Origin of the sequence: Aeromonas sp. 1HA1, from assembly GCF_029237385.1 — a bacterium.
Taxonomy (GTDB): domain Bacteria; phylum Pseudomonadota; class Gammaproteobacteria; order Enterobacterales; family Aeromonadaceae; genus Aeromonas; species Aeromonas popoffii.
The window spans coordinates 1-57,671 of record NZ_JAACGC010000014.1 but is presented as its reverse complement, the minus strand read 5'-3'; the positions used below and the strand labels follow the sequence as shown (position 1 = coordinate 57,671).

At 58.1% G+C, this 57,671-nt stretch carries 48 protein-coding genes and 1 pseudogene (1 of these 49 running past the window's edge); 28 read left to right on the top strand and 21 right to left on the bottom strand.

The window, feature by feature from the left end:
- The 11 genes from thrS to cobB form a co-directional block, all read left to right on the top strand.
- On the top strand, positions 1-1,776 hold the 3' portion of the coding sequence (gene thrS / locus GWQ22_RS07060) for a threonine--tRNA ligase (RefSeq protein WP_212513210.1). 153 nt of this gene lie to the left of the window's left edge; the window shows 1,776 of its 1,929 coding nt (coding positions 154-1,929); its start codon lies beyond the left edge, outside the window; it ends in the stop codon at positions 1,774-1,776.
- Between the two features lie 21 nt (positions 1,777-1,797).
- A complete protein-coding gene (gene infC / locus GWQ22_RS07055; RefSeq protein WP_155603220.1) occupies positions 1,798-2,328 on the top strand; it encodes a translation initiation factor IF-3 in 531 nt (176 codons plus the stop codon).
- A gap of 84 nt (positions 2,329-2,412) precedes the next feature.
- A complete protein-coding gene (gene rpmI, locus GWQ22_RS07050) occupies positions 2,413-2,610 on the top strand; it encodes a 50S ribosomal protein L35 (protein WP_005315535.1) in 198 nt (65 codons plus the stop codon).
- A 14-nt stretch (positions 2,611-2,624) separates the two neighbouring features.
- Positions 2,625-2,981, top strand: a complete 357-nt coding sequence (rplT, locus tag GWQ22_RS07045) for a 50S ribosomal protein L20 (RefSeq protein WP_005300683.1) — start codon at positions 2,625-2,627, stop codon at positions 2,979-2,981.
- Between the two features lie 333 nt (positions 2,982-3,314).
- Entirely contained in the window at positions 3,315-4,298 is a 984-nt protein-coding gene (gene pheS / locus GWQ22_RS07040) for a phenylalanine--tRNA ligase subunit alpha (protein ID WP_275929857.1), read from the top strand.
- Positions 4,299-4,310: 12 nt separating this feature from the next.
- Complete coding sequence (gene pheT / locus GWQ22_RS07035) at positions 4,311-6,698, top strand: phenylalanine--tRNA ligase subunit beta (protein ID WP_275929856.1); 2,388 nt, start codon at positions 4,311-4,313, stop codon at positions 6,696-6,698.
- Between the two features lie 3 nt (positions 6,699-6,701).
- Entirely contained in the window at positions 6,702-6,998 is a 297-nt protein-coding gene (gene ihfA, locus GWQ22_RS07030) for an integration host factor subunit alpha (RefSeq protein ID WP_005300715.1), read from the top strand.
- 36 nt (positions 6,999-7,034) lie between these two features.
- Positions 7,035-11,003 (top strand): transporter substrate-binding domain-containing protein, encoded by a 3,969-nt coding sequence (locus GWQ22_RS07025; protein ID WP_275929855.1) that lies wholly within the window; start codon positions 7,035-7,037, stop codon positions 11,001-11,003.
- Position 11,004: 1 nt separating this feature from the next.
- Positions 11,005-12,252, top strand: a complete 1,248-nt coding sequence (locus tag GWQ22_RS07020) for a response regulator (protein ID WP_275929854.1) — start codon at positions 11,005-11,007, stop codon at positions 12,250-12,252.
- A gap of 3 nt (positions 12,253-12,255) precedes the next feature.
- Complete coding sequence (locus GWQ22_RS07015) at positions 12,256-12,855, top strand: GNAT family N-acetyltransferase (RefSeq protein ID WP_275929853.1); 600 nt, start codon at positions 12,256-12,258, stop codon at positions 12,853-12,855.
- A gap of 90 nt (positions 12,856-12,945) precedes the next feature.
- Positions 12,946-13,719, top strand: coding sequence for a Sir2 family NAD+-dependent deacetylase (cobB, locus tag GWQ22_RS07010; protein WP_275929852.1), 774 nt, complete (start codon positions 12,946-12,948; stop codon positions 13,717-13,719).
- Positions 13,720-14,136: 417 nt separating this feature from the next.
- Here the strand turns inward: cobB and GWQ22_RS07005 are convergent, their stop codons facing one another.
- The 7 genes and pseudogenes from GWQ22_RS07005 to GWQ22_RS21865 form a co-directional block, all read right to left on the bottom strand.
- Entirely contained in the window at positions 14,137-15,147 is a 1,011-nt protein-coding gene (locus GWQ22_RS07005; RefSeq protein WP_212513205.1) for a substrate-binding domain-containing protein, read from the bottom strand.
- Complete coding sequence (rbsK, locus tag GWQ22_RS07000; protein ID WP_275929851.1) at positions 15,147-16,079, bottom strand: ribokinase; 933 nt, start codon at positions 16,077-16,079, stop codon at positions 15,147-15,149. The genes GWQ22_RS07005 and rbsK overlap by 1 nt, the downstream gene beginning before the upstream one ends.
- A gap of 108 nt (positions 16,080-16,187) precedes the next feature.
- Positions 16,188-17,063 carry a ribose ABC transporter substrate-binding protein RbsB gene (gene rbsB, locus GWQ22_RS06995; RefSeq protein ID WP_042037830.1) on the bottom strand — a complete coding sequence of 292 codons (876 nt, stop codon included), beginning with the start codon at positions 17,061-17,063 and terminating at the stop codon, positions 16,188-16,190.
- Between the two features lie 21 nt (positions 17,064-17,084).
- Positions 17,085-18,050 carry a ribose ABC transporter permease gene (gene rbsC, locus GWQ22_RS06990; protein WP_042037828.1) on the bottom strand — a complete coding sequence of 322 codons (966 nt, stop codon included), beginning with the start codon at positions 18,048-18,050 and terminating at the stop codon, positions 17,085-17,087.
- Entirely contained in the window at positions 18,047-19,582 is a 1,536-nt protein-coding gene (gene rbsA, locus GWQ22_RS06985; RefSeq protein WP_275929850.1) for a ribose ABC transporter ATP-binding protein RbsA, read from the bottom strand. The genes rbsC and rbsA overlap by 4 nt, the downstream gene beginning before the upstream one ends.
- A gap of 21 nt (positions 19,583-19,603) precedes the next feature.
- Positions 19,604-20,023, bottom strand: coding sequence for a D-ribose pyranase (gene rbsD / locus GWQ22_RS06980; RefSeq protein ID WP_042037825.1), 420 nt, complete (start codon positions 20,021-20,023; stop codon positions 19,604-19,606).
- A gap of 207 nt (positions 20,024-20,230) precedes the next feature.
- Positions 20,231-20,317 (bottom strand): annotated as a pseudogene (locus GWQ22_RS21865) (glutathione S-transferase); the annotation flags it as partial.
- A gap of 297 nt (positions 20,318-20,614) precedes the next feature.
- Between GWQ22_RS21865 and GWQ22_RS06975 the strand changes: the two are divergent.
- Both GWQ22_RS06975 and GWQ22_RS06970 read left to right on the top strand, forming a co-directional pair.
- Positions 20,615-21,352: a hypothetical protein gene (locus tag GWQ22_RS06975; protein ID WP_212513234.1), complete on the top strand. Its 738-nt coding sequence runs from the start codon at positions 20,615-20,617 to the stop codon at positions 21,350-21,352.
- 72 nt (positions 21,353-21,424) lie between these two features.
- The gene (locus GWQ22_RS06970; protein ID WP_275929849.1) at positions 21,425-22,105 is read left to right on the top strand and encodes a DUF2987 domain-containing protein; all 681 of its coding nucleotides are present in this window, start codon (positions 21,425-21,427) and stop codon (positions 22,103-22,105) included.
- A 79-nt stretch (positions 22,106-22,184) separates the two neighbouring features.
- On the opposite strand, the gene ttcA is transcribed toward GWQ22_RS06970, so the two are convergent.
- The 11 genes from ttcA to ccoN all read right to left on the bottom strand — a co-directional run bounded on the left by ttcA (position 22,185) and on the right by ccoN (position 32,392).
- Positions 22,185-23,093, bottom strand: coding sequence for a tRNA 2-thiocytidine(32) synthetase TtcA (ttcA, locus tag GWQ22_RS06965; protein WP_275929848.1), 909 nt, complete (start codon positions 23,091-23,093; stop codon positions 22,185-22,187).
- A gap of 82 nt (positions 23,094-23,175) precedes the next feature.
- Complete coding sequence (gene uspE, locus GWQ22_RS06960) at positions 23,176-24,123, bottom strand: universal stress protein UspE (protein ID WP_108535424.1); 948 nt, start codon at positions 24,121-24,123, stop codon at positions 23,176-23,178.
- Between the two features lie 130 nt (positions 24,124-24,253).
- Positions 24,254-25,009, bottom strand: a complete 756-nt coding sequence (locus GWQ22_RS06955; protein WP_212513201.1) for an FNR family transcription factor — start codon at positions 25,007-25,009, stop codon at positions 24,254-24,256.
- A 68-nt stretch (positions 25,010-25,077) separates the two neighbouring features.
- Positions 25,078-25,764 (bottom strand): sulfite exporter TauE/SafE family protein, encoded by a 687-nt coding sequence (locus GWQ22_RS06950; protein ID WP_042037816.1) that lies wholly within the window; start codon positions 25,762-25,764, stop codon positions 25,078-25,080.
- Positions 25,748-25,936 (bottom strand): cbb3-type cytochrome oxidase assembly protein CcoS, encoded by a 189-nt coding sequence (gene ccoS, locus GWQ22_RS06945; protein WP_042037815.1) that lies wholly within the window; start codon positions 25,934-25,936, stop codon positions 25,748-25,750. Before ccoS ends, GWQ22_RS06950 begins: the two co-directional genes overlap by 17 nt.
- A 123-nt stretch (positions 25,937-26,059) precedes the next feature.
- The gene (locus GWQ22_RS06940; RefSeq protein ID WP_275929868.1) at positions 26,060-28,456 is read right to left on the bottom strand and encodes a heavy metal translocating P-type ATPase; all 2,397 of its coding nucleotides are present in this window, start codon (positions 28,454-28,456) and stop codon (positions 26,060-26,062) included.
- 93 nt (positions 28,457-28,549) lie between these two features.
- The gene (locus GWQ22_RS06935; protein WP_042037814.1) at positions 28,550-29,038 is read right to left on the bottom strand and encodes a FixH family protein; all 489 of its coding nucleotides are present in this window, start codon (positions 29,036-29,038) and stop codon (positions 28,550-28,552) included.
- A gap of 129 nt (positions 29,039-29,167) precedes the next feature.
- Complete coding sequence (ccoP, locus tag GWQ22_RS06930) at positions 29,168-30,145, bottom strand: cytochrome-c oxidase, cbb3-type subunit III (protein ID WP_275929847.1); 978 nt, start codon at positions 30,143-30,145, stop codon at positions 29,168-29,170.
- On the bottom strand, positions 30,145-30,324 hold the full coding sequence (locus GWQ22_RS06925) for a CcoQ/FixQ family Cbb3-type cytochrome c oxidase assembly chaperone (RefSeq protein ID WP_005315611.1): 180 nt from the start codon (positions 30,322-30,324) through the stop codon (positions 30,145-30,147). The genes ccoP and GWQ22_RS06925 overlap by 1 nt, the downstream gene beginning before the upstream one ends.
- Positions 30,325-30,336: 12 nt before the next feature.
- Complete coding sequence (gene ccoO, locus GWQ22_RS06920; protein ID WP_042037809.1) at positions 30,337-30,951, bottom strand: cytochrome-c oxidase, cbb3-type subunit II; 615 nt, start codon at positions 30,949-30,951, stop codon at positions 30,337-30,339.
- Between the two features lie 16 nt (positions 30,952-30,967).
- Positions 30,968-32,392: a cytochrome-c oxidase, cbb3-type subunit I gene (gene ccoN, locus GWQ22_RS06915; protein WP_275929846.1), complete on the bottom strand. Its 1,425-nt coding sequence runs from the start codon at positions 32,390-32,392 to the stop codon at positions 30,968-30,970.
- 282 nt (positions 32,393-32,674) lie between these two features.
- On the opposite strand from ccoN, the gene GWQ22_RS06910 reads away from it, so the two are divergent.
- From GWQ22_RS06910 to rmf, 15 genes are all read left to right on the top strand, one after another.
- Positions 32,675-33,133 (top strand): hypothetical protein, encoded by a 459-nt coding sequence (locus GWQ22_RS06910; RefSeq protein WP_212513198.1) that lies wholly within the window; start codon positions 32,675-32,677, stop codon positions 33,131-33,133.
- 110 nt (positions 33,134-33,243) lie between these two features.
- On the top strand, positions 33,244-33,702 hold the full coding sequence (locus tag GWQ22_RS06905) for a GAF domain-containing protein (protein ID WP_042037805.1): 459 nt from the start codon (positions 33,244-33,246) through the stop codon (positions 33,700-33,702).
- Positions 33,703-33,803: 101 nt separating this feature from the next.
- Positions 33,804-34,436 carry an RNA chaperone ProQ gene (gene proQ, locus GWQ22_RS06900; protein WP_042037804.1) on the top strand — a complete coding sequence of 211 codons (633 nt, stop codon included), beginning with the start codon at positions 33,804-33,806 and terminating at the stop codon, positions 34,434-34,436.
- 8 nt (positions 34,437-34,444) lie between these two features.
- Positions 34,445-36,460 carry a carboxy terminal-processing peptidase gene (gene prc / locus GWQ22_RS06895; protein WP_275929845.1) on the top strand — a complete coding sequence of 672 codons (2,016 nt, stop codon included), beginning with the start codon at positions 34,445-34,447 and terminating at the stop codon, positions 36,458-36,460.
- A 137-nt stretch (positions 36,461-36,597) separates the two neighbouring features.
- Positions 36,598-39,222, top strand: coding sequence for an aminopeptidase N (gene pepN, locus GWQ22_RS06890; RefSeq protein ID WP_275929844.1), 2,625 nt, complete (start codon positions 36,598-36,600; stop codon positions 39,220-39,222).
- 119 nt (positions 39,223-39,341) lie between these two features.
- A complete protein-coding gene (locus GWQ22_RS06885) occupies positions 39,342-39,563 on the top strand; it encodes a DUF2835 family protein (RefSeq protein WP_042037798.1) in 222 nt (73 codons plus the stop codon).
- A 278-nt stretch (positions 39,564-39,841) separates the two neighbouring features.
- The gene (locus GWQ22_RS06880) at positions 39,842-44,683 is read left to right on the top strand and encodes an NAD-glutamate dehydrogenase (RefSeq protein ID WP_275929843.1); all 4,842 of its coding nucleotides are present in this window, start codon (positions 39,842-39,844) and stop codon (positions 44,681-44,683) included.
- A gap of 46 nt (positions 44,684-44,729) precedes the next feature.
- Complete coding sequence (gene pyrD / locus GWQ22_RS06875) at positions 44,730-45,740, top strand: quinone-dependent dihydroorotate dehydrogenase (RefSeq protein ID WP_275929842.1); 1,011 nt, start codon at positions 44,730-44,732, stop codon at positions 45,738-45,740.
- Between the two features lie 87 nt (positions 45,741-45,827).
- Complete coding sequence (locus GWQ22_RS06870; protein WP_275929841.1) at positions 45,828-46,364, top strand: cell division protein ZapC; 537 nt, start codon at positions 45,828-45,830, stop codon at positions 46,362-46,364.
- Between the two features lie 262 nt (positions 46,365-46,626).
- Positions 46,627-47,130 (top strand): hypothetical protein, encoded by a 504-nt coding sequence (locus GWQ22_RS06865; RefSeq protein ID WP_108536997.1) that lies wholly within the window; start codon positions 46,627-46,629, stop codon positions 47,128-47,130.
- Between the two features lie 729 nt (positions 47,131-47,859).
- Positions 47,860-50,037 (top strand): bifunctional 23S rRNA (guanine(2069)-N(7))-methyltransferase RlmK/23S rRNA (guanine(2445)-N(2))-methyltransferase RlmL, encoded by a 2,178-nt coding sequence (rlmKL, locus tag GWQ22_RS06860; protein WP_275929840.1) that lies wholly within the window; start codon positions 47,860-47,862, stop codon positions 50,035-50,037.
- Positions 50,037-50,267 (top strand): glutaredoxin family protein, encoded by a 231-nt coding sequence (locus GWQ22_RS06855; protein ID WP_275929839.1) that lies wholly within the window; start codon positions 50,037-50,039, stop codon positions 50,265-50,267. Before rlmKL ends, GWQ22_RS06855 begins: the two co-directional genes overlap by 1 nt.
- A 72-nt stretch (positions 50,268-50,339) precedes the next feature.
- Positions 50,340-52,250 (top strand): ABC transporter ATP-binding protein, encoded by a 1,911-nt coding sequence (locus GWQ22_RS06850; protein ID WP_275929838.1) that lies wholly within the window; start codon positions 50,340-50,342, stop codon positions 52,248-52,250.
- 8 nt (positions 52,251-52,258) lie between these two features.
- The gene (locus GWQ22_RS06845; protein WP_275929837.1) at positions 52,259-53,893 is read left to right on the top strand and encodes a DUF3466 family protein; all 1,635 of its coding nucleotides are present in this window, start codon (positions 52,259-52,261) and stop codon (positions 53,891-53,893) included.
- 159 nt (positions 53,894-54,052) lie between these two features.
- Positions 54,053-54,232 carry a ribosome modulation factor gene (rmf, locus tag GWQ22_RS06840; RefSeq protein ID WP_005315693.1) on the top strand — a complete coding sequence of 60 codons (180 nt, stop codon included), beginning with the start codon at positions 54,053-54,055 and terminating at the stop codon, positions 54,230-54,232.
- A gap of 84 nt (positions 54,233-54,316) precedes the next feature.
- Here rmf and fabA read toward each other — a convergent pair whose 3' ends face one another.
- From fabA to GWQ22_RS06825, 3 genes are all read right to left on the bottom strand, one after another.
- A complete protein-coding gene (gene fabA / locus GWQ22_RS06835; RefSeq protein WP_042037785.1) occupies positions 54,317-54,877 on the bottom strand; it encodes a 3-hydroxyacyl-[acyl-carrier-protein] dehydratase FabA in 561 nt (186 codons plus the stop codon).
- 81 nt (positions 54,878-54,958) lie between these two features.
- On the bottom strand, positions 54,959-56,935 hold the full coding sequence (locus GWQ22_RS06830; RefSeq protein WP_275929836.1) for a Lon protease family protein: 1,977 nt from the start codon (positions 56,933-56,935) through the stop codon (positions 54,959-54,961).
- Between the two features lie 49 nt (positions 56,936-56,984).
- Entirely contained in the window at positions 56,985-57,377 is a 393-nt protein-coding gene (locus GWQ22_RS06825) for a helix-turn-helix domain-containing protein (RefSeq protein WP_275929835.1), read from the bottom strand.
- Positions 57,378-57,671: the final 294 nt, after the last annotated feature.

Here is a 57,671-nt window from a genome sequence, read left to right as displayed (position 1 = left end):
GAAGCCGATGCTTCCCTGGCCATCATCACCGCCAAAGACGAAGAAGGTCTGGACATACTGCGCCACTCCTGTGCTCACCTGCTGGGTCATGCCATCAAGCAACTTTGGCCCCAGACCAAGATGGCCATTGGTCCCGTCATCGATAACGGTTTCTACTACGACGTTGATCTGGATCGCACCCTGACCGACGACGATCTGGCTGCCCTGGAAGAGCGCATGCTGGCGCTGGCCGCCAAGGATTACGACGTCATCAAGAAGAGAGTCTCCTGGCAGGAAGCACGCGACGTGTTCGACGCCCGTGGCGAGTCTTACAAGGTCGAGATCCTGGATCAGAATATTGCCCGTGATGATAAGCCCGGTCTCTATCATCACGAAGAGTACGTCGACATGTGTCGTGGCCCGCACGTGCCCAACATGCGTCACTGCCACCACTTCAAGTTGCAGAAGATGTCCGGCGCCTACTGGCGTGGCGATTCCAACAACAAGATGCTGCAGCGCATATACGGTACGGCTTGGGCTGACAAGAAGCAGCTCAAAGGCTACCTGCAGCGTCTGGAAGAGGCGTCCAAGCGCGACCACCGCAAGATAGGCAAGCAGCTCGACTTGTATCACATGCAGGAAGAAGCGCCTGGCATGGTGTTCTGGCACAACGATGGCTGGACCATCTTCCGTGAGCTGGAAACCTTCATCCGTGGCAAGCTCAAAGAGTACGACTATCAGGAAGTGAAGGGTCCCTTCATGATGGACAGGGTGCTGTGGGAGCGTTCAGGTCACTGGGAGAAGTATGCCCAGGCCATGTTCACCACCCAGTCCGAAAACCGCGAATACGCCATCAAGCCGATGAACTGCCCAGGTCATGTGCAGATCTTCAACCAGGGTCTGAAGTCTTACCGCGATCTGCCGCTGCGCATGGCCGAGTTCGGCTCCTGCCACCGCAACGAGCCGTCCGGTTCCCTGCACGGTCTGATGCGGGTGCGTGGTTTTACCCAGGATGACGCTCACATCTTCTGTACCGAAGAGCAGATCATGGAAGAGGTGTCCGCCTGTATCCGTATGGTCTATGACGTCTACGGCACCTTTGGCTTTGAAAATATCGTGGTCAAGCTCTCGACTCGTCCCGAGCAGCGTATTGGCTCCGATGAAGCCTGGGATCGCGCAGAGGCCGCCTTGGCCGAAGCTCTGGTGCTGAACGGCCTGAAGTACGATTTGCAGCCGGGTGAGGGCGCCTTCTACGGTCCCAAGATCGAATTTACCCTGCATGATTGCCTTGATCGTGCTTGGCAGTGTGGTACCGTGCAGCTCGACTTTGCCCTGCCTGGACGTCTGGGTGCCACTTATGTGGGTGAAGACAACGAACGCCACGTACCGGTGATGATCCACCGGGCCATTCTGGGTTCACTCGAGCGTTTCATCGGTATTCTGACCGAAGAGTACGCCGGTCTGTTCCCGACTTGGTTGGCTCCGACTCAGGCTGTGGTCATGAATATCACAGATAATCAGGCCGATTATGCGGTAAAAGTAGCCAAAGCATTGAATGATGCGGGTCTTCGCGCAAAAGCGGACTTGAGAAATGAGAAGATTGGCTTTAAAATCCGCGAGCATACTTTGAAGCGAGTACCTTTCATGCTGGTCTGCGGCGATAAAGAAGTTGAAGCCGGTAAGATTGCAGTACGGACTCGTAAAGGGGCTGACCTGGGCACTTATCCTGTTGAAGAGCTAGTGGCTCTGTTGACCCAGGAAGTTCAGACCCGCGGACAAAAGAAAGTGGAGGAATAAGCTATAAAAGGCGGAAAAAAACTGGGCAAGCAACCGCAAGCCCGCGCTCACCGGATCAATACCGAGATTCGTCTGAAAGAAGTTCGTCTCACTGGTATTGACGGAGAGCCTTTGGGTGTCGTCGAGATCCATGATGCACTGAACTTGGCCCTTGAGGCTGGAGTAGATCTGGTCGAGATCAGCCCTAACGCTGAACCGCCCGTTTGCCGGATCATGGATTACGGCAAATTCCTCTACGAAAAGAGCAAAACAACCAAAGAACAGAAGAAAAAGCAGAAAGTCGTCCAGGTCAAGGAAATCAAATTCCGTCCTGGCACTGACGAAGGCGACTATCAGGTAAAACTACGCAACCTGGTTCGCTTTCTGGAAGACGGGGACAAGGCTAAGGTCACCCTGCGCTTCCGTGGTCGTGAAATGGCCCACCAGGATCTTGGTATCAAGGTTCTGGAGCGCGTCAAAAACGATCTGGAAGAGTTGGCCGTAGTAGAGTCGTTCCCGAAAGTCGAAGGCCGTCAAGCAGTGATGGTCCTCGCACCTAAGAAGAAATCTTAAGGCCCACAAGAAATTGACTCATGGGTTCGCCCATGAGTCGGTTCGCCTTGCGATTTTGTTGTCACTCACAATGCGGAGTATGAAATGCCGAAGATGAAAACCAACCGGGGTGCTGCAAAGCGCTTCAAGAAGACTGGCTCGGGTCGCTTCAAGTGCAAGCACAACCACCTGCGTCACATCCTGACCAAGAAGAGCAGTAAGCGTAAGCGCAAGCTGGGGCCGAAGTTCATGGTTTCTGCTGCCGACCACAAACGTGTTGTCGCTTGTCTGCCGTACGCATAAGGGGGATGTGAAAAATGCCAAGAGTTAAACGTGGTGTGACTGCTCGCGCTCGTCACAAGAAAGTAATGAAAGCCGCCAAAGGTTACTACGGCGCCCGTTCCCGAGTTTACCGCGTAGCGGTACAAGCGGTAACCAAAGCTGGTCAGTATGCCTATCGTGACCGTCGCCAGAAAAAGCGTCAGTTCCGTCAGCTGTGGATTGCGCGTATCAACGCTGCAGCCCGTCAGAATGGTCTGTCCTACAGCCGTCTGATCAACGGTCTGAAGAAGGCTTCTATCGAGATCGATCGCAAGATCCTGTCCGATATCGCCGTTCACGACAAGTTGGCTTTCACCGCCCTAGTTGAAAAGGCTAAAGCAGCGCTGGTTTAATCCGGTCCTGTTATGAAAGATAAAAGGAGGCTTCGGCCTCCTTTTTTGTTGCTCGTCTTTTGCTGCCCGTCATTCTTCTATCCTGTTGTTGTGCTCACCCAGTGTGCTTCATCCCTGCAACAAGTGCCCTCATATGCCAACAAACTAGTGTTCTTTCCCAATATTTAATGCAAGTAGGGGGCAGGATAGGCTGCTTACCCGATAACAAAATGATTTCTAGGGAGAAAAGCCCACCATAACTATGGTCAGCCAAGGGGCTTTTTTTGTATTATTCTCCTCTTGACCTTATTTAGCCTAACAGGCTCCTGTTTCGGGAGTGGTGACGAGGAAGACATGCAACAGCTTGAAGAAGTAGTCGGCCAGGCCAAGGCCGAGATTGAGGGCGTCAATGACGTTGCGACCCTTGACGAGATCCGGGTCAAATATCTGGGTAAAAAGGGCTTTTTTACCGAGAAGATGAAGACATTGGGCACCTTGTCCGCCGAAGAGCGTCCCGCTGCGGGGGCCGTGATCAACCAGGCCAAGCAGCAGGTTCAGGATGCGTTGAACGAGCGTCGTGAGACCCTCGAAGTGGCTGTTCTGAACCAGAAGCTGGCAGCCGAGACCATCGACATCAGCCTGCCGGGCCGTCGCATCGAGAACGGTGGTCTGCACCCAGTGACTCGCACTGTCGAGCGCATCGAACGCCTGTTTGGCGAGATGGGTTTCAAAGTGGAGCGCGGTCCCGAGATTGAAGATGGCTTCCACAACTTCGATGCGCTGAACATTCCGGCTCACCACCCGGCGCGTACCGATCATGATACCTTCTACTTCAATCCCGATCTGATGCTGCGTACCCACACCTCCGGTGTGCAGATCCGCACCATGCAGCAGCAACAGCCGCCGATCCGCATCATCGCGCCGGGCCGCGTCTATCGTAACGACTACGACATGACTCACACCCCGATGTTCCATCAGGTTGAAGGCCTGCTGGTTGACGAGCATGCCAGCTTTACTGAGCTGAAGGGCATTCTGCACGACTTCCTGCGCAACTACTTCGAGGAAGACTTGACCATTCGCTTCCGTCCTTCCTATTTCCCGTTCACCGAGCCGAGCGCTGAAGTGGACGTGATGGGCAAGAACGGTAAGTGGCTGGAAGTGCTGGGCTGCGGCATGGTGCACCCGAACGTACTGCGTTCGGTCGGTATTGATCCGGAAAAATACTCCGGCTTTGCCTTCGGCATGGGCGTTGAGCGCCTGACCATGCTGCGTTACGGGGTCAACGACCTGCGTGCCTTCTTCGAAAACGATCTGCGCTTCCTCAAGCAGTTCAAGTAAGGGCGAGAGAACATGAAATTCAGTAAATCCTGGGTGATGGAGTGGGTCCGCACCGAGTTGAGTGACAATGCACTGGCTGAGCAGATCACCATGGCCGGTCTGGAAGTGGACGCCGTAGAAGCGGTGGCTGGCCAGTTCAACAATGTGGTCGTGGGTGAGGTGGTTGAGTGTGCCCAGCATCCGGACGCCGACAAGCTGCGGGTGACCAAGGTCAACGTGGGCGAGGCCGAGCTGCTGGATATCGTCTGTGGCGCGCCGAACTGCCGCGCCGGCCTGAAAGTATGCGTGGCCAAAGTAGGGGCGACCCTGCCGGGTGATTTCACCATCAAGAAAGCCAAGCTGCGTGGCCAGCCGTCCCACGGCATGCTCTGCTCTTTCAGTGAGCTGGGTATCGACGTCGAAGCTGATGGCATCATCGAGCTGCCGGCCGATGCCCCCATTGGCACCGATATTCGCGACTACCTCGATCTTAATGATGTGAGCATCGACGTGGACCTGACCCCGAACCGTGCCGACTGCCTCGGCATCGCGGGTCTGGCCCGTGAAATCGGCGTGCTCAACAGTGTGGATGTGGTCGAGCCGACCTGGGCGCCGGCTGTTGCCACCTGTGATGCGACCTTCCCGATCCGGGTTGAAGCGCCGGCAGATTGCCCCCGTTATCTGGGTCGCGTCATCAAGGGGCTGAACTTGCAGGCCCAGAGCCCGCTCTGGATGCAAGAGAAGCTGCGCCGTGGCGGTATTCGCTCCATCGACGCCATTGTCGACATCACTAACTACCTGCTGCTGGAATACGGTCAGCCGATGCACGCCTTCGATCTGGCTACCCTGGAAGGGGAACTGGTGGTGCGTCGTGCCCACGCCGATGAGCCGATGACCCTGCTCGATGGCAACGAAGTGAAGCTCAAAGAGACTACCCTGGTGATTGCCGATGCCAAAGGCCCTGCCTGCATGGCCGGTATCTTCGGTGGCAACCGCACCGGTGTATCCGAGACCACCACCGACATCCTGCTGGAGTGCGCCTTCTTCGCGCCGCTCTCCATCACCGGCCGTGCCCGTGCCTACGGTCTGCACACCGACTCATCCCATCGCTTCGAGCGCGGGGTTGATCCGGAGCTGCAAGCCAAAGTGATGGACAGAGCCACCCGTCTGCTGCTGGATATCTGCGGCGGCGAAGCGGGTCCGGTCATCGAGGTCAAATCCGATGCCCATCTGCCGAAAGCGGCACCCATCAAGCTGCGTCGCAGCAAGCTCGACAAGGTGATCGGTATCAGCGTGGCTGATGCTCAGGTGGTCGAGATCCTCACCCGCCTCGGCATGCAGGTCACTGTGGATGCTGACGGTTGGACTGCGCTGGCACCCTCCTGGCGTTTCGATATCGCCATCGAGGAAGACCTCATTGAGGAAGTGGCTCGCATCTACGGCTACAACAACATCCCGAACCTCAAACCGGCCGCCTCTCTGGCGATGGTTGAGCAGGCAGAAGGGCAGGTGACCTTGAAGCGGGTCCGTGATCTGCTGGTTGACCGCGGTTTCCAGGAAGCGATCACCTACAGCTTCGTCGATCCCAAGACCCAGCAAACCCTGTTCCCGCAGAGCGATGCTATCATGCTGCCTAACCCGATTTCGGTCGAGATGTCCGCCATGCGCGTCTCTCTGTTCCCGGGTCTGGTACAGGCAGTGGTCTACAACCAGAACCGTCAGCAGCCGCGCGTGCGCCTGTTCGAGCAGGGTCTGCGTTTCATCAAGGATGAAAGCGCCGAGAATGGCATCCGTCAGGAGCCGATGCTGGCAGGTATCATCATTGGCAACCAGAGCGACGAGCACTGGGACATCAAGAGCCGCGCCGCCGACTTCTTTGATTTGAAAGGAGACTTGGAAGCGATACTGGATCTCACCGCCGAAGGGGCCACCTTTAGCTTCGAGCGTACCGAGCACAGCGCCCTGCATCCGGGCCAGAGCGCAGCCATCTTGCGTAATGGCGAGGTCATCGGCCATATCGGCGTGATCCACCCGAGCCTCGAGAAGACGCTGGGTCTCAAGAGCCGCGCCGTCATGTTTGAACTGGAGCTGGACAAGCTGACGCCTGCCAAGGTGCCGGTTGCAACCGAGGTCTCTCGCTTCCCTGCCAACCGTCGCGATATCGCAGTGGTGGTCGACGTTGCGGTTCTGGCTAGCGATGTCCTTGCAGTAATTAAAAAAGTTGGCGGAAATCAGGTAGTTGGAATAAACTTGTTTGACGTATACCAGGGTGCTGGTATGGCAGAGGACAAGAAGAGCCTGGCCATCAGTCTTGTATTGCAAGACACCCAGCGCACCCTGGAGGAGAAAGAGATTGCCGAGACCGTAGACAATGTCGTGCGGGCCCTTGGTGAAGAGTTGAATGCATCCTTGAGGGATTGATCTATGGCGCTTACCAAAGCCGACATTGCAGAGCACCTGTTCACCCAGCTGGGGATGAGCAAGCGTGAAGCCAAAGATATGGTGGAAGCCTTCTTTGAGGAAATCAGACAGGCGCTAGAGCGTGGTGAACAAGTCAAGATTTCAGGCTTCGGTAACTTTGACCTTCGTGAGAAGAATCAGCGTCCCGGACGCAACCCCAAAACGGGCGAGGATATTCCTATCAGCGCTCGTCGTGTGGTGACCTTCCGGCCTGGCCAGAAGCTCAAGGCCAGGGTAGAAAATGTTGAACCCAACGAGTGATAAAAAGCCAGGCAACCGCCTGGCTTTTACTTTTTCATGATAAAAAACCACCTTTTACTCACACTGCTGCTGGCAATGCCGGTGCAGGCTATGACCTTACCCCTGTCGCCGGCCACCCAGGCCTATACCGACGCACTCAAGCCGCTGACCATCTGCTATCCGGCCCTAATCCTGCCACCCTATCTCGAAGAGTCGGGGGGCTTGCTGATCGATCAGCTGGAGCGGCTGGCCGAGCAGCTGCCGGTGCCATTGCTGCACGAAAAATTGCCAAACTGGTCCGCCGTGCAGCAGGAGCTGCTAGCGGGACGCTGTGATCTCATCCCGTATGTCGGCTCTTCACGACAGGTATTGCCTGGCATGGCCCTGAGCCGCGCCCTGCTGGAGGCCGAATCCGCCATTGTCTATCGCGGTGAGCTGGAACGCGGCACCTTTCTGGTATCGCCCGTCAGGCAGGCAAGCGAGGTGCTCAAGTCGCTCTATCCCCATGCAACCCAGTTGGCCCTGACCGATGTTGACAACTGGCATGCGGCGTTGGTGGCAGGCAAGGGGACTGCCTATCTCGGTGACTACCTGCAACTGCGTTACCTGATGCGCGAATACCCGGATGAGGGATTGCGGTTGCGCCGGCTGCGCAACGATGAGCTGGTGATCAGCTATCGCCTTATGATGCGGGACAAACCGGAGCTCAGGGAGCTAGTCGACACGGCGATCCGCTACATGCCCCCCGGTAGCCTCTACAAGGATCTGGGTCGCTATCTAGAACAGGGAGAGCAGGACATCAACCCACTGTACTTCACCGATGAAGAACAGGCCTTGCTGGTCGGCACCTCCCGTACCATCAAGCTGGTGGTGAATCCTGCGTTTATGCCTTATAGCGGCATCGACGAGCAGGGGCAGCTAACGGGCTGGAGCGCCGATGTGCTGCGCCGGATTAGCCTGCAGACCGGACTGAACTTTCATGTGGTGCCAGCCCGGGACAAGGAGGAGGCCCTGGTCAAGCTGCGCAGTGGCGAGGCGGATATGATGGCGGGCCTGCTGGAGACCCCGGCCCTGACCCGCGAGTTCGACTTTACCCGCATCATGGTCGTGAGTCGTTACGCTCTGGTCATCCGCAAGTCCCAGTCGTTCGAACGACTGGAAGCACTCAAGGGGGCGGTGGTGGTGCCTGCCAGCCTCTATGATCCCGACATGCTTGCACATTTTGGCCAACATGAGTGGCGCAAGAGCGAGACGATTGAGTCTGGCATTGCGAAGGTGAGGGCAGGCAAAGCCGATGCCATGCTGGCCGAGCTGTACCAGCTGCAATATCCGCTGCGCAACAACCAGTTGGATGGCCTGGACATCAAGGAGTTGCCGATCCGCTTCGGGCTTGGCTTTGCCATAGCCTCCCGCAGCCCCAAACTGGTTGGGGTGATGGAGCAGAGCCTGATGACCCTCACCGGCAGGCAGAATGATCAACTCAACCAGCGCTGGCAGCGGCTGGTGCTGACCCCGCAGGCGGGGGTCAGTTACGGTATCTGGCTGGGCTCCATATTACTGGCGCTACTGATCAGCACCAGCATCATCTGGCTGATCTGGCGCTCCCGCCAGCAGCTGGCGCGGGAGGTGAGTCAGCGTCAGGAGATGGAACAAACCCTGGCGCTGGAGAGCCAGTTCAGGGAGTCCCTGTTCCAGGGGCTGCCGGTCCCCGTCTTCCTGCGGAACAATCAGGGTGAGATCATCAAGCGCAACAAGCAGGCCAAACGGCTGGAGGCCCGTTATCTGACCGAACTCAGCCTGCCATCGTCCCAGTTACAGGGGACGGAAGGGACCCTGTCCCTCGGGGATCAGGTGTTCTCCTACGCGCAGATCCCGCTGCAGCTGGGCAAGCCGACACAGGCAGGGGATCTGATCGCGCTGTCCGATATCAGCGCCCTGCGTGAGCGCACCCGTTTACTGCACCAGGCCGAGCGTCGCCTGCGAGCCCTCACCAATACAGTGCCCGGGGCCGTCATTCAGTTCATCCTGCAGCAGGGCAGCATAACGCAGGTCGAGTTCATCAGCCGCGGCAGTTACGAGCTGTTGGGGTTGGCCAGTCAGCAGATCCGCCGCGATCCCGACATCGTGCTCAGCCGGCTGTTGCATCAGGACAGGCGCGAGATGCGGATGCCCATGCTGGTCATGTTGCAGTCAGGGCAACCCTTCTCCTATGCGCTGCGTTATGCCCATCCGGGCAAAGGAACGCGGTGGTTGCAGTTCTATGGCCGGGGTCGCAGCCAGCCGGAAGGGGGGGGGCGCGTTTACGGCGTGGTGCAGGATGTGACCGCCCGAGTCGAGCAGGAGCATGCCCTGCAAGCCTCCCACGAGCGGGCCGAGCAAGCTGTGTTGGCCAAGGGGCGCTTTCTCGCGGCGGTGAGCCATGAGATCCGTACCCCCATGAATGCCATTCTGGGGCTGCTGGAGTGGCTCGATCAAACCCCCTTATCGGCAGAGCAGCGCTCTGCGCTCTCCCATGTGAGACAGGCGGGGGACGAGCTGCTCGGCTTGCTCAACGATGTGCTCGATTTCAGTCGCAACGAGAACCGGCAGCTGGGGCTCTCTCTCCAGCCGACCGATCTGGTGGACTTGTGTGAGCATATAGCGGCGGTGCACTGGTCCAAGGCCCGCTCCAAACGGTTGCAACTGCGACTGGATATCGATCATCACTTGCCCGCACAGGTTGAGCTGGATCCCCATAGGGTGCAGCAGGTGCTGCATAATCTGCTCGCCAACGCCATCAAGTTCAGCCCTGCCGGTGAGGTGGTGCTGTGGGCCCGGCGTGAAGAGAACTGCCTGCTGTGTGGGGTTGATGATGAAGGGCCAGGCATCAGTGACGATCTGTTGCCTCGTCTGTTCCTGCCATTCGAGCAGGGAGGAGAGGAGGGTCAGCCCAGAGCTCAGGGCACCGGACTGGGGCTGGCTATCAGCCATCAGCTGATGGAGCAGATGGGCGGCGAGATCCGGGTCGAGCCGCGTCCCCTCGGGGGTAGCCGTTTCACCTGTACCTTGCCGTTGGTGTTGCTGCATGAGGCGCCGCGCTGGCAACCGAAAGTGGCCTGCGTCAATATCCAGTTGAACGATACGGAGCGTGCTTATCTCATGCCCTGGCTTGGCGAGCTCGGCCTGAGCGAGGATCCCACCGGTCCCCTGTTGCGCGCCGCCGACGATGATCAGGGACTGCGTTACTGGGACTGGCAGGGCGAACCCTGGGTCCCAGGCGCTGTGGTCAGCTTGTTGCAGCCCAGGCTGGTGTCCTCTGCTCAGGAGGAGATGAGTCTGCCGGGACAGGGGATGCGGGTGCTGCTGGTCGAAGATCACGAGGTAAATCGGGTGTTGATCAGCATGCAGCTGACCCAGCTGGGGGCCCAGGTACTGAGTGCGGCCAATGGCCAGCTGGCGCTCGACATTTTGCAGCACGAGACGGTGGATCTGGTGCTGACCGATCTGCAGATGCCAGTGATGGATGGTGCCCAGCTATGTCAGCAGTTGCGTGACTCGGTGCGCTGGCAGCATCTGCCAACCTACGTGATCACCGCCGATCTCAGCGAGCAGGCGGCCCAGCGATTGGCCAGTTGCGGTTGCCGGGGACATCTGGACAAGCCCCTGCTACTCAAGGACTTGGCCAACTTGCTGCGCAGCCTGCCGACGTCAGGTGACACAGTCCCGCCCCCGCTCAAGGCATCAGACGAGGATCTGGCGTCGGAATGGCCGGCACAGGCGCTGCCGCTGCTGAGCGCTGAACTTGTCACCCTCTATCTGGAGGCCACTCGCCAAGATCTGGCCGACATTGATCACTACATCACACAAGGGGATGAGATGGCGCTCGATGCAGCTTTACACAAGGTGAAGGGGGCCGCCAAAATGGTCGGGGCCACCCCGCTGATCCAGGTGATTGAGCAGTGGAAACAAGACCCACGGCAACCCCTGATATCCCCACTGCGGCACGCTCTGGATGAGGTCTGCCGGCGATTAGGTGAGAGAGTCTGACATGATCATCACAGATGAAGAGTTATTGGTGTTACTGGATTCGGAAGGAACACAAGAGCGTTTCTTCTATCCCGTGACCATCTATGCGCTGGATGGGATTGCCTATCGGGCGGCCCAGGCGGTCAGCCTGCCCGAGTTTGCGACCCTGCGTCGCACCAGGCCAGACGCCTGCTGGCACTGGGAGGGGGTGTTTGCCGCCGGTGCCATCGCCCTGTTTGACCCAGCCTCGCACGCTGGCGCCGACTATCTGCCGCAACTGGTGGCGCAGGGTGAGGGCATCTATCGGCTCTCGGATGACTGGCTAGCGGGCGTGCATCACCGTTATCAGCAGTGGCGGCAGTGGCTGGCCGGGACACAGATCTTGTTGCTGGAGGATCACCCATTTCAGGGTGCTCACATTCAGCAAGAGATCCAGGGGTTGGGACTCTCCTGTCAATGGGTGCAGGATGGCAATGCCTGTATCCAGGTGCTGGCGGAGGGGAAGGTCACACTGCTCATCAGCGATCTCAGTCTGGTGGAGCAGGATGCCATCAGCCTGTTGATGAGCCAGCCCCAGTACCGGCAAAGCGGCCTGCCCATTATCTTGCTGTCTGCGCATGACCAGACCCTGATCGACGGTGCCCGGCGCCTGTTGCATGACGCCGGTTTCAACGTGGTGGCGGCCCTGGCCAAGCCCCTGTTGACTGACGATCTGCTGCGCTTGCTAAAGGTGTTTTACCTAGGGCCCCAGCGGCAACAGCGGCTCAGTGGCCAGCGTCGCCCCATTCGTACCTGGCAGGGGGCGGAGAAGGGGCTGCTGGGGCTTATCTCGGATCCCCCCTCCAAGTTGCCCGTCTGGTTGGCGGTGACCGGCTTGCCACCACGCTGGGAGTTGGTGCGGGAGTGGTTGGGCAAGCAGGGGCGAGACGCCAGTGAGCTGACCCTGGTCATTCACCGCCGTGACCACCTGCTCAGTCAGGCGGATCGGTTTGCCCTGGTGCTACAGGCGAGTCTGGCCGGGGCCAGGCTCGCCTTGCTGCTCGACAATGATCAGCATATGCCGTTCGATCTGCTGGAACGTATTCCCCTGCAGCACCTGCTGCTGGGACAGAGCCTGCTGCCCGGGCTGGAGGCCATGACGCCGGACTCCCTGCTCGGGCGTTTCATCAACCGCGCCAGGGAGCTCGGCATCGCCCTCTATCTGGATGACCCCTTCAACCTGCTCGATAACGAGCTGTGGCGCGATCGCGGCATGACGGGGCGCTGGTAACCTGTGCCCCGCTACTTGTGTTGGCCTCCCGCTAAAGCGCGCTTGCGCCACAGCCTGGCTGGCTGGCTGCATCCCACCTCGCGGGCATCCTTGCCCCTGATGATGGAAGTGGGGGGCATCCCCTGCCGGTTGCAAGAGCTGGCGGGGGCTGATCCCGAGTGTATCAAGGCGGCTTATGAAGCACTGAGCGAGCAGAGCATTTACTTGCGCTTCATGCGGGCCAAACAGTCCCCCACCGCCGATCAGCTCGCTTTTTTTCTCGATTATCCCAGAGCGCCCCAGATAGGCTTGCTACTCACCGATGGTCTGGGGCGGCCGCTGGCCCAGGCCCAGTCCATCCGGCGGCGGCTGCACCCGGATCGAGCCGAGTTCTCCTGCCTGGTGGCGGATCACTTCCAGCACAGGGGGGCGGGCAGGCGCATCTTGTTGGCACTGGCACTGCTGGCGCGCGCCGAAGGCATTCGTGAATGGACGGCAGAGGTGCTGGCCCAGAATCGCCCCATGCTGGCACTCCTGCGTGGGCTGGGGCTGCCGCTCACCCTGGTGACGGGGCGGGAGCTGGTGTTTGTTCGGCTTGATCTGAGCGTGCTTGATACCCTGTGACGCGGGTATCCTCATAAGACCAAGGGCGAATAGGCCTGTTTTTCACCCTGTGCTAAGGTCAGCCTTGTATGCGGTCAGAGGAAAATCATCATGGTGCAGTCAGCTAAACACATCGTCATCCTTACCGGCGCCGGGATCTCTGCTGAATCCGGCATCAAGACCTTCCGTGCCTGCGACGGTTTGTGGGAAGAGCACAGGGTGGAGGATGTGGCGACCCCGGAAGGGTACGCGCGGGATCCCGCCCTGGTACAAGGCTTCTACAACGCGCGCCGCCATCAGTTGCAACAGCCGCAGATCCACCCCAACCCGGCCCACTATGCGCTGGCTCGCCTCGAGCGCCTGCTGCCGGGCACAGTCACCCTGGTGACCCAGAATATCGACAACCTGCACGAGAGTGCGGGCAGCAATAACCTCATCCACATGCACGGGGAGCTGCTCAAGGCCCGTTGTCCCGAGTCGGGCCAGGTGATCGAGTGGCGTGGCGATCTGCATCAGGATGAGCTCTGCTCCTGCTGCCAGTTTCCTCAGCCATTGCGCCCGCACGTGGTCTGGTTTGGCGAAATGCCGCTCGGGCTGGATCGCATCTACGGCGCGTTGGCCCAGTGCGATCTCTTCATTTCCATCGGCACCTCGGGGGCCGTCTATCCCGCCGCCGGTTTTGTTCATGAGGCGGGTTTGAATGGTGCTCACACCATAGAGCTTAACCTCGAGCCGAGCGAGGTGGGCAGCCAGTTTGACGAGAAGCGCTACGGACCGGCGTCCTTGCTGGTGCCCGCCTTCGTTGACGAGCTGCTGCAACATTGTGGTGTGCATCAACCCAAACAGATCGATGGTCACAACTGGATGGAGATGCGCGGTTCCTGAGCTACTGTGTCATGCCACCGCTGCAATGACCTGGTGAAATCGCCACACTGGCAACCCAAACGTGGGACTTTTTTGGCACAAATAGTCATATAACCTGCTGCTGGAACCGTTGTTGTACGCTTGGCACCGGGTGCGCAGTGAGCTGCAGGCCTTATTGGCTGCGATAAAAAGGGCGAATCAGGGGTTAATGCCAGTAAATTAAGCATTTTTGTGACTGAATATTCGAAATTTCGAATAACAGGAGCGGTACCATGGTTAATGGCTGACACCTTTGCCCTGACTGGCATCCAATAAAAAGAGGGAGGCATCATGCTTCCCTCACTCTTTAGCCTTATACCTCGCGGGTTGGGAATCAAACTCTCTTAACGGCCTTGCGTTAGACCCAGGGGAGACCTTTTGCATGCTGTGTTTAGAAAATCAGGGGGCGGGGAAGGGGGCGCAGGATTGTCTGATCACCAGGTCAGGATCGACAGTGATCAGGTGATTGTCCACCCTTACCCCGTTGATCCGCGCTAGCAGCCGGGTGACGGCGAGGCGTCCCAGCTCCTCTTTGGGCTGATTGATGGTAGTGAGCGGTGGCGAGAGGTATTGCGCCAGCGCCACGTTGTCATAGCCGACGATGGAGATATCCTGCGGTATGTTCAATCCCGCCTGATGGGCGGCGCTGATGGCTCCCATGGCCATCATGTCGTTGAAGATGAAGAGGGCGCTCGGCCGTTTGGGCTGGGCCAGCAGCCGCTGCATGGCACTGAAACCACTGGCGCAATCAAAGTCCCCTTCCTGGATCCACTCCTGATTGACCGTGAGACCCGCCTCCTGCAACGCCTGTTCAAAACCTGCCTGCCGCTGGTTGGCGGGGGCGCGGCTGTGGGGGCCCGTAATGCAGCCGATGTCGGTATGGCCCAGTTCAATCAGATGGCGGGTGGCCAGATAGCCGCCGCGATGGGAGTTGTCGGCGATAAGATCCACGTCCTTGCTCTCCATGCCCCAGTCCATCACCACCACCGGCAGGTTCTTGAGCCAGTCGAGCTGGTTGAACACCTCTTGCTGCCCCTCGCTGCACATGATCAGCAGGCCGTCGACCCGCTTGCGCAGCATCATCTTGAGGTAGGAAAGCGCCGTCTCGGCCTGACCTTCGGTGTTGCCCAGCATCAGGTTGTAGCCCTGTTCGAAGCAGTAGCGCTCCACCCCGCGCACTACCTCGGCGAAGAAGGGGTTGCTGGAGGTGGTGACCAGCATCCCGATGCTGTTGGTCTCTTTCACCTTGAGGCTGCGGGCCACCAGGCTGGGGGCGTAGTTGAGATCGCGCATGGCGGCAAAGACCCGCTCCCGGGTCTCCTCGGCCACGAAGCGGGTTTCGTTGATGACGTGGGAGACGGTGGTGGTAGAGACACCGGCCAGCGCCGCCACCTCCTTGATGTTGGCCATCAGTGCCCCTGCGCAGTCTGGGCAAGCAGGAAGGCGTCGACTTCACCCTTCTCCGGGATCGAGCTCTGGGCCCCGAAGCGGGTCACGGAGAGGGCTGCCGCACCATGGGCAAAGCGCACAGCTGCCTTGAAATCGGCTCCGGCCAGCTCGGCAGCCAGCAGGGCGCCGTTAAAGGTGTCGCCTGCGGCCGTGGTGTCTACCGCCTCGACCCGAAAGCCCTGGATGAGTTGTTGCTGTTGCGCGTTGCTGCAATAGACCCCTTGCGATCCCAGGGTGATCATCACATCGCTTATTCCCATCTGGTGGAAGCGGGCAGCCGCCTCGTGGGCGCTGGCCTCGTCGCACACCTTGACGCCGGTCAGCAGCTCGGCTTCGGTCTGGTTGGGGGTGATGAGATCCACCAGCGCCAGCAGGTCGCTCGAGAGCGGGCGGGCGGGTGCCGGGTTGAGCACTACCCGGGTGCCGTGGGCGCGGGCCAGACGGGCCGCTTCGAATACGCTCTCGAGCGGCACTTCCAGTTGCAACAGCAGGGTATGAGCGTCGGCAATCAGGACTTCGTGGCGCTTCACTATGGCAGGGGAGAGGGCACCGTTGGCTTCGGCGGAGATGCCTATGCTGTTCTCCCCCTCATCGCTCACATAGATGATGGCGATACCGGTGGGCAGGGTGTCGTCGAGCTCAACGGCACTGACGTCGATGCCATCCTGGGCAAAACCAGCTTTCATCTGGCGGCCGATGGCGTCATCACCGATGCGAGCAATAAAGGAGACGGGGGCGCCGAGGCGTGCGGCGGCGACCGCCTGATTGGCCCCCTTGCCACCGGGGACGACTTGATAGCTGTGGCCGGTCAGAGTTTCACCCGGGCGGGGGAAGTGAGGAACGCGCAGTACATGGTCTGCATTGACACTGCCCAGAACAACGAGACGATTCATTATTATCACCCTTGATTTGGAACATCTTGGCTTGAGTGGGCCCAAGCCAAGTTGCACGGTTAATCGAAGACCGGGGGCAAAGGGGGGAGGCGAACCTCCCCCGTCACCTTACTTGCTGACCACTTGCAGCGGTACCGGGATGGATTTTTCTACCGGTTGACCCTTGAGCACCTTGTCGGCGGTCTCGACGCCAATAGCACCGATCAGGGCTGGTTGCTGGGCCACGGTGGCGGCCAGTTTACCTCTGGCCACGGCGGCCTTGCCATCGTCAGTGCCGTCGAAGCCGACGATCATCACCTCTTTACCGGCGGCTTGCACGGCGCGGATGGCACCCAATGCCATTTCGTCGTTTTGGGCGAACACAGCCTGTACGGTCGGGTGGGCCGCCAGCAGGTTTTCCATCACGTTCAGACCCTTGGTGCGATCAAAGTCGGCCGGCTGGGAAGCGAGAACCTGCAGCTTGTTGGCGGCCACGGCCAGGGCGAAACCTTCGCCACGATCACGGGCGGCGGAGGTACCGGCGATCCCCTCGAGTTGAATGACCTTGGCACCGGCACCCAGTTTCTGGGTAATGAAGTCGCCAGCCAGCTTGCCGCCAGCTACGTTGTCGGAGGCAATGTGGGCCTTGACCTCACCCTGCGCCGCGCCACGGTCCAGGGTCAGCACCGGAATGTTGGCCTTGTTGGCCAGGCGGATGGCGTTGCCCACGGCCTCGGAGTCGGTCGGGTTGATCAGGATGGCATTGACCTTGCGCACGGTGAGATCTTCCATGTTGGAGAGCTCCTTGGCCGGATCATTCTGGGAGTCCAGCACCACCAGTTGGTAGCCAAGCTCCTTGGCCTTGGCTTCAGCCCCCTCTTTCATGGTGACGAAGAAGGGGTTGTTAAGGGTGGAAACTACCATGGCCAGGGTGTGATCGGCGGCCTGGGCTGTGCCCAGCACGGACATGATGGCGGCAGCGAGCAGGGTATTGAGCTTTTTCATCATTTCATTCCTTGTGTGTGCTTACTTGCTTTTGTTATCGATCATCACGGCGAGCAAAATCACGCTGGCCTTGGCGATCATCTGGTAATAGGACGAGACGTCGAGCAGGTTGAGGGCGTTGTTAAGGAAGCCGATGATGAGTGCCCCGATCAGGGTTCCCATGATGCGACCCTTGCCACCCATCAGACTGGTGCCACCCAGCACCACGGCGGCGATGGCATCCAGCTCGTAACCCATGCCTGCAGTCGGCTGGGCCGAGGAGAGGCGGGAGGTAACGATGAGCCCGGCCAGTGCCGACAACATACCGCACAAACCATACACCGCCAGTTTCACCCTGGCCACATTGATGCCGGAGAGGCGGGTGGCCGATTCGTTGCCGCCCAGGGCGTAGATGTAACGGCCGAGGCGAGTGTGGTTGAGCATGAACCAGGCTAGCAGGAAGACGATGGCCATCAGCCAGATGGGCACTGGCAGACCGAACAGGTAACCGGTACCGAGCCAGGCGAAGTGATCGGCACCCTCACTGAAGCCGGTGGAGATGGGGCGCCCTTCGGTATAGACCATGGTCACGCCGCGCAGGGCGGTCATGGTGACCAGTGTGGCGATGAAAGCTTGCACCTTGCCTTTGGCAATGATGAGGCCGCTGACGCCGCCCAGCAGGGCTCCTGCTCCCAGAGTGAGGGGCACCACCAACGCGATGGGCAGCTCCATGGCGACCATGGTGGCTGCCAGCGCGCCGCACAGGGCCAGCACAGATCCGACCGAGAGATCGATACCGGCGGTGAGGATGACCAGCGTCATGCCGACCGCCATGATGGCGTTGACCGAGGTCTGGCGTAGTATGTTGAGCAGGTTGTCGGCGGTGAAGAAGTTGGGGCTTAAGGCCGAGACCACGCCGATCAGCACCAGCAGGGCGACCAGGGATTTGTTCTCGATCCACCAGGCCTTGCTCATGATGCCGCGGCGGGAAAGGGGTTGGGTTGTCATTGGGATGCCTCTTGCTCTGCTTGCCACTGTTTACCGACTGCCGCCGCCATCAGTTTCTCCTGATTGGCGTCACGGGTGTTGAACTCTGCGCTGATGCGCCCTTCGTGCATCACCATGATGCGATCGCTCATGCCGAGCACTTCCGGCATTTCGGAGGAGACCAGGATGATGCTCATCCCCTCCTTCTTGAACTGGTTGATGAGCTGATAGATCTCCTTCTTGGCACCCACGTCGACGCCGCGGGTCGGCTCGTCCAGGATCAACACCTTGGGCCGGGTCAGCAGCCCCTTGGCGATAGCGACCTTCTGCTGGTTGCCGCCGGAGAGCAGTTTTATCAGCTGATCCTGACTCGGGGTCTTGATATTGAACAGGCGCACATAGTCGCTCACCGCCTGGCGTTCGGCCTTGCCGTCAATCTTGCCGTGGCTGATGAACTCGCCAAGGGCACAGAGACTCATGTTTTCGCGCACCGAGAGCTCCAGCACCAGCCCATCGCCCTTGCGATCTTCGGAGATATAGGCGATGCCCGCAGCCAGCCCATCGGCCGGGCTGCGGGGGACCAGGGCGTGACCGTCAACTTCCACTTCACCGGCGCTGATGGGGCTGGCACCGTAGATGAGCTTCATCAGCTCGGTGCGCCCTGAGCCCATCAGGCCGCTAAAGCCCAAAATTTCCCCCTGATGCAGGGAGAAGCTCACCCCGCGCACACCGGGACCGGCCAGTGCTTTCACTTGCAGGCTGACGGGGCCAAGCTCGCGCGCAAGGCGCGGATACTGCTCTTCCAGCCGCCGACCCACCATCATCTCGATGATCTTGTCTTCATCGAGATCGCTTACCGCCTTCTCGCCGATCCACTTGCCGTCGCGCAGCACGGTGACCCGATCGCAGATCTGGAAGATCTCTTTGAGGCGGTGGGAGATGTAGACGATGCCGCAACCCTGCTGGCGCAGCTCGCGGATCACCACAAACAGCTGCTCGGTTTCGGTGTCGGTCAGCGCATCGGTCGGTTCATCCATGATGATGACGCTGGCATCGAACGACAGTGCCTTGGCGATTTCCACCATCTGCTGTTCGCCAATCGACAGATCCCCAAGCCTTGTATCCGGCCCGTGCTTGACGCCGAGTCGGCCCAGCAGGCTGCTGGCGCGCTCGCGCAACTGCGGGTGATCGATGTTGCCAAAACGGGTACGGGGTTCGCGGCCGAGGAAGATGTTGGCGGCAATCGACAGTTCCGGCAGCAGGTTCAGCTCCTGGTGGATGATGCTGATCCCCTGATCCTGGGAGTCGCGGGGGCCCTTGAAATGGACCGGCTGGCCACGATAACTGACGCTGCCCGCATCGGCCTGATAGATGCCGGTCAGCACCTTCATCAGGGTGGATTTGCCAGCGCCATTTTCGCCGAGCAGGGCCATCACTTGACCGGGATAGACCCGCAGACCCGCTTCGTCGAGGGCGCGCACACCGGGGAAGGTCTTGACGATCCCGGTGAGCTCCAGAATGGGAGAAAGGGGCGAGGAGGAGGTTGTGCTCATTTGCAGCTTCCTTGACGAGGCTTAAAACGCCACACCGGCGCAGAGAATAATATTAGCGTAGGGGGTGACCTCGCCGCTGCGCACGATCGCCTTGCTCTGACGGGAGCGGGTCTTGAACGCCTCGTGCAGGCAGTATTCGATGGTGATGGGCTTGCCTTGGGCCGCGGCGTGCGCCTCTATCTGCTCGACCAGTGCCTGATGGGCGGCGGGGCTGATCTGCTTGATCTCGCTCGCCATGATCACCTTCTCCACCACCAGATCGGTGAGCAGGGCGGTCAGCACGGTTGCAAGGCTGGGGGTGCCCGCCATCAGCGCCAGATCGATCCGCTCAGGGCCTGCCGGAATGGGCAAGCCTGCATCGCAGACCGTGATCTCGTCGGTGTGGCCCAGCTTTGCCACCAGTGCGCTCAGGGGAGCATTGAGCAATACGCCTCGTTTCATACAGCACCTCGGCAGACTCGCGTCCGCATATCTGATGTTCATCCAGGCAACCGGTTACGCAACCGGTTGCGTCATGTGAAAAAGATAGGCCCTAAGGCGCGATCGATCCACTGTGAGAGGGTAGAAATGTGAAAACGATCTCAATGCAGAGGATAGGGAAGGGGAAAAGGGTGCCAGACAGAGCACTTGCACCCACAGGTCGCGGGATCAGAGGGCTTGCTGCACACCGGGGCGTGCCCGCATCTGTTGATAGTGGGTCGCTACCTTGGGGAACTCGCCGATGGCCACGCCATCGCGCATGTGTTTGCGGCACCTTCTAGCATCCAACACTCATCGCAGCGGCGGGCCAAGGCAGAGAGGTCACCCCCACGACTGCCCCCGACGGCTGATGCAGATGGGAAGCATCATACTGGCGTGGTGATCAGATCCGGACGGAAGCTGTGTTGGCTGCGATGACGGCCCCTTATGAAATCAAAGACTTTTTGGCCAGCAGATAAGGGGAAAAACGGCTACGCATGCCGGGTCAAATCGCTATAATGTGCTCCCTGAATAGTGATTTCTCTGATGTTGGATAGTCAATTGAGTAATAAAATGCGGATCGGTGGTTCCCTCGAACAGTCCCTGAGTCAGGGATATCGTCTCGACCTCAAGGGGGTATTGCAAGAGAGTTGGCAACAGACGCGGCGCACCGGTTTCGGCCTGCTGCTGGCCATCGTCGGTGTCACAGCCATCTGGATATTGCTGAGCAATACCCTGCTGGCCCCCCACCTCAATCAGGAGGGGGGAATGGACATAGCCCTGGTGCTGAGCCTGCTTATCACCATCATGATGTCGCCCATGACCTCGTCCCTCGACATGCTGGGATTGCAGCAGTCGGTCGGTGTGCGTGCCCGCCCGAGCCAGGTTTTCGATTTCTTTCGCCACTTCCTGCGTCTCGGCAGCCTGAGTCTGCTCGGCAGTATGCTCACCAGCCTGTTTGGCCCCCTGTTTGAACTGGTGGGCCTGCCGGTGGTGCTGGCCTTCATCCCGTCTGCGTTGATCGGCATGGGATTGGTATTCTCGGTGCCGCTGGTGCTGGAGCGCGGCTTGTCGCCGGTGCAGGCCATTCTGGTGTCGCTCAAGCTGTTTGCCCGCGGCTGGCCCAGCATAGTGTTGCTGCACGGTGCCATGCTGGTACTGTTTTTCCTGGCGCTGATCCCCATGGGATTGGGCCTTATCTGGGTTGCCCCCCTCTACTTCAACTGCAAGGGGATCCTCTATCGGGATCTGTGCGGGGTCGCGGTCGAAGTGACGGAAGTGAGCGAAGGCCCCGATCATTTCAATGCCTAGCGAGTCTGAGGCCAGACGATGGCAAAGGCATATTTCAGCGCATCATGAGTGCGCAATGCAAAAGGATGGCATATGAAGAGGACTCGACTTGGCGCGGCGGCAGGCTTGCTGCTGTTGCCCACCCTGGGGTTGGCGCAGCCTTCACTGGATCTGCAGTACAGCACCTTCTACAGCCAGATGAAGACCTTCGCCAAGGGGGAGTTTGGTCACGCCAGGCTGGGCTTTTACCTGACCGATCAGCAAAATGGCCAGCGCTGCCTGCTCACCTCGGCTCGGGTCTCGACCCTGGATCGGGACGTGGCCGCCGAGGTGACGGTAGACAGCGAGCTGCGGCTGCCCTACGACGACGATCTCAATCTGGACAAGGCGACCGTGGTGGTGGGGTTGACCGACGAACACACGGCCTGCGATCTGTCAGTGCAAGTGATGGCCGATGTGCAGCCCGTGTCAGGCAGCCAGTGGGATCTCATGGTGGCTGAGGTGGTCAGGCGTCAGCAGGATATGCAAGCCCTGTTGAGTAAGCTGGCTGGCATGGTCGGCAAGTATTTCCTGCCCGAGATGGCGGGCGTGCGGGTGACTCTGATACAGCCGACTGGCACCGCCTATCTCGTCGACGGTGCCCGCCAGCAACCACTCTCCTGGCAAGGGGGGCAGCTGCTGCTCAGCAACGCGCAACTGGCAGATTTCGCCGCGGGCACGCTGCAACTGCAGGGTGACATACTGCGGTTGACCCCCTGGCTGCACAAGGAGTGAGCCAGCCGCTTGCCAGTGAGTTAAAAAAAGGAGCGCCAAGCGCTCCTTTTTTGTTGCTGCGGGCGTGTGTCTATCGTGCTTAGCGCACTTCAATCACATCCAGCATGTCCATCTCGTCGATGTCCAGCAGCGGCGCCTTGGGCAGTTCAGGCGGATCAAACGCCTTGTCACCGCCATCAATGATGCCGGAGTCACGGTTGATGCTCTTGAAGTCGAACAGTTTGTGATCGAGCAGGTGGCTCGGGATCACGTCCTGAATGGCGGTGAACATGGTCTCGATCCGGCCGGGGAAGCGGCGATCCCAATCCTGCATCATCTGCTTGATGGCCTGACGCTGCAGGTTCTCCTGCGAGCCGCACAGGTTGCAGGGGATGATGGGGAAGGCCTTGACCTCGGCATAGCGTACCAGGTCTTTCTCCTTGCAGTAGGCCAGCGGGCGGATCACCACGTTCTTGCCATCATCGCTCACCAGCTTGGGCGGCATGGATTTGAGCTTGCCACCGTAGAACATGTTGAGGAACAGGGTCTCCAGTATGTCGTCCCTGTGATGGCCGAGGGCTATCTTGGTGCAACCCAGTTCCTGGGCGGTGCGATAGAGAATGCCACGGCGCAGACGGGAGCAGAGGGCGCAGGTGGTCTTGCCTTCCGGCACCTTGTCCTTGACGATGGAATAGGTGTCTTCCTCGACGATCTTGAAGTCAACGCCCAGGGTGGTCAGGTACTCTGGCAGCACATGTTCGGGGAAACCGGGTTGTTTCTGATCCAGGTTGACGGCCACCAGATCAAAATGGATGGGGGCGCTTGCCTTCAGGCTCATCAGGATGTCGAGCATGGCGAAGCTGTCCTTGCCACCGGACAGGCACACCATGATCTTGTCGCCCTCTTCAATCATGTTGAAGTCGGCAATGGCCTGACCTACGTTGCGCCGCAGGCGCTTCTGCAGTTTGTTGAAACTGTATTTATCTTTGGCGTTCAGCTCTTCTAGCATGCTCGTAAAACCCGGGACACAAATAAGCGCGTTATTATAGCCATGTCCCGGGGGAGGGCAAGATGCCAGGATGAAAGGCGTCTTATGATTGACTGCGCCGGCGGTCTACCGGGCTGCTGTAATCGGCGGGTTTGAGGATCAGCATGTCGCAGGCGAGACGATCCACCACATGTTCGGCGGTATTACCGAGCAAGGCGGCAGAGAGGCCAGTGCGACCGACGCAGCCCATGATCATCAGAGTGGCCTGCAGGCTATCGGCCAGATCGGGCAACACCTCTTCCGGGAGACCTTCCGCCACCCGAGTCCACAGATGACTGATCCCATATTTGTCGGCATGGCTCAGCAGCAGGCTTTCATGGTGCTTGCGAATGGCATCGTTATAGGCGTTGGGATCGAACTCGGGCAGCTCGATGGCTACGTTGACCGGGGTGCCGGGATAGGTGTTGACCAAGTAGAGGTTGGAGCCGAGCAGCTCGGCGATGGCGATCCCTTCCTCCGTGATCCGCTCGTTCAGCAGTTTCTGCTCCTGATCGTCACTGGAACAATTGATGGCAGCTATGATGTTGCCGCCCCGTTGCCAGTGGCCCTCCTTGACCAGCAGGACGGGACAGGGACACTTGCGCAGCAGGTGCCAATCGGTCGGAGTGAAGATGAAGGTTTGCAGAAACGAGTGATGGTGAGTCGCCTTGACCACCAGATCGTGGCGGTTCTCCAGCACTTCCTGAATGATGCATTCGAAGGGACGATTGTGCCAGACCACCTTGATTTCGCAGTCCAGCCCCTTGGCACGGTAGGGTGTCAGAATATCGTCGAGCCATTCACGGCGCTGGGCGATCACGCCGTGGCGCATCTCTTCCCGTTCGTCCACCGACAGCATGGCGGTCATCTCGTACGAGAAGTCGTAAATGGTGAGCAACAGGGTCAGTTGAGCGCCTTCATCCAGCTCAGCCACCTTGACCGCACGTTCGAGGGCAATTTGCCGCTCTTCTTCCGGGTTGATAACGACCAGGATTTTTCGGTACTTGACCATGTTCTCCTCCTCCTTGGCAAAAATACCAATTATGGCAGACCTTTAGCCATTACAGCTTAGCTCAGGAGGAGGGAAGGAGACGTGTGCCGGATCAAAATTCAGCGTAAACCGATCCGGCAACAAAGGGAGATTAACCGCTGGGAGGACGGGTGGCGCCAGCCATGATACCGAGGGCCACATTATCCAGCACGGTAATGTACTTGCCCTTGACGCTGATGAGCTCGGACTTTTGGAAGCGGCCAAGCAAACGGCTGATGGTCTCGACGGTGAGGCCGAGGTAGTTGCCAATATCACCGCGGGTCATTGAGAGGCGAAACTCCTTGGCGGAGAAGCCACGCTCGGAGAAACGCACCGACAGATTGTGCAGGAAGGCGGCGAGGCGCTCTTCGGCATTTTTCTTGGAGAGCAGCAGTATCATCTCCTGATCGCCCATGATCTCGTTGCTCATCAGTCGCATGATCTGCTGACGTAACTTGGGCATCTTGCCGGAGAGCTCGTCGAGCACGTCGAACGGGATCTCGCACACCATGGCCGTTTCCAGCGCCTGGGCGAAGGAGGGATGGGCATGCTTATGAATAGCATCGAAACCAACCAGATCACCGGCGAGGTGGAAGGCGGTGATCTGCTCATCGCCTTGTTCCGTGATGGTGTATGACTTGATGGTCCCGGAACGGATCGCGTAGAGCGATTTCAGCTCATCGCCTGCTTTGAACAGCTCCTCACCCTTCTGGATCGGCTTCTTTCGCTCAATGATGCTGTCGAGCTGATCGAGTTCGCTGTCGTTCAGGGTGAAGGGAATGCAGAGCTGGCTGATGCTGCAATCCTGGCAATGAATTGCACAGCCACCGCTCTGAATACGTCTGCCAGGTTTCTTTTCCGGGATCATAGGCTCATACGAATAATTGATTTATATCAAACAAGTTTACCATCAACTCATCCGTTTTGGATAGGGTTTCAAAAGGACGCAATCCCTATCCAGAGCGTATGAAGCCCATACGCGATGAGCAAAACAGCGCCGCCCTGGCGCAAACTGCGCAGTGTCAACCAGTAGCGCAGGCGGTCTGCCAGCCCCCCCAGTGCAAACAGTGTCGGCAGGGTCCCTATACCGAAACTGAGCATGATGAGTGCACCGCTACCGGCGGAACCCGCCGCCGCACTCCAGGTCAGCATGGAGTAGACCAGGCCACAGGGCAGCCAGCCCCACACCATACCAAAGGGAAAGGCCTGCCAGGCCGAGGTGAAGGGGAGAAACTTGCCCGCCAGCGGTTTGATGTGAGGCCAGAGTCGGGCGCCGATGCGCTCAAGCAGCAATATGCCCTGCCACCAGCCGGCGAGGTAGAGACCGAGCGCTATCATCAAGAGCGCGGCCACCAGCCGCAAGCCGGCGATAGCGTGCTTGCCTGCACCCAGTTCGCTGGTCGTGGCCAGCAGGCCTCCCACCAGAGCTCCGGCTAACACATAGCTGAGGATCCGGCCCAGGTTGTAGTTGAGCAGGTAACCGAGCCGGCCCCAGAAGTGCTGCTGCTCGGGGGGGATGGCCATGGAGAGAGCGGCCGAGACGCCGCCACACATGCCGATGCAGTGGCCTGAACCCGCCAGCCCCACCAGCAGGGCCCCGATAAGATCAAGGCTGGCGGTCATCGGATGTATGCTCGCTGGTTTTCTGGGCGGGGCAGTCTTCATCGAACAGGATATTGGAGCCCTGGCGGTCGAGATCTTCAAACTGTTCGGAGCGAATGGCCCAGAAGAAGAGGGCGCCGGCGATGATGACAAACAGGATGGCGATGGGGATCAGGACGAAGATGATGTTCATGGTGCAAGCCTTGCGATGAGAGTGGTCATGGTATATCCGTTGGTGGCCTGGGACCCGGCGAGCCCGGCAAACGCGGGCTCCTTTTTATCGTGTGTTTATCGTGCGAATGCATGCGCCCATGGCTCAGCGATTGAGCCGCATGGAGTTGGTGACCACGATGAGGGAGCTCAGAGACATGCCCGCCGCCGCCACATAGGGTGGCAACCAGCCGCTGGCCGCGAGCGGTAGCACCAGCAGGTTGTAGCCAATGGACCAGGCGAAGTTCTCCTGGATGATCTTGCGGGTGCGAATGGCCAGGGTGCGCGCTTCCAGCAGGCGGGAGAGATCGTCGGCCAGCAGTATGGCATCGGCGCTGTTCTTGGCCAGATCCGTGCCGCCTGCCATGGCGAAGGAGGCGTGGGCACCGGCCAGCACGGGGGCATCGTTGATGCCATCCCCCACCATGATGTTGATATCGCCGCGGGCCTCATGTTCCTTGAGATAGGCCAGCTTGCCATCCGGCGTGACCCCTTTTACCAGTTCATCGACCCCGAGTTCGCGGGCCACCTCGTCGGCCTGGGCCGAGCTGTCACCCGTGAGTATGGTGGTCTGCAGACCGGCGGCCTTGAAAGCCTGGATCAGCGCCCTGGCATCCGGGCGCAATGTATCTGCCAGGATGAAACGGGCCAGCAGCCTGGATTCATCGGCCAGATAGATGGCAAGGCCCTGACTGGCCGTCTGCCCGGCGGGCAGGGATAGCCAGCGTGCGCTGCCGATACGGTAATGTTGGCCTGCGATCTTGCCCTGAATGCCGTGACCTATGACGGGCATCACCTCGCTTGCCGCCAGCAACACAGCTTCGTCCGCCGCCTTGCTGCGAAAGGCGCGAGCGATGGGATGTTCTGAGTAGGCTTCCAGCGCGCGGGCGATGGAGAGGCACTGGGCCTCGCTCAGCTCGGCCAGCGCCGTGGTGCTGATCAGGCTGATGTTGCCTGTGGTCAGGGTGCCTGTTTTGTCCATCACGATCCGGTTAGCCTTGGTCAGCACGTCCAGCACATGGCCACGGCGCAGCAGAATGCCGTTGCGGGTCAGATTGGCGGTGGCCGAAGTGAGCGCAGTCGGCGTGGCCAGCGACAGGGCGCAGGGGCAGGTGGCAACCAGCACGGCCAGGGTGACCCAGAAGGCCTGCTCCGGCTGATGGAAGTGCCAGAAGGTCCAGACCGCAGCGGCAATGATCAGCAGCACCAGAATAAAGTGGCGCGACAGCTGATCCGCCATCTGTGCGATGGCCGGTTTGTCATCGAGGGCATGATCCTGCAGTCGCATGATCTGGGCGATGCGCGACTCCTCGATACGGTGGCTGACCCGGATCTGGAGCGGTGCATCCGTGTTGATGGTACCGGCATAAACGCTGTCACCCACCTGCTTGAGCAGCGGCAACTGTTCACCGGTCAGCATGGATTCATTAAGACTGGCCTGTCCCTCGACGATGAGACCATCGGCCGGCAGGGTGGCGCCGGCCAGTACCCGTATCCTGTCTCCCACCTGCAGCATCTTGGCGGCTACCTCATGCTCGCCATCTTCATCGATGCGCGTGGCCATGATGGGCACCAGCCGCGCCAGGTTGGAGCTGGACTCGGATGCCTTGCGCCGGGCCCGTAACTCCAGAAAACGTCCCAGCAGCAAGAAGAAGACGAACATGGTGATGGAGTCGAAATAGACCTCACCGGTGTTGAAGACGGTGGCCCACATGGAGGCGACGAAGGCGCCAATCAGTGCCAGCGATACCGACACGTCCATGGAGAGGTGGCCCTGTTTCAGGCTGCGCCAGGCTCCCACGTAAAATGGCTGGGCCGAATAGATCATGATGGGGGTTGAGAGCAAGAGGCTGATCCACTTGAAGTAGACCATGAACTCATCCTCGACGCTGATGAAGAGATCCATGTAGAGCGCCACGGCGCACATCATCACCTGCATTGACCCCAAGCCCGCCAGTGCCAGCCGGAACATGTAGCTGCGCACTTCTTTGGCGTAGAGCGCTTCTTGGGTGTGGGTCTGGAATGGGTAGGCACGATAGCCTATTTTGGCGAACCCCTTGAGGATGTCGCTCAAGGCAAGCCTGTCCGGATCCCACTTGATGCGCGCACGGTGGGTGGTGGTATTGACGTTGATGTAATGCAGGCCGGCAAGGCCTGTCAGATGACGCTCGATGAGCCAGGCGCAGGCGGCGCAAGTTAGCCCTTCCACGCTGAGCAGGATCTCTCGCATCCTGTGGCTGCCCGTGCCGCTGTCGGTGACGAAATCCTGCTGTACCTCGGTCAGATCGTAGTGGGTGAGGGCAGCCAGCTCTTGCGGGACCAGTTCACCCTTGATACCGGGCGCTGTGCGGTGATCGTAATAGCTGGAGAGGCCACACTCCATGATGGTTTCTGCCACCGCCTGACAGCCGGGACAGCACATGGGTTGGACTATGCCCTTGATCTCGAGTGCATAGCGACTGCCGGCGGGAACCGGCTCACCGCAATGGAAACAAGCGTTGATGGCGTCTTGCCCCGGGAGGCAAGGTGAGCGATCGAGGCATGGGGCGTGCTGGCGGGAAGCTGCGTCGCCAGGGTGAAAACCGCCAGTCATGGCTTAACGTCCTTTGGGATCGAGTTCTACGGGCGCCTTGGTCGGGAGCTGGACCGTCTCTTGCAGACGCCATTCGTGATTGAGGGCATCGACCCGGATATGCCATTTCCCATTCAATGGTTTATCGAGCGGCAGGCGATAGACGCCGCTGGCGTCAGCCGTCACCATGTGCTCGCTGTCCATGCCGGCCAGGGTCGGATGGAACAGGGAAAGGTAGAGGGCCTGACCGGGGGCAATCTCTCCCGAGAGGGGTTTGAGGGTCAGCTCCTTGTCATTCACTTCCAGCGCGATGTGAATGTTGAGGGCTTCGGAGCGACGGAACTTGCTCAGGTCCTGATTAATCTCTTTGCCTTGCTTGTAATAGTCTTCGGCGACCAGGTTGACGCCATCCTTGCTGGCGATGATGCCAGTGCTGATGCTGGCGATCACGGCGGCGGCCGGGAGGGTGATGATGAACCAGGGCCAAAATTGGCGATACCAGGGTTGGGACATAGTGAGTGCTACCGAAACGTATGATTAACAGAATGGAGGCTTTCCAGCCAACACAAGATAACAAAAAGCCTCGAAGAGTCGAGGCTTTTTGCTGAGTAATCACGTGCTTATCACATGTTACAGCTTATTTTACATGTTGTTGTGGGACAAACTATAAACGTAGGAGGCGAGCAGGTGCACCTTGTCTTCACCCAGAATGTCCCTCCAGGCTGGCATGACGCCGTGACGACCGTGGGTGATGGTCTGCTCGACCACCTGACGGGAACCGCCATACAGCCAGATGTTGTTGGTCAGATCCGGTGCCCCGACGGCGATACCGCCCTTGGCATCGGCCCCGTGGCAGGCTGCGCAGATAGCAAAGCGGGCTTCACCTTTCTTCGCTTCCACCAGATCGACCTTGCGACCGGAGAGGCTCAACACATAGGAGGCCACTTCCTGAACGCCATCCTTGCCGAGGATTTCACCCCAGGCCGCCATCACACCATGACGACCGTCCATGATGGTGGTCTTGATCTGATCCGGTTGACCACCCCATTGCCATTCGCTGTCGGTCAGGTTCGGGAAACCGCGACCGCCGCGGGCATCGGAACCGTGGCACTGGGAGCAGTTCTGCAGGAACAGACGCTGACCCACCTTGCGCGCTTCTGGATCGGCGGCGATCTCTTCAATGGCGCGATAGGTCTTGCCATCGGCCTGATAGGCCAGCTCTCGGAACTTGGCGCCGTAGATCTCGTCAGCCTTGAGCAGTTCGCGGTCAAACTCCACCGCCCGACCTTCAGCCTTGGCGGAGGCCGCCGCAGCCTTGGACTCGGCCAGCGAGCGAACATCCTGGTTGGAGCTCTGCCAGGCCAGCAGACCCTTCCAGTTACCCAGCCCCGGGAAGGCCAGCAGATAGAGCAGACCGGTGACGATGAAGAAGAAGAACATGTAGGTCCACCACTTCGGCAGCGGGTTGTTGATCTCTTCGATACCGTCGAAGGAGTGTCCCATGGACTGGCCCTCCTCCACGCCCATTTTGTCGCGCAAGCACCACACCAGTAGCAAGAAGCAGCCAAGTATGGTCCCCAGGCTGAGGACGGTCACAAAAATGCTAAACAAAGTGCTCATTATTGTTTCGCTCCTGCGTTCTTGTTATCAGCACCGGGTTGCTCGTCGTCGGCAAACACCAAGTTGGCAGCCTCGTCGAAAGAGGCCTTGCGGCGCTTGCTGTATGCCCAGACGATGATGCCGATCATGATGGCCATCAACAGCAGGGTATAAAGGCCGCGAAATGTGCCGTAATCCATATCCTGACTCCTTTATTTCAGGGCATGACCCAGTGATTGCAGATAGGCTACCAGCGCATCCAGTTCGGTTTTGCCCTTAACGGCTTCAGCTGCACCCTGGATGTCAGCGTCGCTGTAAGGCACGCCGAAGTGATCCCGGAACAGCGCCAGTTTCTTCCCGGTCAGTTCACCGGTCAGGACATTGGTGTCGAGCCAGGGGAAGGACGGCATATTGGACTCGGGTACCACATCGCGCGGGTTGATCAGGTGAGCGCGGTGCCAGTCGTCTGAATAGCGACCGCCCACACGGGCCAGATCCGGGCCGGTACGCTTGGAGCCCCAAAGGAAGGGGTGTTCCCACACGCTTTCACCCGCGACCGAGTAGTGGCCGTAACGCTCAATTTCGGCGCGAAGCGGACGGATCATCTGGCTGTGACAAACGGAGCAGCCTTCGCGGATAAAGATATCGCGGCCTTCCATCTGCAGGGCAGAGTAGGGCAGGAGGCCCTCTACCGGCTCAGTGGTCTGCTTTTGGAAGAACAGGGGGGTGATTTCGACCAGGCCCCCCAGGCTGATGGCAAATATGATGCCGACCACCAGCATGGGGACGCTCTTTTCAAAGATCTCGTGACGGTTTTTGTTGCTCATGCGTTGACCTCTTCAATCATGCTGGCTGTGCGACAGGTTCCAGGGAACCCTTGGGCGCAGTGATGGTGCGATAGGCGTTGTAGGCCATCAGCAACATACCGGTGACAAAGAAGCAGCCACCCAGGAAGCGCACGAAGTAGAAGGGATAAGAGGCCTGCAGCGATTCCACGAAGCTGTAGGTCAGGGTGCCGTCGTCGTTGACCGCACGCCACATCAGACCCTGCATCACGCCGGAAATCCACATGGATACGATGTAGAGCACTGTGCCCACAGTGGCCAGCCAGAAGTGCACGTTGATCAAGCGGATGCTGTACATGCGCCCCTGATCGAACAGGTTCGGGATCAGGTGATACACGGCGCCGATGGATACCATGGCAACCCAACCCAGTGCGCCTGAGTGGACGTGACCTACGGTCCAGTCGGTGTAGTGGGAGAGGGCGTTGACCGTCTTGATCGCCATCATGGGGCCTTCGAAGGTGGACATGCCGTAGAACGACAGGGACACGACCAGGAAGCGCAGAATGGGGTCATAACGCAGTTTGTGCCAGGCGCCGGAGAGGGTCATGATGCCGTTGATCATGCCACCCCAGGAGGGGACGAACAGGATCAGGGACATGACCATGCCCAGCGACTGGGCCCAGTCAGGCAGCGCGGTATAGTGCAGGTGGTGCGGACCGGCCCATATATAGAGGGAGATCAGCGCCCAGAAGTGCACGATGGAGAGGCGGTAGGAGTAAACCGGACGACCCGCCTGCTTGGGCACGAAGTAGTACATCATCCCGAGGAAGCCGGCGGTCAGCAGAAAGCCTACCGCGTTGTGGCCATACCACCACTGCACCATGGCATCCATGACACCGGAATACATGGAGTAGGACTTCATGCCGGAAAGTGGCACTGCCATGCTATTGACGATGTGGAGCACGGCCACCGTGATGATGAAGGCGCCAAAGAACCAGTTCGCCACATAGATGTGGGAGGTGGTACGTTTGACCAGGGTGCCGAAGAAAACGATGGCGTAGGCGACCCAGACGATGGCGATGGCGATATCGATCGGCCATTCCAGCTCTGCGTACTCCTTGGAGGTGGTGTATCCCAGCGGCAGCGAAATGGCGGCAGACAGGATGATTGCCTGCCAGCCCCAGAAAACGAAGGTCGCCAGGGGGCCACCAAACAGTCTGGTTTGACAGGTGCGTTGCACCACGTAAAAGGAGGTGGCCATCAGTGCGCTGACGCCGAAGGCGAAGATCACTGCGTTGGTATGGAGGGGCCGCAGACGACTGTAAGTCAGCCACGGGGTCTCGAAGTTGAGGGCAGGCCAGATCAACTGGGCTGCGATCAGTACGCCAACCGACATGCCGACAATTCCCCAGACAATCGTCATGACGGTGAACTGGCGAACAACGGTGTAGTTGTACTCAGGATGGTTAGTTATATGGCTCATCGTTGTATTCCGCTTCCGATGCTGCTGTTGTTTGATTTTTTGTCCAGTGACATGGACCGACATCATTGGCTACTGCCAACCTTCCGTTAACAACTGTTAATAAAAGGAAAAGCAAAAAGTAGCTAAATGAAAATTCGTTGGGAATGATACTGAAGTGACAGGTAAAATAACAGTATAAACAGTGATATATTTGGCTCCGACTGGTCTCGCCTGCTCAATTATTTACCTTGCGCGAGATCACGAAAATGTCATTTTTAAGGCATCTTAAAAGGTTGTTTTTTCATGAAAGAGAGACTCACTTCACGCAAAATTGCCCACTTGGCGATCGTTCTGGCCATTTTGCTCGGATTGGTCGCTTATCGAACCTGGTTTGGCGGGGGGCAGACGGCGGTGGCAGGGGCAGAAAAAGATCAGATTTGTGATCTGTCCCACGCCTCCTGCAGCCTGTTGGTGGGCGACAAACCGATGACCGTCAGCGTCGCCTCCTTGCCGGTGCAGGCCGAACATGACTTCGTGATACTGCTTCAGGGGGGGGATCCCGCCTTGAAACCGGTGAAAGCCTGGTTGGAGGGACGAGACATGTTCATGGGCACCATACCGGTCAGTTTCGCGCCTGCTGATCGCGGCTGGCAGGGGTCGACCCTGGTGGGTTCCTGCACCTCGGCAGTGATGGTCTGGCTGCTCAATATCGAGTGGAACAATGGCCAGCGCCAGCAGTTGGCACTCTCGGTCAGTCGTTGAATGACTGCCTTTATGAAGAAAAGGAGGGGGGTGAAGGTGAAAATAGATTTGAAATTTTCAGGCAGGGCGTTACCTTGCACAGATTATCAGGGAGTGAAGTTCATTTAATCATGATTGAAAAACAACCGTTTTATCGCACCCTCAACCAGCAGGCCAAGGCGTTGCTGGAGGGGGAAACCGATCTGATTGCCAATCTGGCCAACCTGTCCGCGCTGCTTAATCAGGAGCTGGCCGAGATCAACTGGGTGGGTTTTTACCTGTTGCAGGGAGATACCCTGGTGCTCGGTCCGTTCCAGGGCAAACCGGCCTGCGTACGTATTCCGGTCGGCCGTGGGGTATGCGGCACTGCGGTTGCTGAGGGGCAAACCCAGCTCATTGACGATGTGCATCAATTTGAAGGGCATATCGCTTGCGATGGCGCCAGCAACTCGGAAATCGTGATCCCGGTGCGCCGTGGTGGCGAGATCATTGGCGTGCTGGATATCGATAGCCCAATTTTCAACCGTTTTGACGCAGAAGACCGGATTGGGCTGGAAGAAACGGTGCAAATTTTGGAAAGCATGCTCTAAGTCATTGCTTGATGGTTCGCAAAAGGCCCCAAGCTCTCTATAATGGGGCCTTTGTTGTGCTCGGGCGTGCCCGCGCGTTTATATGAAAGCCAAGGTTATACATGGAAAACACTGAGAAGCTGAAGAACAGTAAAGAGATCGTTGCCTACCTGGTCGAGAAATTCCCGGCCTGCTTCATCGCTGAAGGAGAGGCCAAGCCACTCAAGATTGGCATCTTCCAGGATTTGGCCGAGCGTCTTGCTGACGACGCCAGAGTATCCAAGACCATGCTGCGCTCTGCACTGCGTCAATACACCTCCAGCTGGCGTTACCTGCATGGCCTCAAGGCTGGCCAGGCCCGTGTCGATCTGGACGGAAATCCGGGTGAACTGCTCACCGAAGAGCACATCGAACATGCCAAGCAAGCCCTGAAAGAGAGCAAAGAGCGCGTCTTTGCCAGCCGTCGTACCAATACCAAAGAAGAGAAGGCCAAGCAGCCCCGTCGTCCTGCCCCGCGCAAGGCTGATGCTGTCGCCAAATCTGACAAGCCCAAAGCCGCACCCAAGGCCCCCGTTGCCGATGCGCCGCTGGTGAAGGTCGATGCTGCTAATCTGAAAGTGGATCAAGGCGTCAGGGTCGTGCTGGGCAAGTCTCCTGTACCGGCGACCATCAAGGAAGTGACCAAGGATGACGTTCAGGTCCAACTGCAGACCGGCATGATGCTGCGGGTCAAATTTGAGCATCTGGTTCTCTAAGGAGACAAATGTTGAAGCATGGCGTAATTCGTTTTTCCCTCGTTGCCTGTAGCCTGGCGCTTGCCGGGCTTGCACAGGCCATCGAGCCGGTGCTCAAGGAAAGTGATTTGCCTGTGTTGGCTCAAGAGAGCCAACATGCTACGGCTAGCAAGCGAATTGCCAATCTGTTTACCCGCTCGCATTACAAGCAGTTCAAGCTGGACGATACCTTTTCCTCCGTGATTTACGACAAGTATCTGGAGAATCTGGACTACAGCAGAAACCTGTTTTTGGCCTCTGATATCAGCCGCTTTGAAAAGTACCGTAACGGTTTTGACACCGACTTCGAAAGAGGACGGCTGGCACCTGCCTACGAGATGTTCAATCTGAGTCAGCAGCGGCGTTATGAGCGGTTCGAATACGCCCTCAAACTGCTCGATACTCCTTTCGATTTTACCCAGCCCGACAATTACATCTTTGATCGGGAAGGGGTGGCTTGGCCCAAAGACGAAGCAGAACTCAACGAGTTGTGGCGTCAGCGGGTCAAGTTCGATGCCCTGAGCCTCAAGCTCAGTGGCAAGGAGTGGCCCGAGATCAAGGAGTTGCTTGGCAAGCGTTACAACAATGCCATCAAGCGGATGTCCCAGACCGAGAGCGAGGACGTGTTCCAGCTGTTCATGAACTCCTTCGCTCGTGCCATCGAGCCGCACACCAGTTATCTCTCCCCGCGCAATGCCGATCGCTTCAACACCGAGATGAACCTCTCGCTGGAAGGCATAGGTGCCGTGTTGCAGGCGGATGATGATTTCACCGTGATTCGCTCCCTGGTACCGGGTGGCCCGGCCGCCAAGTCCAATCACCTCAAGCCCGATGACAAGATAACCGGGGTAGGGCAGGACGATGGCAAGATTGTCGATGTGATCGGCTGGCGTCTCGATGACGTGGTCGAACTCATCAAGGGGCCAAAAGGCAGCAAGGTGAAGCTGGAGATCCAGCGCGGCAAAGGCGCGACCGTCAAGACCGAGCAGATCGAGCTGACCCGCGACAAGGTGCGCCTGGAAGACAGAGCCGCCAAGTCCAAGGTGATTCACGCCGAAGGCAAGAAGATTGGCGTTATCGAGATCCCGAGTTTCTACGTCAATCTGCACGACGACGTGATCAAGGAGCTCTCCAGCCTGAACAAGCAGAATATCGATGGCCTGATCATCGATCTGCGCGGTAACGGTGGTGGTGCGTTGACCGAAGCCTCTGCCCTGAGCGGTCTCTTCTTCGCCAGCGGTCCCGTGGTGCAAATTCGTGATCACATGGGCCGCATCACGGTCAATGGCGATGACGATGGCAACGTCTACTACGGCGGCCCCATGTCGGTGATGATTGACCGCTACAGTGCCTCGGCCTCCGAGATTTTCGCAGCTGCCATGCAGGATTATGGCCGCGCCCTGATCCTGGGTGAAAACTCGTTCGGCAAGGGCACAGTGCAGCAGCATCGCAGCCTCGCCAAGGTCTATGACTTCTACGAGCAGCCACTGGGTCACGTGCAGTACACCATCGCCAAGTTCTACCGGATCGACGGTGGCAGCACCCAGAACAAGGGCGTGGCACCTGACATCCGCTTCCCCACAGCGGTCGCCCCGGAAGAGACGGGCGAGAGCCGTGAGTTCAACGCGCTGCCGTGGGACAAGATAGCCTCGGCCAGCTACGAGAAGCTCGGTAACTTCGTCAGTGTGTTGCCCAAGCTACAGTCGGCGCACGATGCGCGGATCACCAAGGATCCCGAGTTTGCCTATGTGATGCAGGACATCGCCGACTACAAGGAGGAGAAGGACAAGAAGTCGGTCTCCCTCAACGAGGCGGAGCGTCTGGCTGATCAGGCCAAACAGGACGAGAAGGCGCTGACGCGCACCAATGAGCGCCTGGCTCGCCTTGGCAAGCCTGCGGTGAAGAGTCTCGACGAGTTGCCGGCGGATTTTGAAGCCCCCGACGAGTATCTGGTTGAGGCTGCCAATATCACGGCGGATCTGGCCAGACTCAGCAAGCAGGGCTGACGTTGGTTTGTGAAAAAGCATGTATACAAGGGCGACTCAGGTCGCCCTTTCTTTTGGCTGAATGCAAACTATTTGACCCTGCCAACCGGTTGTGACAGCCTCTGACACGTCAATTACAAGCGTGGAAGCAAACAATAATGACCGATCACTCCCAGGCCATGACGGCCAAATATCGCCAGGATTATCAGGCTCCGCTCTACTGGATCGACAGCATAGATCTCGATTTTCAACTGCAGGAGCCGCTGACCCAGGTCACCGCCATCTCCCGTCTGCGTCGCAACGGTGAACACAATGCGCCGCTGGTACTGGATGGGGAGGGACTCTCCCTGCACAGCGTCAGTGTGGATGGCGTGCCTTATCAAGAGTATGAGCAGGGGGAGAGCAGCCTGACGCTGTTCAACCTGCCGGCCGAATGCGTGCTGACAGTCGTTACCCTGCTGGATCCTGCCGCCAACACTGCCCTGGAAGGGCTTTACAAGTCTGGCGATGCCTACTGCACCCAGTGTGAGGCCGAAGGATTCCGCCGGATCACCTATTACCTGGACAGGCCCGACATCCTGGCGCGCTACAGCACCCGCATCACTGCCGACAAGGCCAAATATCCCTTCCTGCTCTCCAATGGCAACAAGGTCGACAGCGGTGAGCTCGATGGCGGCCGCCATTTCGTACAGTGGCAGGATCCCTTCCCCAAACCGAGCTACCTGTTTGCGCTGGTGGCCGGTGATTTCGATGTAGAGCGTAGCCACTACACCACCAAAAGCGGCCGCAAGGTCGCCCTCGAGATCTTCGTCGACAAGGGCAATCTGGACCGCGCCGGTTTTGCCATGGAGAGCCTTATCCACTCCATGCGCTGGGACGAACAGCGCTTCGGCCTCGAATATGATCTCGACATCTACATGATCGTGGCGGTGGACTTTTTCAACATGGGCGCCATGGAGAACAAGGGACTCAACATCTTCAACTCCAAGTTCGTGCTGGCCAATCCGGCTACCGCTACCGACGTCGACTACCACGGTATCGAGCGGGTGATCGGCCACGAATACTTTCACAACTGGACCGGCAACCGCGTTACCTGTCGTGACTGGTTCCAGCTCAGCCTCAAAGAGGGGCTGACCGTGTTCCGGGATCAGGAGTTTTCCTCCGATCTGGGTTCACGCGGGGTCAACCGCATCAACAACGTGCGTACCGTGCGTGGCCCGCAGTTTGCCGAGGACGCCGGCCCCATGGCGCACCCCATCCGCCCGGATGTGGTGATAGAGATGAACAACTTCTACACCCTGACCGTCTACGAGAAGGGCTCGGAAGTGATCCGTATGCTGCACACCCTGCTGGGGGAAGCCAACTTCCAAGCCGGGATGAAGCTCTACTTCGAGCGCCACGATGGCCAGGCGGTCACCTGCGATGATTTCGTGCAGGCGATGGAGGATGCCTCCGGTGTGGATCTCGGCCGTTTCCGCCGCTGGTACAGCCAGTCCGGCACGCCGGAGCTGACCGTCACTGACGAGTACGATGCCGCCAGCGGCGTTTATCGCCTCCATGTGAGCCAGCACACCCCGCCGACCCAGGATCAGCCGCAAAAACTGCCGTTGCACATCCCGCTGGACATCGAACTCTATGACGAACAAGGTGCCGTCATTGCGCTGCAATATCAGGGCAAGGCCATCGGTAACGTGCTCGACGTGCTGGACGAGGAGCAGACCTTCGTGTTCGATCAGGTGCAGGTCAAGCCGGTTCCTTCCCTGCTGCGGGACTTCTCCGCGCCGGTCAAGCTGCACTACGACTACAGCGATGAAGCGCTCGCCTTTCTGATGCGCTTTGCCCGCAACGAGTTTGCCCGCTGGGATGCAGCCCAGATGCTGATCAACAAGGCGGTCATCGACGGGGTGGCGCGGGTCCAGCACGGGCAGGGGGTTGAGCTCTCCCAGACCCTGCTGGCTGCCTTTGTCGCCATTCTGGACGATGACGAGCTGGACCCGGCTCTCAAGGCGGAGATCCTGGCGCTGCCGGGGGAGGCTACCCTGGCCGAGCTGTTCGAGGTGGCCGATATCGATGCCATCCATCAGGCGCGGGATACCATTCACACCTCGCTGGCGCAGGCGTTCGGGGCCAGGCTGACGGCCACTTACCAGCGCCTGCGTTTGACCGGTTATCAGGTGGTGCACGCCGATATGGCCAAACGGGCCCTCAAAGGAGTGGTGCTCGGTTATCTGGCGGCACTGAATACCGGGCATGCCGATGCGCTGGTGCGCGAGCAGTATGCGGATGCCGACAACATGACGGATACCCTGGCGGCGCTGCAGGTGGCCAACGGCCATCTGCTGCCATGTCGGGCAGCCTTGCTGGCGGACTTCGAGGGCAAGTGGGCCAGGGATGGACTGGTACTGGACAACTGGCTGCGGCTGGTGGGCAGCAAACCTGCCGCCGACGTGCTGGTCGAGGTGCGCCAGGCGATGGCCCACCCCACCTTCAGCATTCGCAACCCGAACCGGCTGCGTGCGCTGATCGGCAGCTTTGCCATGAACAACCAGGTACAGTTCCACGCCGTCGACGGCAGTGGTTACCGCTTCCTGACCGATCTGCTGATCGAGCTCAACGAAGTCAATCCTCAGGTGGCGTCTCGTCTCATCACCCCGCTCATCCAGTTCAAACGACTGGATGAGGCACGCAAGGCACTGATCCGCGCAGAGCTGCTCCGGCTGTTCAACCTGGACGGGCTGGCACGGGATCTGTTCGAAAAGATAAGCAAGGCGTTGCAGCAGTAATCGAGTGGTACAGGGCAGGGGAGCCGGCTCTCCTGCCCTGTTTGTCGCGCAGCATGTCAAGGCACCGGCGCGATCGCTCCGTGGTGGCCGTCCATAGGTGTTTTTTATCAGGAGTCACAGTGAAGCAGTTTACTTTCCGGCTGTCGCTCAACAGCGATGAGATCATGCTGATGTATCAGGGCCATGCCAGACGGCTGGTGGTGCGTACCGAGCAGGGCCTGACCATAGAGTTGGCCTTGGAAAAAATCCGGCCATTCGTCGCTATCAATGGTGTATACGGCTATTTTCGGCTGAACACCCAGGATGATTATCGCTTTATCAGCCTGGAACGCATAAATTAACAAAATCTGAACAGGATCCCGAGTAATTATCTGCTTTCAATCACTATCTATCTGGTAAATTCGTGGTCATCCAGTGGGATTTTCTGTTTTTTGCCAAATTGGCAAAATTTTTCACAGCTCAAGCCGTGATCTGCCCCTTGTTTTTAACATCTCCTTATCACCTTTTCTCGCCTTCCTTGATCCAAGACATTACACTGCGCAGCAACTCTGTACCGGTGGGCATCCAGGGTGGATGTCTTTCCGTCGGTGGTTAATGTCGTCCGATAAGGAATATAGCAATGGCATTGAAAGACGCCCCTACCTCAGTTCTGCTCGAAAACGTTCTCAGCCTGATCCATCAGAAGTTGCCCAAGAAGAGTGCCTCCCTGGTCGAGTGCTTCGTTGCCAAGTTCTACGGCAACATGGCCAGTACCGATCTGCATGATCGCAATGACAGCGATCTCTACGGCGCCGCGCTCAGCCTGTGGAATGCGCTCAACCAGCGTACCAGCACGGAGCCCTACATCCGGGTCTACAATCCCGAGCTGACCCGCCACGGCTGGCAGTCTCCCCACACCATCGTCGAGATCATACTGCAGGACTCCCCCTTCCTGGTGGACTCCATCCGCATGACCCTCAAGCGCCTCAACATCACCGCCCACATGATGTTGCACCAGCCGCTGCACCTGATCCGTGGTGCGGATGGCAAGATCAGCGCCATTCTGGATCTCGACAACACGGCAGGGCAGACATCGGTCGAAACCGCCTTCCTTATCGAGATCGATCACTTGACCAGTGACGACCAGATGGAGGCGTTGGCCACCGAGCTCAACTCGGTTGCCGGTGAAGTGGCCCTGGCGGTCGGCGACTGGCAGCCCATGCTGGGTCGCCTGAACGAGATCATTGACGAGCTGCCCAAGCGCAAGAACCCGGTCAGCAAGGAGGATGTCGCCTCCTGTGTTGCCTTCCTCAAGTGGGTGGCCGCCCACAACTTCACCCTGATGGGCTATCGCCGCTACGACGTCAAGGCGGTGGAAGGGGATCACGAGATCCTGCCGTTGTCGGACTCCAGCCTGGGACTGATGAAGAATTCCATCAAGGATGAGCGGCAGCGCCTTGGCAACATGCCGGCCAGTGCCCGTCATGCAGCCCTGAGCTCTGATTTGCTGATCCTCACCAAGTCCAACAGCAAGTCCCGGGTTCACCGTCCGGCCTATGTGGATTACATCGGCATCAAGCGTTTTGACGAGCACGGCAAGGTAGTGGGGGAGGATCGCTTCATCGGTCTCTATGCCTCTTCCATCTACAACACCAGTGCGACCCAGATCCCGCTCATCAGCCACCGGCTGGCGCGCATCATGGCCTCGTCCGGTCATGAGAAGGGCTCTCACGCCTACAAGGCCCTGCTCAACGTGCTGGAAACCTATCCCCGCGATGAGCTGATCCAGGCGCGCGAAGAGGAGCTGCTTGCCACCGGTCTCGGCGTGCTGGAGATGCAGGAGCGGGACATGCTGCGGCTGTTCGTGCGCCGCGACCTCTACGGTCGTTTTTTCTCCTGCATGGTCTATGTCACCAAGGAGCGCTACAACACGGCGCTGCGGGTCAAGACCCAGCAGATCCTGCAGAAGTATTTCGGCAGCAGCGAAGAGGTGGAGTTCAACGTCTACTTCTCTGAAGGCGTGCTGGCGCGGACCCATTACATAGTACGGGTCAACAATAACAACGTGGATGTGGACGTGAACGAAGTACAGAACAACCTGATTGAAGCGGCCCGTAGCTGGGACGACCGACTCGACTCCGTGCTGCTGACCCATTATGGCGAGGCCCGTGGCAATGCCCTGCGTCGTCGTTTCAGCACCGCCTTCCCCCGTGCCTACAAGGAAGATGTATTGCCGGGCTCCGCCGTGGCCGACATCATTGAGCTGGACAATCTCAGTGAAACCCATTCCCTTGGCATGCTGTTCTACCGCGCCCAGGAGGAAGAGAACGATCGCCGGGTCCGCCTTAAGCTGTTCCACCGCACCGAACCCATTCACCTCTCCGATGTGCTCCCCATGCTGGAAAACATGGGGCTGCGGGTAATTGGCGAGACCCCGTATCAGGTCCGTACCCCTGCTGGGGATGTGTTCTGGATCCTCGATTTCTCCATGCTGCTACGTGGCGATCAGCCGTTTGATCTGGAACAGAGCCAACAGCGCTTCCAGCAGGCATTCGCTGCCGTCTGGAGCCGGGAGTTGGAAGATGACGGTTTCAACCGTCTGGTCCTGGGTGCCAACCTCACCGGCCGTCAGGTTTCGGTGTTGCGTGCCTACGCCAAGTACATGCGCCAGACCGGTGTCTCCTTCAGTCAGTCTTACATCGAAGAGACGCTCACCCGTTATCCCGACATCGCCCAGCTGCTGTTCACCCTGTTCGAGCAGCGCCTCGACCCGGCTGGCAAACAGGATGCCAAGGTACAGGCCAAGCTCCACGAGCAGCTGGCCGCCAAGCTGGATCAGGTAGCGAACCTGGATGACGATCGCATCATCCGCCGCTATGTGGAGATGATCGATGCCACCCTGCGTACCAACTACTACCAGCTGGACAAGGATGGTCAGGTCAAGCCGTACGTCTCCTTCAAGCTGGCACCCTCCAGCATCACCGACATGCCGCTGCCGCTGCCGAAATTCGAGATCTTCGTCTATTCACCTCGGGTGGAAGGGGTGCATCTGCGCTGGGGCAAGGTGGCCCGTGGTGGTTTGCGCTGGTCCGATCGCAAGGAAGATTTCCGTACCGAGGTGCTGGGTCTGGTCAAGGCGCAGCAGGTGAAGAACACAGTGATAGTGCCGGTCGGTGCCAAGGGCGGCTTCTATTGCAAACAGATGCCGGTGGGGGCGGCCCGCGCCGTCATCCAGGAGGAGGGCAAGGCCTGCTATCGCCTGTTCATCCGTGGTCTGCTCGATGTGACCGACAACATCATCCAGGGGGAGGTGATCCCGCCAACATCCGTGGTACGCCACGACGAGGATGACTACTACCTGGTGGTGGCGGCCGACAAGGGCACTGCTACCTTCTCCGACATCGCCAACCAGATAAGCCAGGAATATGGTCATTGGCTCGGCGATGCGTTCGCCTCCGGCGGCTCGGTCGGTTATGACCACAAGAAGATGGGTATCACGGCGCGCGGCGCCTGGGAGTCGGTCAAGCGCCACTTCCGTGAGATCGGCATCAACTGCCAGACCACCGATTTCACCTGCGTGGGCATCGGCGACATGGCGGGGGACGTATTTGGCAACGGCATGCTGCTCTCCGAGCACACCCAGCTGGTGGGCGCCTTCAACCACATGCACATTTTCATCGACCCGACGCCCCATGCGGCCAAGGGCTTTGTCGAGCGCAAACGGCTGTTCGAGCTGCCGGGTTCCAGCTGGGATGACTATAACCGCGACCTCATTTCGGCAGGAGGCGGCATCTTCCTGCGCTCGGCCAAGTCCATCAAGCTGAGCCCGCAGATCCAGTCCCTGCTCGGTACCGACAAGGCCAGCATGGCGCCGAACGAGCTGATCAAGGCGCTGCTCTGCCTGAATGTGGACCTGCTCTGGAACGGGGGCATCGGCACCTATGTGAAGAGTTCTCGCGAGAGCGATGCCGAAGTGGGGGATCGCAGCAACGACGTGCTGCGGGTCAATGGTCGTGATCTGCGTGCTCACATAGTCGGTGAGGGTGGCAACCTGGGCTTTACCCAGCTCGGCCGTGTCGAATACGCCAGTCAGGGCGGTCGCATCAACACCGATTTTACCGACAACGTGGGCGGGGTGGATTGCTCCGACAACGAGGTCAACATCAAGATCCTGCTCAACCAGCTGGTGGCCGCTGGCGATCTGACCCTCAAGCAGCGTAACCAGATGCTCTATGAGATGACCGACGACGTGGCGCAGATTGTCATCACCAACGCCTACCGCCAGTCCCAGTCCATCTCGGTCACCAGTTTCCGGGGTACCGAGCAGCTCAAGGAGCAGCAACGCTTTATCCAGGGGCTGGAGCGTGAAGGCAAGCTGGATCGGGGGCTGGAGTTCCTGCCCTCTGATGAGGAACTGTCCGAGCGGATGGCGGCAGGGCAGGGCTTGACCCGTCCCGAGCTGGCGGTGCTGGTGGCTTACGGCAAGATGGTGCTCAAGGAGCAGCTCAACTGCCCGGAGGTCACCGAGGAGCCCTTCCTGGCCAACATGCTGGTCACCAGCTTCCCGACCAAGCTGCAGCAGCAGTTCGGTGCCCAGCTGGCCCAGCATCCGCTGCGGGGTGAGATCATTGCGACCCGGGTGGCCAACATGCTGGTCAATGACATGGGGCTCAACTTCGCCAGCCGGATGAAGGATGAGACAGGCGCCTCGGTGGCCGAAGTGGCCTGCTGCTTCGCCATGGCCCGCGAGGTGTTTGGCTTAGGGGCCCTGTGGCGTGACATCGAAGGGTGCGACAACCAGGTGGATGCCCAGATCCAGCTCGAACTGATGTTCTACAGCCGTCGCATCGTGCGCCGCGCCACCCGCTGGTTCCTGCGTGCCCGCAATCGCAGCTGGAGCATCGCTGAGAACATCGCGTTCTTCCGCCCGGCGTTCGAGACCCTGGCGACCCACCTCTACGAGGTGATGGACGAGAGCGAGGTCGCCGAGCACCAGCAGGCAGTCGCTGCGCTGGTGGCCAAGCAGGTGCCGGATGCCATCGCCCGTCAGGTGGTCCATATGAGCAGCCTCTTCTCCAGCCTGGATTTGGCACAGATTGCCGCGGAGCACAAGACCGACATATTGCGCGCCGCCAACGTCTACTATCGCCTCGGTGCCAAGCTCGATCTGCACTGGTTCCTCGAGCAGATCAACCATCAGCCGGTGGGTAACCACTGGCAGGCGATGGCACGGGCCTCCTTCCGTGAAGATCTGGACTGGCAGCAACGCAGTCTCACATCTGTGGTACTGGAAGGGTGCAAAGATCAGGGAGAATGCGCTACCATACTGGCCGACTGGATTTCGGAGCATGAGCAACTCTTGTCCCGTTGGACCCATATGTTGGCCGACTTCAAGACCACGAGCACCCACGAGTTCGCCAAGTTCTCGGTGGCCTTGCGAGAGTTGAACCTGCTCCAGTTGAATTGCCGAACCTCGGCATAACCCCTAAAGCCCCGGCCAGTTGCCGGGGCTTTTTTAAGGAGCAAAAATGTTGTACCCCCTCGCCAGGCATTTCTTGTTCAAGCTCAATCCTGAACAGGCACACGATCTCTCCATCAAATATTTGCCCCGCCTTCTCGGTACGCCACTGGATTGTTTCTTCCGCCATTCACTGCCCAAACGCCCCGTCACTGTCATGGGGCTTTATTTTGCCAATCCGGTCGGACTGGCTGCGGGTCTGGATAAGGACGGGGAGTGTATCGATGCATTTGGTGCCATGGGGTTTGGCTTTATTGAAGTAGGTACAGTGACCCCCAAGCCCCAGAGTGGCAATGACAAACCTCGTCTGTTCCGGGTTATTCCGGCAGAGGGGATCATCAACCGGATGGGATTCAACAACAAGGGTGTTGACCATCTGGTCGCCCAGGTCAAGAAAGCCAAATATCAGGGTGTCATCGGCATCAATATCGGCAAGAACAAGGACACCCCGATAGAGCAGGGCAAAGACGACTATCTGATCTGCATGGACAAGGTTTATGATCATGCTGGCTATATTGCCGTCAATATTTCTTCCCCCAATACCCCGGGTCTGCGCCAGCTGCAATACGGCGATGCACTCGATGAGTTGCTGGCCGCGCTCAAGGTCCGTCAGCAGGAGCTGGCTGCCCAATATAAGAAGTACGTGCCGCTCGCCGTTAAAATTGCACCGGACTTGAGTTTGGATGAAATTAATCAGGTGGCCGCGTCCTTGATCAAAAACGGGATCGATGGCGTGATAGCCACCAATACTACCCTGGAGCGGGAGATGATCTATGACATGCCCCACGCTGGTGAAGCGGGTGGCCTCAGTGGGCGTCCGTTGCAGCACAAGAGCACAGAGGTGATCCGTCAGCTGGCCAAGGCACTGGACGGCGCACTGCCCATCATAGGGGTGGGGGGCATAGACAGCGCCATAGCAGCGCGGGAGAAGCTGGCAGCGGGTGCCAGTTTGTTCCAGATCTACAGCGGCTTTATTTATAAAGGCCCGAGTCTGGTCAAAGAGATTGTGACCCATATTTAAGAAATAAATGGGTGCCCTTTATTTAAAGTTGCTGAAATTCTCGACATGGAATAAAATCGAGTAACGACTTTCAGTAAGGGCGCCCCCATGTGTATCCAACCCAATGACAATTGGCAGTGGCATTATGATGCTCATCATGATCGTCTGATGCTGGATTTATCCGATCGCATGATATTCGCTACCGAATATAAAGGGCGCCAGCTTGTACCCTGTTCCTTCACTACCCAGCCTTTTTGCGTGGACGATGCTGCCCTCTATTATCAGTTGATGGACAAGGCTGTCGAACTCGACTGGAGCACCCCCCATCAGGTCCAGTTGGTACTCAATGCCATCGCTGTCAGTCGCTTTTATAAACCCATGATGCCGCAAAGCTGGTTCTTTGGTGAAGTGCATCCCTTTATTATTCCTGAGACCGGAGCCTTGGTGTGCATGACCACCCTTCATGGCAAGGGGGAATTCATGGTGATCGAGGCGGGTGAACAGGCCAGTGTCTGTCTGAATCTGACTGATGATCTGATGTTGACCGCCAGCAAGATCCTGCCCCGTTTCGGGGTGATCAAGGTCATGAATAACCGCATGATCGCCAGAGTACCGGCCCAGACACAATACCGTCAGGTGGGCTGATGTTTCGCTCTTGTCTTCTGTAGGAGGGTGTAAAATAACCTGATGTCATCCTGACTCAGGGTATTTCTCTTCATTATGAATGCAACATGACAATTCCTGCCTGGTCACACTGATATTTTTTCTCGTTCACCGCTATTAACCTTGTAAATGTGAGCTGTGCCACTTGAGGCTCACCTGTAAACGCCGTAGTCTCGAAATTGTGCTGTGTAATAGATGTGTATCCGGTTGATACGTGTCAGCAACATGATCAGGGAAACGACTCATGACAATAAACAAGTATCTACTAACCAGTAGTCTATTATTTTTGCCTTTCACAGTCTCTGCGACAGAAGATCTGTCGGTCCTCATCTATGGAGCATCAATCCACAGTGATTGCCAAGCGGCCAAAGGACCGCACGGAAAAACCTGTGACTTCAACAATATCAACCCGGGCCTCGGGGTAGATTGGGTTTTTCTGGGGGATAGCGATACCGGCAAACTCTCATTGCGTGGTGGCGGCTATGAGGACTCTTACGAAAAATTTGCGGTCTATGCAGGCTTTATGTATCGCAAGGAGTGGTATCTCACCGAGAGCTTCTTCGCCGGTCTGGGACTGCAGGCTGGTTATCTTGATGGCTCAGGTATCAATGGCTTTGCGGTATTGCCGGTTGTCAGCCTGGGGTATAAAAATCTGGCTCTGGAAATCGGGTATGCCCCCAAGCTGGATAATGTGCCCGGCAGAAAACACGTGGCGGTGACATCATTCGGCCTGCGTTGGGCAATTTGATGTCATTATTATGGCTCTAAAAGACCCGCGAGATGCGGGTTTCTTATATTTGGCTTATGGCCAAGTCAGTCTGAATAGATCACGAATGATAAGTATCCAGTGACATCATCCAAAGCAAGCGAGTTTTTTCAATCCAGATGTCGGCCATGGCCAACAGCATTATTTTCATACTCTAATGCAGCTAACAAAAATGCCCTCGCATCAAGAAGATGAGAGGGCGCAAAAACACTCTACAGGAGGGATAAGCTGTTATTCCAGCCACCAAACTAGTCTAAGGCTTATGGTGGTGCCTGAAACCTGATAGATATGACAGTCTGGCAGTTTAACAAATGGGGGAAGCGGCCAGTAAAAAATAGCCCTCCTGTATACGGACGATAACGGGAGGGCAAAACACGGGGTAACGAAAGTACATGCTTTGTCGCAAGGACAATAACTCAGAGAGTCTTGTTTGGCGCCTGTCAAATATGGCAGTCATGATGTGTTTATATCCGCCGCGTCACGGATGTTGATGATATTTGCCTGCTGGCAAGGGAAGTCTAGCTCGACGCAGGTTGCCGCGAGTGTGCGGCGATACCCTGTCACCCCATCAGCTGACCTCGCTCAAGGCATCATCGGATGCCTGGCATGGCTGACCTGGTATCAAGGGATGGCAGAATGGGCGGGGATAAACGCCCTGTTTCTGGCGTCATCACCAAGCTTTTGCTGCTCCGGATCGGCTCTTAAGGTATAATGCGGCACTATTTTTATGGGTTCCCCGTGAGCGTGATGAAAGAATTTTTTGCAACCTGCCCCAAGGGGCTGGAAAACCTGTTGGCCGACGAGCTGACCACCCTGGGCGCAGAGCAGGTCCGTGAGACCGTTGCTGGCGTCCACTTTAAAGGCGAACTGGCGATTGGCTACAAGGCCTGCCTGTGGAGCCGTTTTGCCTCCCGTATCGTGCTGGTGCTGTCCGAATTCCAGATGAACGACGATCTGGATCTCTATCTGGGCGCCCACACCATCCCCTGGGAAGAGCACTTCTCCGGTACCTCCACCATAGCGGTGGACTTTACCGGTACCAACCCCGCCATTCGCAATACCCAGTACGGCGCGCTGAAAATCAAGGATGCCATCGTCGATCGCTTCACCAAGCGGGGTCACGTGCGCCCGGATGTGGACAAGAAGTCGCCGGATATCCGCATCATGGCGCACCTGGGCAAAGGCAAGGCCAATATCACGCTGGACTTGTCAGGCCCGGCGCTGCACCAGCGTTTCTATCGTCAGGGCACAGGCGAAGCGCCGCTCAAAGAGAACCTGGCCTGCGCCATGATAGCCCGTAGCGGCTGGGCTGGTGAGTCCATGATGGATCCCATGTGCGGCTCCGGTACCTTGCTGATTGAAGCTGCCTTTATCGCCGCCGACATGGCGCCGGCCCTGCGCCGCGAGCGCTTCGGTTTTGATCGCTGGCTGCAACACGATAGCGAGCTGTGGCAGAGCCTGATGATGGAAGCCCAGGTGCGCGCCAAGCGCGGCATGCAGCGCTGCGAAGTGAAGCTGTTTGGCTGCGATGCCGACCCCCGCGTGCTGCTGAAGGCCCGCGATAACGCCAAGGCGGCCGGGGTGGCGCACCTGATTACCTTCAAGCAGGCCGAAGTCAGTGCACTGGATAACCCCTTGCCGATGGCTAGCGTCGAAGGGGAGGCTCGTCAGGTCGGCATGCTGATCTCCAACCCGCCCTATGGCGAGCGTCTTGGCGAATTCCCGGCGCTGCTGGAAGTGCACCAGGCTCTCGGCGATGCCCTGCGTCGCAGCTTCCAGGGCTGGCGCGTTTCCATTCTCTCTGCCTCGCCCGAGCTGTTGAGCTGCCTGCGTCTGCGTGCCGACAAGCAATATCGTCTGTTCAACGGGGCGCTCGAGTGTCAGCTGCGTAACTATCAGATCGCGCTTGACTCCGTGGCATCCCAAAAAGAGGTGGCGCAGGACTTTGCCAACCGTCTGCGCAAGAATCTTAAAACCCTCGAGAAGTGGGCCAACAAAGAGGGCATCGACTGCTATCGCCTCTATGACGCCGACTTGCCGGAATACAACGCCGCCATCGACCGCTATCAGGACTATCTGGTGGTGCAGGAGTATGCCGCGCCCAAGGACATCCCCGCTCAGAAGACCCGCCAGCGTCTGCTCGACATGGTGCAGGCCGCCATCAAGGTGACCGGCATGGACGGCGAAAAGGTGATCCTGAAAGTGCGCGAGCGTCAGGAGGGCAAACAGCAGTATCAGAAGCTCGCCGCCGAGCAGCACCGGATGGAAGTGCAGGAGTACGGCGCCCGTCTGTGGGTCAACCTCTACGACTATCTGGATACCGGCCTGTTCCTCGACCACCGTCAGACTCGTCGCATGCTGGGTCAGATGGCCAAGGGCAAACGCTTCCTGAACCTGTTCGCCTATACCGGCAGCGCCACTGTGCACGCAGGTCTTGGCGGTGCCAGCGAGACCACCACGGTCGACATGTCCCACACCTACCTGAATTGGGCGCAGGACAACATGCGGCTCAACTCGCTGGTGGGCCGTCAGCACAAGTTTGTGCAGGCCGATTGCCTGAAGTGGTTGTCGGAAGCGGATGAGCAGTACGACCTCATCTTTATCGATCCGCCGACGTTCTCCAACTCCAAGCGGATGGACGAGAGCTTCGACGTACAGCGCGATCACCTGCTGCTGATGCAGCACCTGAAGCGTCTGCTGGCGGTCGATGGCACCCTGGTGTTTTCCAACAACAAGCGCCACTTCAAGATGGATCTGGCTGGCCTTGAGGCCGCAGGTCTCAAGGCTCGCAACATCACCCAGCAGACCCGACCGAAGGACTTCGAGCGTAACCAGCATATCCACAACTGCTGGATCATCACCCACGCCGAGGCGCCAGCAGAAGCTTGATGCTGACCCTGTTTCACACCGATGGCTGCCATCTGTGCGAACAAGCATGGGGGCTGGTGGAAGAGGCCGGACTGGCTGCCCAGACTCGCCAGTGCGACATCATGGACGATGCCCAGTGGCTTGCCGCCTATCGGGTGCGCATTCCGGTGCTGCGGGATGCGGCAGGGCGTGAGCTGGGCTGGCCCTTCACACGGGTTGAGTTGAAGGCCTGGATTGCACGTCAGGATTAATGCTGATTTGACGATGAAACGGGAGCAGGCCCAGTCTGTCGCCCGTTTTTTCATATGAAATAAGGAACGAAAATGGCTCTTTTAACATTGCACGGCGCTTGCTTGTCGTTCAGTGACTTCCCGTTGCTCGACAATGCCGAGCTCAGCATAGAGCGCGGTGAGCGTCTCTGTCTGGTCGGGCGCAACGGGGCAGGCAAGTCCACCCTGATGAAAGTCATCGCCGGCGAACTGCCGCTCGATGATGGCCGCATGGTGCAACAGCAGGATCTGAAGGTCACTCGCCTCGAGCAAGATCCGCCCGCCTCCAGCGATCTGACCGTGTTTGACTACACGGCCGAAGGGCTGGCTGGTGTCGGCGAGCTGCTCAAGCAGTATCACCATATCTCCATGGAGCTGGCCCACGATCCCAGCGATGCCAACATTCGCATCATGAGCGAGCTGCAAGAACAGCTCGATTATCAGAATGGCTGGCAGTTCGAAACCCGTATCAGCCAGGTGCTGACCCTGCTGAACCTCGATCCCGACGCGACCCTGGATAGCCTCTCCGGTGGCTGGTTGCGCAAAGTTGCGCTGGCTAGGGCACTGGCCTGTGACCCCGATCTGTTGCTGCTGGATGAGCCGACCAACCACCTGGACATCGAAGCCATCAACTGGCTGGAAGAGTTCCTCAAGGATTTTCGCGGCGCCATCGTCTTCATCTCCCACGACCGGGAGTTTATTCACAAGCTGGCGACCCGGATCATCGATCTGGATCGCGGCGAGATCACCTCCTGGCCTGGCAACTACGATCAGTACCTGCTGGGTAAAGAGGAGTGGCTGCGGGTCGAGGAGCTGAAAAACGCCGAATTCGATCGCAAGCTGGCCCAGGAAGAGGTGTGGGTGCGTCAGGGCATCAAGGCGCGCCGCACGCGCAACGAAGGGCGTGTTCGTGCCCTCGAGGCCATGCGGATGGAGCGTTCCCAGCGTCGCGATCTGCAGGGCAAGGCCAAGCTGCAAATGGACGATGTGAATCGTTCCGGCAAGCTGGTGTTCGAAACCGAAGGGCTGGGGCTCGACTTTGGCGATCGTACCCTGTTCCAGGGGCTGGATCTGCAAGTGCTGCGCGGCGACAAGATTGCTCTGGTGGGCCCTAACGGTTGCGGCAAATCGACGCTTATCAAGTTACTGCTCGGTCAACTCGACCCCAGCAGTGGCCTGGTCAAGGGCGGCACCAAGCTGGAAGTCGCCTACTTTGACCAGTATCGTGATCAGCTTGATCCCGAGCAGACGGTGATGGAGAACGTGGGGGAGGGCAAGCAGGAAGTGATGGTACGCGGTCGTTCCCGCCACATTCTGGGTTACCTGCAGGACTTCCTGTTTGAACCCAAGCGGGCACGTACCCCGGTGAAAGCCTTGTCAGGAGGCGAAAAAAACCGTTTACTGTTGGCCAAATTGTTCTTGAAGCCCAGTAATTTACTGATCCTTGATGAACCAACCAACGACCTGGATGTCGAAACGCTGGAACTGCTGGAAGAGCTGCTGGCAGACTATCCTGGCACCCTGTTGCTGGTGAGCCACGATCGTCGGTTTATCGACAACACTGTGACCGGTTGCTGGCTGTTTGAAGGGGATGGCCGTATCAGTGATTACGTGGGGGGGTATGCCGACATGATGGCGACCCGTGCCTTGCAAAGCACGCAGCAGGCGGCGAAAGTGGCGCAGGCCAAAACGCCAGAGCCTGCCGCTGTGGCGAGCCAGGTGGTCACAAAAACCAAAAAACTCTCTTACAAGTTGCAGCTGGAGCTGGATAATCTGCCTGCACGATTGGAACAGCTGGAGACGGAGCTTGATGCCCTGCAGGCCGAGGTAAACCATCCCGGTTTCTTCGCCCTGCCGAGCGATCAAACCCAGCTCAAACTGGATGCCCTGAATGCAGCAGAGGCTGCATTGGAACAAGCCTTCTCCCGTTGGGAGGAGTTGGAAGCGTTGAAACATCAGGACTAAGGAAGTAGATGAAAAAGCAATTATCCATGCTGGCCATTCTGGTCAGCGCCAGCCTGCATGCCCAGGCGGCACAAAGCCCCTTTTTCACCATTGTCGACGGGTCTGACAAGGGATATGCCAGCGGGATCAGTGCCGATGGCAACGGGCTCATCGGGATCAACACCAAAAACAACATGGCCGAGCACTTCTCGACCGTGCAGTTTGCCGACTTCCTGGTCGATCGTTTCCGTTTTGAGCAGGGCTGCATGCTCTCCAACTCGGTCTGCAGCGCCTTCTGGAGCGACAACAGCAACTTCGCCTTCCAGTGGCGTCGTGACTTCCTGGATGCTGTCGATCAACGCAGCAACGTGGGTTATGTCGTTCGCAGTGAAGTTGACGGTCTGGTGACTGCACTGGGTGACGTGCCTGGTACTCAGGTCGGTTACAAGATGAATGGCAAGCTGCGCACCGCATTTGCCGTCGTTAATGACGGCAACAGTGTCAACCTCAAGGATGGCGCCAGCACCCACAGTCTGAGCGTGCCGACCAGCATCAAGAAGCTGGACAATGGCCAGTATCTGGTGACCGGCACCGCGGCCACCGGCAAGAACATCGCCGTCAATTCCGAGCCCTATAACTGGTGCTTCGCCGGCAACGATGGTCAGTATGGTGACTATCGCTACTGCCCGGGACTCAACACCCAGGCCAGCTTCTGGCTGCTCAACAGCACAGGCACCTTCAACAAGCTGGTCCAGGCCAATGAATATGCCCGTGGTCGCAACGAGGTGGTGCAGACCGCCTCCGCACTCGGCGTTGGTGAATTCAACGGCAGCCTGTACGGGGTGGGTTACTCCTCTACCGGCGAGATAGGTACCAACTACCTGGATGGCCGCAACCTGGCGGCATACTGGACGCTGGATCTGGATAACAGCAAGGTGGGCACCACCAAAATCATACCGCTGGCCGAAGGCGAGCCGGGCAAGGATGACGCCAAGCTGCAACACAGCTGGGCTGTGGGGGTCAATGACAACGGTTATGTGATTGGCAACCAGCTCTATCGCATCAACAAGGGCCAGAACCGCCCGGTCGAGATGTTCGTGTTCAACTTGAACACCCAACAGACGGCGAGTGTACCGTTACAAGACCGCCCAATCAGCGGTGCAGGCTCAGAAGCTGCTGCCATCAACAACCACAATATGGTCGTTGGCTGGCGTGATTCTCGTCACCAGACCCAACCTGTGGTCAATGGTACCAACCGCATGCAGGAAGGTTTCCTGCTCAACGCGGCGACCGGCAACAACTGGTATCTGAACGACCTCATCTGTGGTCTGGACGATGCCGGTGCCAAGCAGTGTGCCCAGAACGGCTACTACTATCACATCGTTTATGCCAGCGGCATCAGCACAAATGGTACCGTGGCGGCGACGGCTTATCGCTACAACAGCGAGAGCGATCTCAACAACCGCAGCAATGCTACTGTGGTCAGCGTGAAGCTGGCACCGGTTGTGAAAGATTTCAAAAACGATGAACCTGCCAACTACCTGGTTGCCAATGCGCCGGTCAATAACCAGACTGGCCAGGATGGCGGCAGCGGTGGTGGCAGCCTGTTCTGGTTGACTCTGCTGGCTTTGCCGTTTACCTGGCTGCGCCGTTACCAACGATAAAAAGGCATGTCACTAAAAATTAATGTGGTTCAGTGTCTTGTGTCACAATGACCGGATAGCATGGAATTTTTTGTTTGACCCTGTGCACTCTGTGGGGTAAAGATGAAAGCGACCGATGAAAAATTGGTCGCTTTTTTTGTTCCACGAAGAGGGTCGTAGATGATGAAGAGACAGAAACGGGACCGTCTGGAAAGAGCTCGTGCTCGTGGTTATCAGGCTGGCGTTGTCGGCAAACAGAAAGAAGCATGTCCGTATCAATGTCTGGATGCCCGAGGGCATTGGCTTGGTGGTTGGCGTGACGCCATGGAAGGGCGGGGCTCAGGCCTCTTCATGAAGTAGTAGGTACTTCATCACTCATTACAAAAGGAAAGGGGCCATCGCGGCCCCTTTACGTTATCTCTGTCTTACCACTGGATCAGTTGATCAGAATGCGGTGGTATCTTTAAAAAGGCCCACTTTCAGGTCGGTGGCGCTATAGATGGGGCGGCCATCTACTTCCACCACGCCATCGGCGATCCCCATGACCAGCTTGCGGTTAATCACACGCTTGAAGGTGATTTTGTAGGTCACTTTCTTGGCGGTCGGCAGGATCTGGCCAGTGAATTTCACTTCGCCCACACCCAGAGCACGACCTTTACCCGGGCCACCCTTCCAGCCGAGGAAGAAGCCGACCAGTTGCCACATGGCATCCAGCCCCAGGCAGCCAGGCATCACGGGATCACCCGGGAAGTGGCAATCGAAGAACCAGAGGTCCGGCGTAATGTCGAGCTCTGCCAGGATCTCGCCTTTGCCATGCTCGCCACCGTTATCGTTGATTTTGACGATGCGATCCATCATCAACATGTTGGGGGCGGGCAGCTGACTGTTACCCTCACCAAATAATTCGCCACGGCTGCAGGCAAGCAACTCTTCACGGGTAAACGAGTCTTTACCTTGTTCACACAGGGAAAGGCGGGCATCAATGGCGGTATTGTCTAGGGTCACGCTGTTTATCCTTCATATGGGTCAAAGCCGAGCCAATTTAGCGTACACTTGTGCGCTAAACAACTCCGATCACTTCTTTTATTATAAGCTGAACAACCGGCCCAGCAGGCGACGGAGCAAGCCCCCCTTGAACGCCGTGCCATTGAGCTCGTCCAGGCGCTGCTGAATTCGACCGAACAGGGTATCCGGCATATCCGGTTCACCCGCCACGCAGCCGGTCAGCAACTCGATAGCCTCTTCCACATGATCCACTGGATGAATGTGGAACTGACCTGCCTCGACGGCGGCAATCACCTCGTCGGAGAGGTTCAACTGCTGGATGTTGGTGCCCGGTAGAATGATGCCTTGCTTACCGGTGATGCCGTGGATCTTGCATACCCGGAAGAAGCCTTCGATCTTCTCGTTCACACCACCCACCGCCTGCACATTGCCGAACTGATCGACGGCGCCGGTAACGGCAAAATGCTGATAGATGGGCTGGCGGGCGAGGGCGGAGAGCAGGGCACACAGGCCGGTCAGAGAGGCACTATCACCATCGATTTCGTGGTAGGACTGCTCGAACACCAGATTGGCAGAGAGCGGCGAGGGGGTCTCTGCACCAAACTTGTTGGAGAGATAACCGTGGATGATCATCATCGCCTTCGCGTGGATATGACCAGCCAGCTCCGCTTTTCGTTCGACATCCGCAATGTCGCCATCGCCCAAGTGCACGGTCGCGGTGAGACGTACCGGTTCGCCAAAATCATAAGGGTGGCCCGAGACTTGAATGACGGAGAGGCCATTGATCTGACCAATCTCCTCATCATCGGTTTGCAGCAGGATCTGGCCATCAATGACACCCTGATCAGATTGCTCCACCAGGTAGTTGAGGCGGTAGTCCTGCTCTTCCTGCGCCAACCGGATATGCTCATCGGTCACGGTGTCGGCTTCCATCTCGCGGGCCAGGCTGTCAGCCATGCGCATGATGGCACCAAGCTGGATCTCGGACAGAGAGAGCCACTCCTGATGGTCACACAGGCGGCTGGCATGACGACAGAGGGCAGCGAGGGCCGCCGGGGTGAAGTCCAGCAGAGCCCAGCGTTCACGGATCCAGGCGAGGTATTGCAGGAACTCTGGCAAGTCTTCCTCAATATTGACTTCTGACACCAGATCCGCGCGCAGAAAGATACGCTCGGACATGTCCCTGTCCAACATCTGGAACTCGGATACCTCTAGGCGATCGCCAACCAGGATCAGCTTAAGCCGGATAGGGGTCGCTTCGGGGGTGAAGAAGGGGGTCAGGGTTTTGCCTTCCTGATAGGCGTTCCAGTCCAGTTCGCCTTTCTGGATGGCATTTTTGAGCTTGAACCAGAGGTGGGGCTGATCCAACAACTCGTCGAGTTGCAGAATAAGATAGCCACCGTTGGCCTGGCGTAACAGGCCAGGTTCAAGCAGATGCTGGTTGGCATACACTGAGCCTTGCTCTGTCTGATAGTTGATGGAACCAAACAGGGTATCCCAGTTCAGATCCCGGCCATAAATCACAGGGGCTTCTTGCTCTTCATGATGGATCAGCAGGTTGATCAGCACGGGATGCTGGAACTCGAGTCCCTGGGCAACATGAGCCGCCAGATCGGAGAGAAAGTCATCGATCTTGGGGTCGTTGTTCTGCTTGCGCATGATGCGGGTGACCAGGCGCTCGGCATCCAGATGGTGGCTCATCAGCTTGAGCAGCTCGCCAACCATTTCACAAAACTCGACGCCGCTACCTGGCTGCAGACGCAACCAGATTGGTTTGAACGGGTTGTTCAGGTTCTCCGTGTAACAGAGATCGAACAGGTCACCATCCCTGCCATTTGAGGCGGCAATCAGCGTCTGGCACACACCTTCATAATCCGCACCGGGGAAGCCGTTGAGCAGCATGACCGGGCAGTCGCCATCAAAACTGGCGAGTCGTTTGATGCCAGAAATGGCTCTGGGTTGCAAGGCGGCGAAAGGTATGGGTTCGATCTTGCTGAGGGCAGTGAACTGTTCAATCGAAAAAGCGGGTTTTAGTTGTTCTGATGTTAATTCAGCCACTTAAGACATCCGGTCAGAGATAGGATCAATTGTTGCCATTATACACAGTTCAATTAGTGGGAACAGGAAACAAGATATCATATTTAACATAATATACATTATGCGCGGTTAGGTCATGCCCGTGGCTAGGGGCCAGGAACACCGCAGCCACAAGGGCTACAGCCGTGCCGGCGCCTTTGGTGTACTTCGACAGGATCTCGTACCAGGCCTGTTTGAGTTCCGGATTTTCTTCCCTGACGGCGGCAAGGCTTATCATGATTTCTTTAGCGTCTAGGCCGATTTCCTCGGCAATCTTTTTTGCAGTCGCATCAGTGAGTTGCGACTTTCCTTTGTTCACTGCTGATATGTATGAGCTGGTAAATCCCAGGTCTACGGCTACTTCCTGAAACTGGTTGTACTTTTTGGCCCTCATGTAGGCCATAAGCAGCGTTTTTGAGTCCATGTTTCTGTCTCCTGAGTAGTTAGACAATCGTCCCATCATACCCATTTTGGCGAAAAACAGCTTGTTTCCATTCAACTCGCCACATGGTTGAATGCATCAACCAACCATTTGATTGTGTGATATATGACCCACTCTAGCCTACAAAACCAGGATCTGCCCGCGCTCATTGAGCGCAAGGTCTATTGGCAGGCAGAACCGACCGGCGATCTCTCCGCCTGTGTGGCGGGTCAGGTTGAGATGTTCCGAGACCTGCATGAGATGCGGATCTATCTGTCCATGACCTATCCCGATACG

Excerpts from the sequence above, each read along its gene's own strand:
- rpmI (WP_005315535.1), top strand. The coding sequence starts at position 2,413 with ATGCCGAAGATGAAAACCAACCGGGGTGCTGCAAAGCGCTTCAAGAAG.
- rplT (WP_005300683.1), top strand. The coding sequence starts at position 2,625 with ATGCCAAGAGTTAAACGTGGTGTGACTGCTCGCGCTCGTCACAAGAAA.
- pheS (WP_275929857.1), top strand. The coding sequence starts at position 3,315 with ATGCAACAGCTTGAAGAAGTAGTCGGCCAGGCCAAGGCCGAGATTGAG.
- pheT (WP_275929856.1), top strand. The coding sequence starts at position 4,311 with ATGAAATTCAGTAAATCCTGGGTGATGGAGTGGGTCCGCACCGAGTTG.
- ihfA (WP_005300715.1), top strand. The coding sequence starts at position 6,702 with ATGGCGCTTACCAAAGCCGACATTGCAGAGCACCTGTTCACCCAGCTG.
- GWQ22_RS07025 (WP_275929855.1), top strand. The coding sequence starts at position 7,035 with ATGATAAAAAACCACCTTTTACTCACACTGCTGCTGGCAATGCCGGTG.
- GWQ22_RS07020 (WP_275929854.1), top strand. The coding sequence starts at position 11,005 with ATGATCATCACAGATGAAGAGTTATTGGTGTTACTGGATTCGGAAGGA.
- cobB (WP_275929852.1), top strand. The coding sequence starts at position 12,946 with ATGGTGCAGTCAGCTAAACACATCGTCATCCTTACCGGCGCCGGGATC.
- GWQ22_RS07005 (WP_212513205.1), bottom strand. The coding sequence starts at position 15,147 with ATGGCCAACATCAAGGAGGTGGCGGCGCTGGCCGGTGTCTCTACCACC.
- rbsK (WP_275929851.1), bottom strand. The coding sequence starts at position 16,079 with ATGAATCGTCTCGTTGTTCTGGGCAGTGTCAATGCAGACCATGTACTG.
- rbsB (WP_042037830.1), bottom strand. The coding sequence starts at position 17,063 with ATGAAAAAGCTCAATACCCTGCTCGCTGCCGCCATCATGTCCGTGCTG.
- rbsC (WP_042037828.1), bottom strand. The coding sequence starts at position 18,050 with ATGACAACCCAACCCCTTTCCCGCCGCGGCATCATGAGCAAGGCCTGG.
- rbsA (WP_275929850.1), bottom strand. The coding sequence starts at position 19,582 with ATGAGCACAACCTCCTCCTCGCCCCTTTCTCCCATTCTGGAGCTCACC.
- rbsD (WP_042037825.1), bottom strand. The coding sequence starts at position 20,023 with ATGAAACGAGGCGTATTGCTCAATGCTCCCCTGAGCGCACTGGTGGCA.
- GWQ22_RS06975 (WP_212513234.1), top strand. The coding sequence starts at position 20,615 with ATGCGGATCGGTGGTTCCCTCGAACAGTCCCTGAGTCAGGGATATCGT.
- GWQ22_RS06970 (WP_275929849.1), top strand. The coding sequence starts at position 21,425 with ATGAAGAGGACTCGACTTGGCGCGGCGGCAGGCTTGCTGCTGTTGCCC.
- ttcA (WP_275929848.1), bottom strand. The coding sequence starts at position 23,093 with ATGCTAGAAGAGCTGAACGCCAAAGATAAATACAGTTTCAACAAACTG.
- uspE (WP_108535424.1), bottom strand. The coding sequence starts at position 24,123 with ATGGTCAAGTACCGAAAAATCCTGGTCGTTATCAACCCGGAAGAAGAG.
- GWQ22_RS06955 (WP_212513201.1), bottom strand. The coding sequence starts at position 25,009 with ATGATCCCGGAAAAGAAACCTGGCAGACGTATTCAGAGCGGTGGCTGT.
- GWQ22_RS06950 (WP_042037816.1), bottom strand. The coding sequence starts at position 25,764 with ATGACCGCCAGCCTTGATCTTATCGGGGCCCTGCTGGTGGGGCTGGCG.
- ccoS (WP_042037815.1), bottom strand. The coding sequence starts at position 25,936 with ATGAACATCATCTTCGTCCTGATCCCCATCGCCATCCTGTTTGTCATC.
- GWQ22_RS06935 (WP_042037814.1), bottom strand. The coding sequence starts at position 29,038 with ATGTCCCAACCCTGGTATCGCCAATTTTGGCCCTGGTTCATCATCACC.
- ccoP (WP_275929847.1), bottom strand. The coding sequence starts at position 30,145 with ATGAGCACTTTGTTTAGCATTTTTGTGACCGTCCTCAGCCTGGGGACC.
- GWQ22_RS06925 (WP_005315611.1), bottom strand. The coding sequence starts at position 30,324 with ATGGATTACGGCACATTTCGCGGCCTTTATACCCTGCTGTTGATGGCC.
- ccoO (WP_042037809.1), bottom strand. The coding sequence starts at position 30,951 with ATGAGCAACAAAAACCGTCACGAGATCTTTGAAAAGAGCGTCCCCATG.
- ccoN (WP_275929846.1), bottom strand. The coding sequence starts at position 32,392 with ATGAGCCATATAACTAACCATCCTGAGTACAACTACACCGTTGTTCGC.
- GWQ22_RS06910 (WP_212513198.1), top strand. The coding sequence starts at position 32,675 with ATGAAAGAGAGACTCACTTCACGCAAAATTGCCCACTTGGCGATCGTT.
- GWQ22_RS06905 (WP_042037805.1), top strand. The coding sequence starts at position 33,244 with ATGATTGAAAAACAACCGTTTTATCGCACCCTCAACCAGCAGGCCAAG.
- proQ (WP_042037804.1), top strand. The coding sequence starts at position 33,804 with ATGGAAAACACTGAGAAGCTGAAGAACAGTAAAGAGATCGTTGCCTAC.
- prc (WP_275929845.1), top strand. The coding sequence starts at position 34,445 with ATGTTGAAGCATGGCGTAATTCGTTTTTCCCTCGTTGCCTGTAGCCTG.
- pepN (WP_275929844.1), top strand. The coding sequence starts at position 36,598 with ATGACCGATCACTCCCAGGCCATGACGGCCAAATATCGCCAGGATTAT.
- GWQ22_RS06880 (WP_275929843.1), top strand. The coding sequence starts at position 39,842 with ATGGCATTGAAAGACGCCCCTACCTCAGTTCTGCTCGAAAACGTTCTC.
- pyrD (WP_275929842.1), top strand. The coding sequence starts at position 44,730 with ATGTTGTACCCCCTCGCCAGGCATTTCTTGTTCAAGCTCAATCCTGAA.
- GWQ22_RS06870 (WP_275929841.1), top strand. The coding sequence starts at position 45,828 with ATGTGTATCCAACCCAATGACAATTGGCAGTGGCATTATGATGCTCAT.
- GWQ22_RS06865 (WP_108536997.1), top strand. The coding sequence starts at position 46,627 with ATGACAATAAACAAGTATCTACTAACCAGTAGTCTATTATTTTTGCCT.
- rlmKL (WP_275929840.1), top strand. The coding sequence starts at position 47,860 with ATGCGGCACTATTTTTATGGGTTCCCCGTGAGCGTGATGAAAGAATTT.
- GWQ22_RS06855 (WP_275929839.1), top strand. The coding sequence starts at position 50,037 with ATGCTGACCCTGTTTCACACCGATGGCTGCCATCTGTGCGAACAAGCA.
- GWQ22_RS06850 (WP_275929838.1), top strand. The coding sequence starts at position 50,340 with ATGGCTCTTTTAACATTGCACGGCGCTTGCTTGTCGTTCAGTGACTTC.
- GWQ22_RS06845 (WP_275929837.1), top strand. The coding sequence starts at position 52,259 with ATGAAAAAGCAATTATCCATGCTGGCCATTCTGGTCAGCGCCAGCCTG.
- rmf (WP_005315693.1), top strand. The coding sequence starts at position 54,053 with ATGATGAAGAGACAGAAACGGGACCGTCTGGAAAGAGCTCGTGCTCGT.
- GWQ22_RS06825 (WP_275929835.1), bottom strand. The coding sequence starts at position 57,377 with ATGGACTCAAAAACGCTGCTTATGGCCTACATGAGGGCCAAAAAGTAC.